The sequence below is a fragment of the Flavonifractor sp. An100 genome (assembly GCF_002161175.1).
Lineage (GTDB): Bacteria > Bacillota > Clostridia > Oscillospirales > Oscillospiraceae > Lawsonibacter.
In genome coordinates, this window is sequence record NZ_NFMA01000001.1 from 229,592 (window position 1) to 283,701 (window position 54,110).

Below are 54,110 nucleotides of genomic sequence, written 5' to 3' on the forward strand. Positions count from 1 at the left end.
CACGGTCCCATTGAAGGGGATTGTCAGAAATGAATCTGTGGAGTGGTTTTCTGGATTTGCTGTTTCCACCCAAATGTCCCTTTTGCCGGGCACTGTTAGATCGGGGAGACCAGATGCTGTGTCCCCGGTGCCAAATGACTTTGCCTTGGCTGGTTGGCCCCAGCGGAAAGCGGACATTACGAGAGCATGGGAGCTGTTATTCTGCCTTATCCTATGAGGGGTTAGTTGTGGAGGCCATCCACCGGTATAAATTTTCCGGGCTGCGCTGTTATCATCGGGCATTTGGACCCCTAATGGCCCAGTGCGCGGCAGACCAGAGAATCACAGCGGTGGACGGCATAACCTGGGCGCCCTTAAGTCGGGCGCGGCTGCGGCAGCGGGGATATGACCAGGCTCGTCTGTTGGCCCAGGATGTGGGGCGGGAGCTGTCACTCCCGGTCCTGTCCACATTGAAAAAGGTGCGAAATGTTCCTCCGCAGTCCCAGCGGGAAAATGAAGGGGAACGGCGCAGAAATGTGGCCGGAGCCTATGCGCCCGATCGGAAAACAGATGTGAAGGGGATGCGGCTGCTTTTGGTGGATGATGTGGTCACATCTGGGGCCACGTTGGAGGAGTGTATCCGGCAGTTGAAACTGTCGGGCGCAGAATCGGTGCAATGTTTGACATTGGCCAGGGCTGGCAGCGGGGAGAAGGAAAGGAAAAATTAAGGAAAAAACGGTTGAAAACCATTGCTGGACCGTCTATAATGAAGGATGATGACAAATTGACCGCCCAAGCGGTTATACTAATAAAATCATTTTGTGGATAAGGTGGAGCATAGTATGAGTCTGTTCAGCAAGGATATCGGTATCGACCTGGGTACCGCTTCTGTTTTGGTTTATATTAAGGGCAAAGGTGTGGTGCTGCGGGAGCCCTCCGTGGTAGCCATGGATAAGAACACCGGCAAGCTGCTGAAGGTGGGCACGGAGGCTGAGGCTATGCTGGGCCGTACGCCCGGCAATATTGTGGCCATGCGTCCGCTGCGGGACGGCGTCATTTCTGACTATGATATGACCGAGCGTATGCTAAAGGAGTTTATCAAGAAGGTGACTACCTTCTCCCTGTTTAAGCCCCGTCTGCTCATCTGTGTGCCCTCTGGAATCACGGAGGTAGAGGAGCGTGCCGTGGTGGATGCCGGTATTCAAGCCGGAGCGCGCCGGGCCTATCTCATTGAGGAGCCGGTGGCCGCAGCCATTGGAGCTGGAATTGACATCACCAAGCCGGACGGCCACATGGTGGTGGATATCGGCGGCGGTACGGCGGATATCGCGGTTATCTCCCTGGGAGGTGTGGTGGAGTCTGCCTCCATCAAGACCGCTGGTGACAAGTTTGATGAGGCTGTGGTGAAGTATATCCGCCGCAAGCATAACGTCCTCATTGGTGACCGTACCGCTGAGGAGCTAAAGAAGACCATTGGCTGTGTGTTTCCCCGTCCGGAGGAGGTCACCATGGAGATCAAGGGCCGCTGCCTGATGACCGGTCTGCCCCGCGTATTCTCCGTGTCCTCCAGTGAAATGATCGAAGCCTTTGAGGAGGTGTCCAGCCGTATTCTAGAAGCCATCCATGCGGTGTTGGAGCGCACGCCCCCGGAACTGGTGGCGGATATCTCCACCAACGGCATCGTGATGACGGGCGGCGGCTCCCTGGTCTGGGGCTTTGATAAGCTGATCGAGTCCCACACCGGAATTGAGACCCACGTGGCGGACGATGCCATTTCCTGTGTGGCCTTTGGTACGGGCAAGAGTTTGGACAGCTTGGACCAGATGCAGGACGGCACCATGAATCTGTCCCGCCGCAAACAGATGAATTATTGAGCCCCGGAACAGGCGGAGCAGGATCGAAACAAGCAGCCGGCCGGCGCGTTGCGCGCTGGCCGGTTTTTTGCTCCAAAGGGAGCAGAGGAAATGGAAAAGGAGGCAAACACATGGCACTGCATCAATCGGGCGAGGACTATCTGGAGGCCATTCTAGTTCTCCGGGAACAAAAGGGGAGTGTGAGGTCCATTGATGTGGCTCAGCATTTAAATTATTCCAAGCCCTCGGTCAGCCGGGCAATGTCCATTTTGCGCACCAGCGGGCATATTACCATGGAAAAGGATGGCCGGCTGGAGCTGACGGAGCTGGGAGAGCAGGTGGCCCAAGAAATTTATGAGCGCCATAATCTCCTGACCCAGTGGCTCGTTCATTTGGGAGTTTCCCCTCAGGTGGCGGCAGAGGATGCCTGTAAGATTGAGCATGATATCAGCCCAGAGACCTTCCAGTGCCTGAAGCGGCACGTCCGAAAGGAGAATGGGGAAGGATAAGAGCTGGCACGCTCAAATAAGGAAGAGAGGGAATCTTTTGGATATCAATGAACTATTGAAAAGTATACCTGTGTTAAACCTGAGTCTGGGAGCACTGATTCGGGCTGCCGTTATTGTAGCGGTAGGTGGAATCATCATCCGGATTTTGATGAAGTTTATTGACCGAATGCTGGAGCGCTCCAAAGCGCTGGTCTCCCTGCGGGGGTATATCCGTTCCGTGATAAGGATCGGGCTGTGGTTTTTGGTGATTCTCATAGCCGCTGAAGAGATTGGCATCCCTACCACGTCCCTTATTGCCCTGCTGAGTGTGGCAGGACTGGCTGTTTCTCTGGCTTTGCAGAATACTTTGTCCAACCTGGCTGGGGGAATCACTCTGTTGGTCACCAAACCATTTCAGGTTGGTGACTATGTGGAGGCTGACGGGGTAGGGGGTACTATATCAGCCATTGACCTGGCATATACCACCTTTGTCACAGTGGATAATAAGGAGATCTTCATCCCCAATAGCCAGCTGTCCGCCACCAAGATTGTCAACTTTACCGCGACGGGAAAGCGCCGGGCGGAACTGACCTTTACTGCGTCCTATGATGCCCCCACCCAGACGGTCAAGCAGGCGCTCCGGGAGGCCATCGATGCGATCCCCCAGATTTTGACGGATCCGGAGCCGGTGATCTGGCTTTCCGAGTATCAATCTAGCAGTATTCAGTATCTTGTGCGCGTCTGGGCCCCGACAGATGACTACTGGAATGTATATTACACCCTGATGGAAGAAGTACGGGAATCCTTTGGACGCCACGGAGTGGAGATGACCTACGATCACCTCAATGTGCATCTGGTGGAGGATTGCCGGACATCAGGCCAGTGAGACCCAATGCCCCGTGGGCATTCAGGGCATGGCAAGGCCGTGGAGGAAACCATCTAACTGGGGCGAAAGCACTTCCCCCCCGATCACGGTGTTCTTATAAAGAAGTAAATTGGCCTGTACGCCAGCTTCTCCGGTGGGATAATTGGTAACCTCATAGGTATAGCGTTTGACCCGTTTCCCGGCATATTTGGTCAGATCGAAACCCTGTTCCCCTTGAAGGGCTAGGTATTCGTCGTAGCTTTCGTCCATCTCCTTAGGGATTAGAAGTTCCTGGGTGGCGATAGGCTCTTCCACAACCTCCCAGCCATAAGAAGATAGATAATCAATACGGTCCTGGTTGGACTTCACTCCTTTTGGGTTAGGGGTGGTGGAACCTGCCACCTCCTGGGTGGCGGAACTGCCCAGATTGAGCGCCAGAGCGCAGCAGCAGGCCAGAGCGGCCAGTGCCACGCCGAAGGCCAGTTTACGCTTGGGGACCTTAGCGGTTACGATCAACACAGCACATATCTCCTTCCGTAAGGTTATTCTCCCTCTACCCTATGTGAGGAGGGCAAGTATTATGACACGGATCGGGGATAAGCCTGTAAAGAGGATAGCAGAGAAGGGAAGGAACGGCCGTGGGAGCGGAACGAATTGATAAGCTGTTGGCATCGACGGGCCGGTGGTCCCGAAAGGAGATCAAGGGGCTCATAGGTCAGGGCCGAATCAAGGCAGGGGGACACACGGTGCTCCGGCCGGAGGAGAAGTATGACCCCATGGAGAACCGTTTTACGGTGGATGGGGAAGAGATCAATTGTGCCCCTAACGTGTATGTTATGCTGCATAAACCGGCTGGGCTGTTGTCCGCCACCGAAGATAAGCGGCAGAAGACGGTGCTGGATCTGTTGCCGGAGCATTTAAGGCGCCGTGGCTTGTTCCCGGTGGGGCGTTTGGACAAGGATACCACTGGTCTGATTCTGCTTACCGATGATGGTCCTCTGGGCCATGAGCTTCTGTCCCCGAAAAAGCATGTGGATAAAACCTATTTGGCCCAAGTAGACGGCCGGATTGAGCCAGCTGACCAGGCGGCTCTGGAGGCTGGAATGGTGCTGGAGGACGGCCTGCATTGTCTACCGGCCGGACTGGAGCCAGTGGGCGATGGCAGCTGGTGCCTGGTGACCTTGCAGGAGGGAAAGTATCACCAGGTCAAACGGATGCTGGCGGCCCGGGGTAAGCCGGTACTTTCTTTAAAGCGGCTTACTATGGGGCCCTTGACCCTGGATGAGGGACTAGAACCTGGCCAATGGCGGCTGCTCACTGCCCAGGAGACAGCACAACTCAAAAGGGCTGTGGAGCGGCCTTGAGCTTTTTTGGGCGTTTTCCACAAAAAAATAGCGAAAACCTCTTGCCAAACAGGGGGGAAAACCGTTATAATAAGGATATCGTTTGGAACGTTTTAGGAGGGATGGATGTGTCGAGTAGGATGTTCCAGGGAGTCGTCCTCCAGATGAAGGACAGCGTCAACCGAATGGTAGGTGTGATCGACGCAGAAGGCGTGGTCGTAGCTTGCAGCGAGTTGACGTGCATTGGAGAACACTGGGCCGGCGCGGTAGCGGCGGTGAATGCTGCGGACAATGGTGTGGCCTATTTCGAAGGGAAGACTTTTAAGCCTTTGGCGGGCTGGGGTGCCCAATTTGATTATGCTGCCTTTGTCAAGGGGGAGGATGAATTGGCATCTTCCCTGTGTGCCATGGCAGTAGTGGCCTTTAACGGGGCGAAGACCTACTATGAGGAAAAGCACGATAAGGCCACCTTCGTAAAGAATATCATCTCGGACAACATCTTGCTGGGTGATATCTATACCCAGGCCAAAGAACTACACTTTGTATCGGAGGCCCCCCGGGCCGCGTTTTTGGTGCGGCAGCTGGGTCCGGCAGATGTGACCACCATCGACGTCATCCAAAATCTGTTTCCGGACAAGCAGACGGATTTTGTTATCTCCATCAATGAGACGGACGTGGCTCTCATTAAGCAGCTACCCGAGGGAGCAGACGCCAAAGAGCTGCAGAAGATCGCCAAGCAGATCTCTACTGCGGTTACTCAGGAGTTGGGGATCAAGGTCGTCATCGGTATCGGCACTGTGGTCAACCACATTCGGGACCTGGCCCGGGCCTATAAGGAGGCCGGAGTGGCCATTGATGTGGGCAAGGTGTTTGAGACAGAGAAGACGGTTATCAATTATGAGAACCTGGGAATCGGCCGCCTGATTTATCAGCTGCCCACCATTCTGTGTCAGATGTTCCTCCAGGAAGTCTTTAAGAAGAATCCCATTGACGCCCTGGATCAGGAGACACTCTTGACCATCAATAAGTTCTTTGAGAATAACCTGAATGTTTCTGAAACCGCCCGAAAGCTGTTTGTTCACCGCAATACATTGGTCTATCGTCTGGAGAAGATCAAGAAGTTGACTGGTCTGGACCTGCGGGAATTTGACGATGCCATTACATTCAAGGTCGCGCTTATGGTGAAAAAGTATCTGATTTCCCGGGGAATTGAATCCTAAGTTTATAGCAAGACACCCACCGTCTATGAGTGCAAAATAGACGGTGGGTTTTCTTTTTCTGACAAAATATTACCATAATTTTTGGTGAAAATGTATCCTTTTCAAGAAGCACCTTTAAATATTACAATTAAGTTACAAAAATGACAAAAATATTACAAAAAGGAAAGAAAAAAAGCAGTTTGAAGGAATGCCTGCCATAGCAGAGGTATCATGTTGTAAGGATTTTTTCATTTACATAACACAGGAACTGTGGTACACTTTTTCTAGTCGTTGTTTTGCGGCTCTCTGCTTGTGTGCGGCAGAGAATGGAACGAAATAAGGGAGCGAGGGATCCTATGATTCGGCTCATTGATGTATACAAGGAGTACGACAACGGAACAAAGGCCCTGAAAGGGGTCAATATGCGGATTGATGACGGAGAATTTGTCTTTCTGGTAGGGCCTTCCGGTTCCGGAAAGTCCACTGTGATCAAACTGATTACCGGTGAGATCGGGGCCACACAGGGCCGCCTGATGGTAAATGGATATAACTTAAATAACATAGCCCCCCGTCAAATTCCTTACATGCGCCGGACCCTGGGAATCATCTTCCAGGACTTTCGACTCATTGAAAAGAAAACGGTGTATGAGAATCTGTCCTTTGCGATGCGGGCCATTGGGGCATCTCCCCGGGAGGTCCGGCGGCGGATTCCCTACGTGCTGCAGCTGGTTGGGCTGGAGCAGAAGGCGGACCGGTATCCGGGCCAGCTCTCCGGCGGTGAGCAGCAGCGCGTGGCCATTGCCCGTGCCCTGGTAAATAACCCCAGCATGATCATTGCCGACGAGCCCACGGGAAACCTGGACCCCCAGCGCTCCCTGGAAATTATGATGCTGCTGGAACGGATCAACGAGTTGGGAACCACAGTTTTGGTGGTCACCCATGAGAAGGCCCTGGTCAACCGGTTTACCAAGCGGGTTGTGGCCATTGAGAATGGGCGCATTATTAGCGATGAGACAGGTGGGTACTACAATGCCGAGAAAATTTGACGCGGGATATTATGTCAGTGAGGGCTTCCACTCCATCTTTACCCACGGGTTTATGTCCTTTGCCGCCGTGTGTATGATTGTGGCTTGCCTTTTGATTATGGGCTCCTTTTCCCTTTTGGCGGTTAATCTGGACCATATGCTGGGAGATCTGGAGTCGGAAAATGAATTTTTGGCTTACATAGATGAGACCTATACAGAGGAGGAGGCCCGGTCTCTGCAAAGTGAGATCGAGGCGGTTCCCAATGTGTCTCAGGCCATCTTTGTTACGCGGGAAGAAGCGCTGACGGATTTCAAAGAGGGCAGGGACAGCAACCCCCTGCTGGACAGTCTGGACCCTGAAGTGCTGCGTGACCGGTTTCGCATCCATGTGGACGACATTGAGCAACTGGGACAGACGGTAGAGGCAGTAGAGCAGGTGAAGGGCGTAGCCAATACCAGCGTAGCGCTGGAGATTGCCCAGGGATTTGTGTTGGTGCGCAACATCGCCACCGGTGTGGCACTGGTGCTGATCGGAATTTTGGTGGTAGTGTCTCTGTTCATCATTGCAAATACCATCAAGCTGGCCACCTTCTACCGCCGGGAGGAAATTGCCATTATGAAGATGTGCGGGGCCACCAATGCCTTTGTTCAGTGGCCTTTTGTGGTGGAAGGTCTGCTGTTGGGGCTGACCGGAGCTCTGGTAGCGTTTTTTGTCCAGTGGGGCATCTACCAGATGGTAGCGCAGTTTATTGTCAAGGGCAATGGATTGTCCCTGGTGACCATGATCAGCTATCCTGGCATGGCAAAGATCATCCTGCCGGTGTTCTGCGGGACGGGTGCTTTGATCGGCGTGGGCGGATCCCTGTTGGCCATCCGGAAGTTCCTTCAGGTGTAAGGCGAAATAAGGAGGCAAGCAAATGAAACACCAAAAGAGACAGCGTATCTTTATGGCGATTATGGCTGGAGTGATGGCGGTGCTGATGCTTCTGCCCATTGTAGCAAATATCTTTGTACACTGAAACCCCGGCTGAGGAAGGCAAGGCGCAAAGTATGAACAGACAGAAAAAGAGAAGTATGGTCAGCCGGTTATTGGCGTTGATGTTGGTGGCGGCTCTGGTGGTTCCTCTGTCCGGTCAAGTGCTGGTGATGCCGGCCTCCGCCGTGACCCAGGCAGAAATTAACGATCTGAAGGACGATGCGGCAGCTCTGGACGCAGAGAAAAAGGCACTCCAGGAGCAGCTGAAGGCGGTTCAGGCAGATAAGAGCGCTGCGCAGCAAAAGAAGAGTCTGATTGAGCAGCAGATGAATGTGATTCAGGCGGAGATCGATAATATTACCGCTCAGATCAACAGCTATAACGATTTGATTGCCCAAAAGGAAGCAGAATTGGCCGAGGCAGAAGCGGAGGAAGAAAAGCAGTACGATCTGTTCTGTCAGCGGGTGCGACTGATGGAGGAAGAGGGGGAGGTCTCCTACTGGTCCATCCTGTTTTCCTCCAGTGATTTCAACGATTTGCTGGATAGCTTTATGATGGTGGAGGAGTTCATTGAGTACGACAACGCCCTTATGGAGCAGATCCTGGCCCTTCAGGCGCAGATTGAAGAGGATAAGAGCCAGTTGGAGCAGGCCAAGGCAGACCAGGAGGCAGCCAAGGCCAAGCAGGTGGCGGCCAAGGAAGAGCTGGCGGCCCAAGAGGCTGAGGTGGACAAGCTGATTGCCCAGATCAGCAGCCAGGAGGATGAGCTGGAGGCGGCGGAAGCCAAGCTGAAGGCAGCAGCCAATGCTATGGATGCGGAGATTAAGCGGCTGGAAAAGGAGTTGGCCGCCCAGATCTCCAATGTGGTCAGCGAGTCCGGGTTCCTGTGGCCCTTGGATGGCGGGTACAATACCATCAGTTCACTGTTTGGCTCCCGGCCCCATCCCCTTACCGGGAAGCCGAACAATCACACAGGCATTGACATTCCGGCTCCTAGAAACACTAAAATTTACGCGGCCAAGAGCGGAGTTGTGATTACCTCCACCTATAATAGCTCCTATGGCAACTATGTGGTGGTCTCTCACAGCGACGGCACCTCCACGCTCTATGCCCACATGAATAAGCGTAATGCCACTGTGGGACAGACGGTCAAGCAGGGTGCGGTGATCGGCTATGTGGGTACCACCGGTTCGTCTACGGGAAACCATCTGCACTTTGAAATCCGTCTGAACGGCAACCGGGTCGATCCCATTGACTACTTTAAGGACAAGACGCTGTATGTTACCTCCGGCGGAAAGAAAGTGCTGCTGGAGCACTAAAGTCTGGTACCGCAGCGGAAAACGATGCATGAAAAGCCCCCGGCACAATATGTGCCGGGGGCTTTTTTGACTTACAATGGATTACATGGCCAGCAGCTGGATTTTTCCATCCTGGGCCAGGGCTTTTAAATGGGAAACTGGGTACTGCCAGCCCTCGATGAGGCGAACGGCTATGGCATCCTCCAGCTCCTTCTGAATAAGTCGGCGTAGGTTTCGGGCGCCGTAAGAGGCGGAGTAGGACTTTTCCACCAGGTAATCCAGCAGGGAGTCCTCCCAGGTAAAGGTAATGTTTTTCTCCTCCAATACCTGTGCCAATTCCTGAAGCATAATGAGGGCAATGCCCTTAAAGTTCTCCACGGTCAACTGGTTGAAATAGACGATTTCATCCACACGGTTGATAAACTCCGGGCGCAGGAAATCGTTAAGGGCCTTCAAAGCCCGCTCTTTCCCCTGCTCGTTGGCGGTGCGTCCAAAGCCGACAGAGCCAACCTTGGTATTGCTGCCGGCATTTGTGGTCATAACGATGACCGTGTTCTCAAAATTCACCGTCCGGCCGTGGGCATCGGTGATGTGGCCATCGTCCAGAATCTGAAGGAGAATATTCAGTACGTCAGGGTGGGCCTTCTCAATCTCATCAAAGAGGACGACCGAATAGGGTTTGCGGCGGATCTTCTCGGTGAGCTGTCCTGCTTCGTCGTAGCCCACATAGCCCGGGGGAGAGCCAATGATCCGGGAGACGGCGTGCTTCTCCATAAACTCGGACATATCCAGACGAATGAGGGATTCGGGGGTATCAAAGAGGTCGGCGGCCAGGCGCTTCACCAGCTCCGTCTTGCCGACGCCGGTGGAACCGACGAAGATAAAGGAGACAGGCTTGTGCTTGGGGCTGATCCCCACCCGGCCTCTGCGGATGGCAGCGGCCACAGCGGCGACTGCGTCATCCTGGCCAATGATATGGGTCTTGAGCCGTTCCTCCAGCTTGGCCAGGCGCTGGTACTCCTGCTCCTGAATGCGGCTGGCGGGGATATTGGTCCATAGCTCGATGACGTTGGCCAGATTTTCCTGGGTGAGAACCGGATGAGCGCTCTCTTCCAGCTCCTGCCGCTCTCCCTCCAGGCGCAGCTCCGTGCTTTTGATGGTGGCTAAACGCTGGTAGGCCTCGTCTGTAGCGGCAGCCATCATGACTTCCCGTTCCTTAGCCAGATCAGCCAGCTCCTTGTTGATGGCGCTGATCCGGGCCAGAGACTGGTTGTGGAGGTTGACATTGGAGCAGGCCTCGTCGATGAGGTCAATGGCCTTGTCAGGGAGGTAACGGTCGGTGATGTAGCGCTCGCTCATGGTGACCGCCAGACGGCACATTTCCTTGGAAATTGTAACCTGATGGTAGGCCTCATAATAGGGGGCAATACCCTCAATGATCTTTACGCTGTCCTGAATGGAGGGCTCCTCCACGATAACAGGCTGGAAGCGGCGCTCCAGAGCGGTGTCCTTTTCAATGTGTTTGCGGTACTCGTTGAGGGTGGTGGCGCCAATGACCTGGAGCTCTCCCCGGCTGAGGGCAGGCTTGAGGATATTGGCAGCGTTCATGGAGCCCTCGGCATCGCCCGCCCCCACAATGTTGTGGACCTCGTCAATGACCAGAATAATGTTGCCCAGCTTTCGGATTTCCTCAATCAGGCCTTTCATCCGGCTCTCAAACTGGCCACGGAACTGTGTGCCTGCCACCAGGGCGGTGAGGTCCAGGAGATAGACCTCCTTGTCCAGCAGCTTGTAGGGTACATCACCCTGGGCAATTTTCTGGGCCAGCCCTTCGGCAATAGCGGTTTTGCCCACACCGGGCTCGCCGATGAGACAGGGGTTGTTCTTTTGCCGGCGGTTGAGGATCTGGACGACCCGTTCTACCTCCCGGTCCCGGCCAATGAGCTTATCCAACTTGCCATCCTTGGCCCTCTGGGTCAGGGAGATGCAATAGCTGTCTAAAAATTTCCGCTTGGGCGGCTTGGGTGCACCAGCCTTGTCGCCCCGGGAGGCCTGATTTCCTTCTCCAGGGGAGGGCTGCTGAGGGGCGGGGGCGTTGCCTCCGCCGAAGAGCTGATTGAGGAAGGGGAAGGTAGCGGTGCGGCCGTCGTCCTCCTCATCGTCGTCATTTTTGGGCTGGTTCATCAGGCCCTCCAGGCCTTCTGCCCCGCCGAAGGCGGACATCATCTCGTTCGTCAGGTTATCCAGGTCCTCGTCTGTGATGCCCATTTTCTTCATCATATCATCAATGGGCTTGATACCCAATTCTTTGGCACATTTCAGACACAGCCCCTCGTTCCTTGAGGTGCCGTTTTCCAGTTTGGTGATAAAGATAACCGCCACATTTTTGCCGCAGCGGCTGCACATGGTGGGTTGCATAGAGCAACACTCCTTTCAGGGGAAACTTCGCATTGGGGAGATGATACATCACAATTGTGAACTGGTCATGAACGCTGTCCCGTGAAATTCTGGGACAAGTTACAGGAAAAAGGAGAGGGGATTTACGGTGCAGAAAAAGTGGAGCAAATAGGTTTGTTCCATGGCCTGCTGCGAAATAAAGCTGTCTTTTAGGAGCTGACAGGCGATAAATACCAACAGCGCGCCTTTGAATAGCCCCAAAATGCCGCCACTCCATCGGTTCAAGGTGGAGAGCACAGGCAGGCGGAAGGCCAGATCCAGAGCATGGCTGAGGAAGTACCATAGCACCAAAATTAAGATAAAGGAGACAATAAACAAAACGATTTTAGCAATTTGCTGGGCGATGTAGTCGGAAATGATCCGGGTCGCGTTGGCTGTGGCAGCCACCAGCCCCTGGTCAATGGACTTCTGGATGGCCTCAGCAAAGCCGCGGAAAAACTTCGACTGGCTCAACTCGGCCAAAAGCTCTTCCAAAGAGGGGTCCTGACTGTTTTCATCGGGGGTAAGGGAAGGAGCATCCTCGCTGGCAGGAAGGGAGGATGAGGCATCTGTTTGGACTTGGTCGGTGACGACCTGCTGGATGCTGGACTCGATCATGGGGCGGATGGCCTGGCTTACTGGCCCTGCCAGCATATTGGAGACCAGGGAGGCTCCGATGAAGGCGACAAAGATGGCCAAAAATCCGCATAAAGTCAGGACAAAGCCCTTTCGGTAACCGCGCCACAGGGCGATTAGAAGCAGAACGGCAATTACAGCGTCAAAAATAAGATACGTCATAGGGTTCCTCCATAGGCTGCAAAGGGTGGAAAGGGATCAGTTGGGAATATAGAGCCAAGCCTGTTGGGCATCGGCCAACATAGCGGAGCCATCAGAAGCGAGGGCGGTATAGCGGGCCCCCTGGGTAGCGGATAATGTGGAGTAGGGCTGCAGGTCCTTGGTGTAGATGGTCAGACCACTGCCGGTAAGCAGAGAGCAATAGTTTCCGGCGCTGTCAAAATCCAGGACCTGAACAGAGAGATCTTGAGAAGCAATCACAGAGCCGTCACTGGAGATGGTGAGCACTTGGGAGGCCGCTCCGGCCCGATAGCGCCCCAGAAGCAGGAATGCGTATCCGTCTCCGCCAAGGGCATAGCCCTTCAGATAGGTGTTGGCAAAGGAGTAGGTCTGTACACTCTGGTCATCGGTGGAAATGGCCACCAGCCGGTCCTCACCCAGGGCCCAGAGGGTTTGGGACTCATAGTCCAGTTCCAGTACAGCCATGTTACTCAGGTCCACCTGGGCGCTGGGCTCCTTCTTATCCACAGGATAGAAAAGAATCTGACTTTTGAATGCTCCGTTCTCCTGGTTGATGGTCACCAGGGCGACGGTTTTGCAGTCAGGAGAAATTGCGGCATCGATGACAAAGGTGGAGGAGAGCTGGATGCTGATGACCTCACTCCCCTGGCTGTTGTATACGGTGACCGCCCCCTTAAATCCGCTCTGCTGGGCGGTGACGGCCAGCCAGCCGCTGTTGTTGACCCGGGCGGAGAGCAGATCACCGCCCCCCGACAGGGACAGGTCAAAGACCTCCTGTGTGCCCCGGAACAGGAACAGGGAGGCGTCGCCGGCATCGTAGACAACGCCTGCTTTCTCTGAGGCGGACAGCACCGGGTGCTCCATAGCTACAATCTCCTCGGCATAGGACTCCCCGGAGAAGGAGTAGTAATGGGCGCCGGCGGTGGAGGAGAGGAGAATCCCATTTTCCAGGTAATCGATGGAGAGCTGGTCACCTCCGGCGTGGGTAAAGGGGGCCGCCTGGCCGGTGTCGCTGGTCTCCAGAGAGCGGTAGGACAGCCACCGCTTCAAAGCGTCCAGGTTAAAGCGGTCCCGGTAGACTACCAGGACCAGGGCGCCCAGGACCAGAGCGGCGGTGAGAAGAAAGGCCAACAGGCGGACAAAAATATTTGATTTTTTCGGCTTTTGTGCCGGTGCTTCCTTGGCCATACGATCGCTCCTGTGTTATAAAACGTCCTCGTCGTACCACAGCTTGGTCATGTAAAGACCGCCGGGTGGTACGGTGGGGCCGGCCAACGTGCGGTTGCCCGAGTCTAAAATGAGAGGAATATCCTCCGGGGACAATTTTCCCTCTGCGGCGTAGACGATGGTGCCCACCATGGCCCGGACCATATTGTAGAGAAAGCCGTTGGCACACACCTTACACTCTATCAGGTCTTCCCTGCGGGATACGTCGAAGTAGTAGACGGTGCGCACTGTGGTTTTGGTCTCAGTGCCCACAGAACGGACGGCACGGAAGTCGTGGGTGCCCACAAATTGGGCTGCCGCCCGGGCCATGACGGTCTCATCCAGGTGCTTGGAGTAAAACCAGGCCCGGTCCACATAGAAGGGGTTACCCAGGCGGGAGTTGTAGATGCGGTAGGTATATTCTTTTCGATGGCAGGAGCCGATGGCGTTAAATTCCATGGGCACCTGGGTGGCCTTGACCACCACGATATCATTGGGCAGGCGGGTGTTGACCGCCAGAGGAATGCGGTCGCAGGGGATGGCGGAGGTGGTGCGGAAATTAGCCACATAGGTCTCCGCATGGACTCCGGCGTCGGTGCGGCCTGCCCCGGTACATTTTACCCGGTGGCATACCACAGTGGCCAGGGCCTTTTCCAACGTCTCCGCCACAGATATTGCGTTTTTCTGCACCTGCCAGCCGTGGTAGGCGGTGCCGTTATACATCAATTTCAGGGCGATGTTTCGCTCCATAAAATCACCCCATATTTTGTCAATCAGTAGCCGAAATGGCCCAGTACCCCAACTAGCACCGTGATGACCAGGAAGAAGGCCAGAGCGGCGTAGTCGATGCCCTGATACCGCAGCTGGCGCAGACGGGTGCGGCCTTCTCCGCCGTGGTAGCAGCGGCACTCCATAGCCACGGCCAGTTCGTCGGCCCGGCGGAAAGCGGAGATAAACAGGGGCACCAGCAGGGGGATCAGCGCCTTGGCCCGCTGGATCAGATTGCCGCTTTCAAAGTCTGCGCCCCGAGCCCGCTGGGCAGACATAATTTTGTCCGTCTCCTCGATAAGGGTGGGAATAAAGCGCAGAGCGATGGACATCATCATGGCCAGCTCGTGAACGGGGACGTGGATCTTTTTCAGCGGGTTCATCAGAGACTCCAGTCCATCTGTCAAAAGGATGGGGGAGGTGGTATAGGTGAGCAGGAAGGTGCCGGCAATGAGCATCATAATGCGCACCACCATGAAAAACGCGTTGAGGATTCCTTCCAGTGTAATGGTGAAAATCCACACCTGGACCAGCACATGGGTGCCGGGGGTGTAGAATAGATTCAGTACAGCAGTAAAGATAGCAATAAACAAAACGGGTTTCAGGCCCCGGAGGATGGATTTTAGGGGTACGTGGGAGATGGCGATGGACAGTCCCAGTACAGCTACCATAATTGCGTAGGTATAGAAATAGTCGGCCAGGAACAGGGCCACAATGTATAAGGTGACCGCAATAAGTTTGGTGCGGGGGTCCAGGCGGTGGACCAGGGAATGGCCGGGGAAGTACTGTCCCAGCGTAATGTCCTTCAGCGCCATTTACACCGCCCCCTTTCCCAGCTTGGCCAGAAGGGCGTCTCTGGCCTGCTCCACGGTATAGACCGACGGGTCAATGTCCACACCCAGCTGGCGCAACCGGTGGAATACCCGGGTCATCTGGGGGACGCCCAGTCCCATCTGTTCCAGCTCGTCTCCATGGCGGAAGACCTCCCGGGGCGTGCCCTGGAAGGGGATGTGTCCGTCGTTGACCACCACCAGCCGGTCCACGGAGCGGGCCACCTCCTCCATGGAGTGGGAGACCAGGATGACCGTGGCGTTGTGGAACTGATGGTAATCCCGAATGTTACTTAAAATAGACTCAACCCCCACCGGGTCCAGTCCGGCCGTGGGCTCGTCCAAAATGAGCACCTTGGGCTCCATGGCGATGACTCCGGCGATGGCTACCCGTCGTTTCTGTCCCCCCGAGAGCTCAAAGGGGGATTTGTCCAGCTGGTCGTCCCGCAGGCCCACAAAGTAGGCCGACTGACGCACCCGGCGGTCAATTTCTTTTTCGTCCAGACCCATGTTTTTCGGTCCAAAGGCAATGTCCTTGTACACCGTCTCCTCAAAGAGCTGGTACTCGGGATATTGGAACACCAACCCCACCTGGAACCGGGTCAGCCGGGTGCGTTTGGGGTCGCTCCAGATATCCTCCCCCTGAAAAAGCACCTGGCCGGAGGTGGGTTTCAGCAGGCCGTTCAGATGCTGGATGAGGGTGGACTTTCCCGAACCGGTGTGGCCGATGATGCCCAGATACTCCCCCCGGTAGGCGGAGAAATCCACATTCAGCAGCGCGGAGCGCTCAAAGGGAGTGCCAGCGGAGTAAGTATGGGTGAGCTGTTTGGTCTCGATGATTGTATCCATTCCTGTTACGTCCTTTTCCTAGTGGTGCCTGCCTGTTCACGGGGAACAGGTCACGCCCGGATGGGGCTTTCCCTTTACAGGCTTTTACCTGAGGGATGTTCCGTGAGCAAGTAATAGAGCGTTTGGGCGCACTCCTCGTCGCTCAGTGCGTCCAGGGGCACATCCCATCCCGCCTGGCGCAGCTCCCACAAAAGTTGGGTGGTCTGGGGGACGGTGAGGCCCACCGCCTTCAATCCCTCCACGTCGGAAAACACCTCTTTGGGTGTCCCGTCCGCCACCACCTTGCCTTTGGCCATTACAACCAGCCGGTCGGCCTGGGCGGCCTCGTCCATATGGTGGGTGATCAAGACCACTGTGACACCCCGCTCCCGGTTCAAGGTCTTGATGGTGCGCAGAACATCAGCCCGGCCGATGGGGTCCAGCATGGCGGTGGGCTCATCCAGCACGATGCACCGGGGCTGCATAGCGATCACGCCTGCAATGGCAATGCGCTGCTTCTGGCCCCCGGAGAGCAGGTGGGGGGCGTGCTCCCGAAATTCATACATCCCCACCGCTTTCAGCGCGTCGTCCACCCGGCGGCGAATCTCCTCGGGAGGGACGCCTAAGTTTTCCGGGGCAAAGGCCACGTCCTCCTCCACCACATTGGCCACGATCTGGTTGTCCGGGTTCTGGAACACCATGCCCACCGTCCGGCGGATGTCCATCAGGCGCTCATCGTCAGCGGTGTCAATTCCGTCCACATAGACGGTCCCGCCTGAGGGGAGAAGGATGGCGTTCATGTGCTTGGCCAGAGTGGATTTTCCGCTGCCGTTGTGGCCCAGCACAGCCACGAAGGAGCCCTCCTCAATCCCTAACGTGACCCCATCCAGGACCACAGGGGCCACTCCCTCGGCGGTGGTGTAGGAGAAGTGGATGTCATCGGTATAAATGATGTTGTTTTTCATGGGCGTAAGCCTCAACTTTATTGAAATTGGGGGTCAGGGCTCCCAAACCCAACGGCCGGTGGCACCGCAGGGAAGGGCCAGGCCGGTCTGGGTGACGGGGAGACCCAACTCATCGGAGGTGGTGTGGCCACCGAACTTTTTGGAGATCAACGTCTCCAGGATATAAGTGACCACGCTGGGGGCAAGGCCGGTGGTATAGGAATTGAGAATGATGAACAGGGGCTGATCGGACAATACCCCTGATACCAGCTCCACAAAGGGGTAGAGGTTTTCTTCCAGCTTCCACACCTCGCCGGTGGGGCCTCGGCCGTAGGAGGGGGGGTCCATGATGATGGCGTCATAACGGCGGCCACGGCGAATTTCCCGCTCCACAAATTTGGCACAGTCGTCCACGATCCAGCGGATGGGGGCGTCTTCCAGACCGGAGCTCTTGGCGTTTTCCCGGGCCCACTGGACCATACCCTTGGCCGCGTCCACATGACAGACGCTGGCCCCGGCGGCGGCGCAGGCCACCGTGGCTCCCCCTGTGTAGGCAAAGAGATTGAGTACATTTATCGGCCGTCCGGCCTTCCGAATCTGCTCCCGGGCAAAGTCCCAGTTGGCGGCTTGTTCCGGAAACAGGCCAGTGTGTTTGAAATTCATGGGCTTGATGTTAAAGGTTAAATCCCGGTAGGACACCGTCCAGCGCTCCGGCATGGACTTGTTCTGCCACTGCCCGCCCCCGGTGGAGGAGCGGGCGTACCGGCCTGCATTGACCTTCCAGCCCGGATGGCGCCGGGGCGTATTCCAAATGGCCTGGGGATCGGGGCGGACCAGAAGTTGGGTTCCCCAGCGCTCCAGTTTTTCCCCCCGACCGCAGTCGATGAGTTCATAGTCTTTCCACTGATCGGACAGCCACATAGTGGGCACACCTCACCTATCATAAAAACAATTCAAACTAAGTTAGTATATCATCCCGGGCGGGGTTCCGTCAACGAATTTAGAGGAAGTTGCCTGGGGAAAAAGGGGGTGGAGGGAAGATTCCATGGGAAACGATTGTAATTCAGGGGAGGCTGTGATAGAATACATGGGAAATCGACAAATCCATAGGCCCCACAGGGCAGATCAAATGAGGTGTGAGCAATGGATCATCCCTTCCGGAATGCGATGTTTGGCGGGTTTAACCGCCAGGACGTTTTGACTTATTTGGAGCAGACCGCCCAGGAGGCGGCCAAACACCAGCAGGAGCTGGAGAGCCAGCTGGGGCAGGCCCAGGACACCATGGCCCGGCAGGACGCGCAGCTCTCTGAGCAGCAGGAGCAGCTGGGGCTGCTGCGCCGGGAAAATGAGGAGCTGCGGGAGAAGCTGGAACAGGCTAATCTGGCCCTGTCCTCCAGCCGGACCCAGTGCAGCCAAAGCGGCAATGAGCTGGAGCAGGCCAAACGCCAGGTAGAGGAGCTGCAGGCGAAGGTGGCCCAGCTGGAGCCGGGAGCCGCTGCCTATGATGCCGTTAAGGAGCGTACAGCGGGGGTGGAGCTGGAAGCACACCGCCGGGCCCAGGCGGTGCAGGAGCAGGCCCAGGAGCAGGCCCGGCAGCTGCGCCGGCAGATGGAACAGTGGATGCAGAAGTTAGAGCGGGAGTATGATTCCCTGCGCAGTCAGGTGGAGTCTACCGTCTCCCATGCCGCGGATAAGCTGGATAAGGCGGGGAAATGCCTGGAGCAGGTAACGGCTCTAATGGAGGAGCAGGAGGTGGCTTTGGAAGCCATTGCCCAGACATACGCCGCATCAGCGCCGGAAAAGGTAGCCGCCCCCATGCCCATTCCGGAGCATGAGACTTGACCTTTGTGGAACCAAATAACCAAAGAAAACAGCCGCCGCCCGGTTCATCGGGCAGCGGCTGTTTTTTTATGGCACAGGGATCAGGCGTCCGCTTCCGGAGCGGGGACAGAGTCAGCAGAGCCGACGGCGGAGGAGAGCATCTCCATGATGTCTACCACCTGAGCTCCTGCGGGAGGCTCCGTGACGGGGGACTTGTTGGTGCTCTGGTAGGTGCCGTCCATGGCAAAGTCAAAGGTGATGGTGGCGCTGCCGGCACCGGGGTCAATGATCATATCCATGGTCATACCCATGTCCATCTTGTTGTCCTTCATGGAGGCGGTGATGGACATTTCCATACCGGCCAGAGCGGGATCGGCAGTGGTCATCTCCATGGAGTAGCCGTTTACCTTAGAGCCGCTGGTGGTCAGGGTGAAGACCAGCTTCACGCCGTCCTGCTCCAGGGTGTTCACATAGGAGGAGCCGGACTTCTCGAAGGCGCTGTCGCCCAGCATAGCGTTGAGCATGGTCAGGTAATCGGTGGTGGTGTAGTCCACGCTGGTCAGAGGAAGGGTCCGCAGCATGGTATCCAGAGTCTCAGCGAAGGACTGGTCCATGCTGGCGGCGGAGAGCTTAAGCAGGGTGGCGTAATCCATGCCGGTGACAGAGCTCATTTGGTCAAAAATGGCCTTCAGGTCCAGCTTGTACCAGGTGTTAGAGGGATCGCTCTCGCCCTGAATCAGATGCTCCAGAGCGGCGGACTGGTAGTAGAAAATGCCGTCCTCCATGTCGCCGCGCAGTTCCATGGAAATGTCCAAGGGAAGCTGGAGGCCGTCCTCGCCCTGAAGCATGTCCGTTATGTCGGTGCCGTCGAGAGACATAGCCATGTCCATGGTCATGTCCGTGGACATCTCAAAGGCAGTGGTATTGGCCATGAGCATCTCATAGTCACCAGTCAGATCAAAGGACACGTCAGAGCTGCTGCCCTCCGCCTCGGAGGTCACACCCATATTCATGGAGAACTGGCCGGTAACCTTCTGGTTCTCCTCATAGAAGGTCTTGTTGTAGGCCATGTACTGGTCCATCAGCTCATAGGTTTCGGTGTTGGCGGCCAGGATGGCGTCCACGTCGTCAATGATGACGGCCTTCTGCTGAGCGTCCCAGCCCACGCTGTAGCCCAGGGCGTCAGCCACCAGGCCGAAGGGCACGTAAGTGCGGCTGGTGGCGGGGTCTACGTAGGGGGCTACATCGGTGGAGATCTCCTTGGCAGCCTCGGTGCCGGTGGAAAGAGTGATAGCGGTCTTGCCTATGGTCAGGGAGATGGTGGTGTCATCCTTGGTGGCGGTGACCGTCTTGGTGGCGTTGTCCCAGGTCATGTTCTCCTCAGCGAAGCCCAGCTGCTCAAACACAGCCACAAAGGGCAGGCAAGAGCGGCTGTCCTTGATCTGAGGAACAGCGTCAGTGAAGGTGACATACTGATCGTTGACCAGTACATAGAAATCCCCCTGCTTTTCCGGGACCTCTGTCTCGGCAGCAAAGGCGGGGATGCTGACCGCCATGGCTAACAGGGCGGCACAAAGCATCGTGCGGAACATCTTTTTCATGTACACAACTCCTTTATCACATAGTCAGCCCAGACAATATCCAGTGGTCCAAACCCAGAGGAAATTGGATAATATAATTATAGCATAAGGTTTCTTAACAAACATGAAGATTTTATTAAAATTGCACTGTTCTGGGAAGAGAGGGGGAAAGAAGCGGGATTTTCCCCAAGAACCCTTGCAATCGCCAGTGGCATCCGATATAATATTACGGAATCATTTTGCATCAGAGCCCCTTCGGGCCAAAGAATACAGGAAAGCGTGATGAATGTGAAGTACGATTTCACCGCCATTGAGAAAAAGTGGCAGACTCGGTGGAAGGAAGAAAAGACCTTTGCCTGCAAGACGGGAGACACCAGCAAGCCCAAGTTTTACGGCCTGGTGGAGTTCCCTTATCCCTCAGGAAATGGCCTGCATGTGGGACATGCCCGGCCCTATACCGCCATGGACGTGGTGGCCCGGAAAAAGCGGATGGATGGGTACAATGTGCTTTTCCCCATCGGCTTTGACGCCTTTGGACTGCCCACAGAGAACTTTGCCATTAAAAACCACATCCACCCCGCCAAGGTGACTCAGGATAACATTGAGAACTTCACCAAGCAGTTGCATATGCTGGGCTACTCCTTTGATTGGGACCGAGTGGTCAACACCACCGACCCCAGCTATTACAAGTGGACCCAGTGGATCTTCCTCCAGCTCTACAAGCACGGCCTGGCCTATAAGACCACCATGCCTGTGAACTGGTGTACCTCCTGCAAGTGCGTGCTGGCCAACGAGGAAGTGGTGGAGGGCGTGTGCGAGCGCTGCGGAGCCCCCGTCATCCGCAAGGAGAAGAGCCAGTGGATGCTGAAGATCACCGCCTATGCCCAGCGCCTGATTGACGATCTGGACGATCTGGACTTCATCGAGCGGGTAAAGATCCAGCAGAAAAACTGGATCGGCCGTTCCACCGGTGCGGAGGTCACCTTCAAGGCCACCACCGGAGACGACATCGTAGTGTACACAACCCGGCCGGACACCCTCTTCGGCGCCACCTATATGGTCCTGTCTCCCGAGCATAAATATATTGAGCAGTGGATGCCTCTGCTGAAGAACGCCGACGAGGTGAAGGCCTATCAGAAGGCCGCCGCCTCCAAGTCCGACCTGGAGCGCACGGAGCTCAATAAGGAGAAGACCGGCGTGTACCTGGACGGCGTGAAGGGCATCAATCCGGTCAACGGTAAGGAGATCCCCATCTTCATCTCCGACTATGTCCTGGCCACCTACGGCACTGGCGCCATCATGGCCGTGCCTGCCCACGACGACCGTGACTGGGAGTTTGCCAAGAAGTTTGGCTGTGAGATCATCGAGGTGGTTTCCGGCGGCGAGGACGTGCAGAAGGCCGCCTTTACCGCTAAGGATGAGACCGGCATTATGGTCAACTCCGACTTCCTCAACGGTATGACAGTTAAGGATGCCATACCGGCCATTACCAAATGGCTGGAGGAGAAGGGTATCGGCCATGCCCAGGTGAACTACAAGCTGCGTGACTGGGTCTTCTCCCGCCAGCGCTATTGGGGTGAGCCCATTCCCATGGTGTGGTGCGAGAAATGCGGCTGGCAGCCCATCCCGGAGGACCAGCTGCCCCTGCTGCTGCCCGAGGTGGAGAGCTATGAGCCTACCGACGACGGTGAGTCCCCCATCTCCAAGATGACCGACTGGGTAAACACCACCTGCCCCTGCTGCGGCGGTCCCGCCAAGCGGGAGACCGACACCATGCCCCAGTGGGCCGGCTCCAGCTGGTACTTCCTGCGGTATATGGATCCCCATAACGACAAGGCCCTGGCCTCCAAGGAAACTCTGGACTATTGGTCCCCGGTGGATTGGTACAACGGTGGCATGGAGCACACCACCCTCCACCTGCTATACAGCCGCTTCTGGCACAAGTTCCTCTACGATATCGGCGTGGTGCCCACCAAGGAACCCTACAAGAAGCGCACCTCCCACGGTATGATCCTGGGCGAGGGCGGAGAGAAGATGTCCAAGAGCCGCGGCAACGTGGTCAACCCCAACGATATTATCGATCAGTACGGCGCTGACACCATGCGCACCTATATCATGTTCATCGGCGACTTTGAGAAGGCGGCTGCCTGGTCTGCCAATGCCGTCAAAGGCTGCAAGCGCTTCCTGGACCGGGTGTGGAATCTGGCCACAGAGCAGGAGCATGTGGGAGAGGAGTATTCCAAGGTCAATGAGGTGGCCGTTCACAAGGCCATCAAGAAGGTGTCTGAGGACATCGAGGCCATGAAGTTCAACACCGCTATTGCGGCTCTGATGTCCCTGGTCAATGACTTCTATGCCAACGGCGCCAGCCGGGGGGATATGAAGGCTCTACTGCTCATGCTCTCTCCCTTTGCTCCCCATATGTGTGAGGAGCTGTGGGAGATGGCTGGTTACGGCGGACAGGTGTGTCTCCAGCCCTGGCCGGAGTATGATGAGGCCAAGACTGTCACTGCTACCGTTCAGATGGCTGTCCAGGTCAGCGGCAAGGTAAAGGCCAATATTCAGGTTCCCGCCGATGCCAGCGATGAGGACGTAGTAGCTGCCGCCCTGGCCGAGCCCAAGATTGTCAAGCTGGAGGAAGGGATGCAGTTGGTTAAGACCATCGTGGTCAAGGGCAAGCTGGTCAGCCTGATCTTTAAGCCCAAGGCCTGATCAAACCAAGGTTTACACCCAGTTCCGCAAATGTCAATAGATAAACCCGAATTTATTTGAAAAAATATATTCACTTCAAATGACGCTTGCAAGAAACTCTTGGAACGCCTCTCCAGCGCTCCTCCATCCGAGGATTTTTCGAGGGTAATTATTGAGCCATTCAACGGCATCATCTATGCGGGCCTGTGAAATCTTAGTGAAGTTCGTTCCTTTCGGAAAGTGCCACCGTATCATCTGGTTCTGCTTCTCGTTGCTGCCGCGCTCCCAGGAGGAATACGGGTGGCAATAAAAAACGCGCGTCCTTTGTTTCCAGTGAGTTCTCCATGACCGCTCCATCCCCCAGCGGTCGGAGAACTCACTTCCATTGTCTACGGTAATGGTCTTAAATAGACGCCGGAACTCATGCGAGCCGAAGCGTCGCTCCAGCCTGTCCAGGGCTGAAACTACACTGGCGGACGTGTGATCTGGGACGCGGACGGCAATCTCATACCGCGTAGCTCTCTCAGTAAGCACAAGAAGGGCCGCTTTGCCTCCCCTCCCGCTCACAACGCTGTCCATCTCCCAATGTCCAGGTTCCAGCCTTGAATCGACGTTCTCCGGCCTGCGTTCAATGCTTTCCCCGCGAGGGGCCTTTGCCGCCCTGACGTGGTTATAAGCGCGCTTTCGCTTTCCTTTGTAGCGCAGCTTTTTGTTCGTCAGGGGCCACAAATCCCCTCTGTCGATGTACTTATACACAGTCTGTCGGCAGAGTGTGCAAGAAAATGTAGTTTCCGGCGTTTTCCCGAGGAGCGCGCAGGCGGCAGCCGGAGAATACCCTGCGGATATGGTATCCACAAGCCAGCTTGCAAGAGCGCGGTCTTTGCCTATTTTCAGCCCCTTCTCCATGTTTTTAACGGCCTTTTTGTGGTATGCCTCCGCAACCTCCGGGGAGTATGTTGTGTAGGTCCGAAGCTCGCTGTCCACAAGTTCCACAGCGCCCCTCTTGCACTCGTCGTAAATAGTGCTGTGATGAACGCCGAGATACCGAGCAATTTGCGGCTTGCTGCATCCTTGCCGGAGCATCTTTTCAATGGTGAGGCGATCTGTCCAGGTCAGGTGTGCGCCCTTGTATTTCGGCATATATACAACCTCCATTTTCTGTGCATTTGCATGACTTTTGTATATCTTTAGCACATTTTGTCGCAACCTGTCAACGCCCTGGGAGGATGCAGAAAATCCCCACTACCCGTAAGGTAGTGGGGATTTTTTAGAAAATTTTTCATTCTTCTCCAACCAGCCAGTTTATTGCCACTCCAAGGACTTTTGAGAAGTGGACCAGCTCATAGTCGGCAACAAAGCGAACGCCGCTCTCAATCTTGCTGATGGCTTCACGTTCTATTTGAACTCCGTTGAGCTGCATACGGGCAGCGAGGTCGCCCTGGGTAAGCCGCTGCGTAACCCTGGCCTGCCTGATTCGTTCGCCGGATATATTCTTTGCTCCGTCGTAGTCATAAATTTTCAAGGCGTCACCCTCCGTTTTGCCTTGACTGTACCATTTTTTTCGGATATTCTTGTAATAAAGATTTACAAGATATATTGAATTTACAAATTTCGTGCGTTTTCGTCACAAAGGAGGGAGTACGATGCAAGAGCAATACTGTTTGAAGGGGAGCGGCGAAATCTTGAGGCAGCAGGCAGTTCAAGAAAAAGGGCCAACGCGAGAGAGAAGAAGAAACGGAATTGCAGGCGCGGCGATCATCTCGATTTCAATAATTGTGGCCGCCTGCATAATTGCAGCAGCTATTATGTCGAGCGCATCGGAGCCGGTTTCGGCTGATGCCGGAACCATCGCTCCCGAGATCTATGCGTCCAGCGCGAACGCGAGCGACCAGTATGTAGGGAGCGTAAACAGTTCGGTGGTCCATAGAAGCGGATGCCCGTATGCAGAGAGAATTGACGCCGAGAATCTGACCATCTACACGTCCCTGGAATCAGCGCTTGAGGACGGGAGAGAGCCGTGCAGCTCTTGTTTTAGTAAGGCGTCCAGTTTCGGCGAGTGGACCATACTTGATAAATATGGGTTTGGAGGTTGAGCATGAGAAAGTTTGTGGGTGATGTCGTGCTTCCAGGTGTGGTACTTCTGGCAATCATGTTCGGGGTAAGGTATGGGTTCCTGGTAGCGTTTGGAGATGATCTTGCAAACACCTTTGGAATACCAGCCGGAGCGCTGCTGGCTGCGATTGCGTACATCTGCTATCGTTCAAAACGCGAAGAAGAATAGAAAGTGGGCCGGAGGTTCAATCCTCCGGCCCACTTTTACATTTCCTTCGCCACTTCGATGGCACGCTGGATGACACAGGCCACCGCCTCGCGGGTGATGGGCTGCCTCCACCCGTAGTTTCCGTTTCCGTCGCCAGCGAAGATGCCGTGTTCCTTGCAGAACTCAGTTCCTTCCTTGGCCCAGTCAGAGGGGTTGTCGCCGGTCCCGGCGCAGGAGAGAAGTTCCTCTTTCGTCATATCCAGTTCATCCTTTCCAAGTCGTTTCGTGACCTCCGCCGCAATCTGCCCGTGTCGGCTATACAGCCATTCGCCAGGGCAAGCCTTGTTAGCAAACCAGCGGTGGACCGTCATCACCATTTCATCGCTTCTGGGGGAGTAAGAAAGCGCCTTGTCTTTGTCGCCAAACCAGAGCAACTTCTTCTTCCCGTTGCGTTCGCAGATGTCTGTGAGGAGGTCAAGGAGAGAGGCATACGCTTTTTCGGTGACGGAGTAGGGGTCCTTGTCATCGCTGGCAACCTCGATGGTGATAGCGCGGTTGTCGTTTGCGGAGCTGGAAGTACACCAGGAGCGGTCCTTCTCCTCCACGCAAAGGCCGATGCTTCCGTCGTAGCCGATGACATAGTTGCAAGACGCTTCCTTGCTTGCAGGCTGAAACACCTCGCAGCCGCGTTTTGCCGTGACCTGCCCGACAAAACAGTGGACGCTAACCCTGTCAATGGCATGGTTTCTGGGGCTGTTCTTGTTCGGGGAGATCAGCTTATAGGTTGCAAGCGGGCTATTACTCATGGCTCGCACCCTCCACAAAAGCCTTTACAGCCTGGTTGCTGTCCAGCATAGAACGCATTTCCTCCAGCGCTTCATCAACCAGGCTGCTGAACATATCGAAGGAAATCATCTTTGCAAGCCACGGGAAGCGTGTCACAAACAGGTCGTAGACCTGCCGCAACTTGAGCTGCCCGGTTCCGCCGCCCAGCTCCTTCTCGGCCTCTGTGACGGCCCACAAAAGCCATTCCTTGACCTTTGCGAGCTGGGATTCAGTCGGAAGCCCCACGAACTTGGCAACGCAAGAAGCGACCGCTGCCACGAAAGCAGCTCCAGCCACAATGATGGGCCAGTTTTCAATGATGAAGTCCATAAAATTTCCTCCTTACTCAACAATCTTCCAATCGTCGGCCAGCATATCAGCCTGGGATGCGAGCCACCCAATCTGAACGCCGGACGTTCCGACGAAAGCCAGGGCCTTATTCCCGATGGAACTGTGGTCCGCGTTGATGATCTCCCCATCAGGGGCAACGTAGCTTACGGCGGATGCGAGCTGGACATACTGTCCCTTCCCGTTCCATCCCTCGCGCTGAATCTTCTTGCCGCGCTTCGCAGCCTCGATAGCGAGGCCGAAAGTGAGGCTGTCAGTGGGGCGGTACGCCTCCTCAAAAACGGCCTTGGGGGACCAGCTCATATAGCCGTCAGGATAGCGGACGGCGTAGCCATCCTCCGCTTTCGACCCTTCCGGGATGGGCCAGGTGACCGGCTGAACAGTTTTTCCGTCAACCCGATACGCAGGTTCCGCCTCGATGATCTTGGTTCCGATATATCTTTTCATGTCGTGCCTCCTTCTCAGCAATCTCTTTTTACCTGTTTTTCGGTGTTGCTTTTTCCGAAAACAGACCCGTCGTTATGCTCGAAGATGTTCTCGATGACCTTGAGGAAATTTACTCCCAGGATGGTTTCTATTGCCTGCTCGGAAAGTTCTTCGACAGGGAAAACCTGACCAAGTCGAACCGTGGCGTATGCGGCAATCAAGTAGGACATCGACACCCAACCGAGCGCCGCGAGCTGTGTCGTAACAAACAGCGTCCTCGTCACAGAACGGGCATCCAGGCGCTTTCCTTTAGCCATCTGAACCACCCTTCTCCAGGTCCTCGATTCGGTGGTTTGCGACCTTCATCTTCTCCGTTAGAAGCCGTTCCGCGCCCTCAAGACGCTCGTCAAGAAGCCCTACGTCCTTCTCAAGCTGGTAGGTCCGCTCCACCAAATTGTTGTGCTTGTCCACCTTCTTTTCCAGTTGCTCAAGCCGGTACTGTGTCAGCTTGCTGCTCGTGATTACGCCGATGACGGAACCGAGGCAGGAGCCGCCAAGACCGATGATGGCAACCAGAACTGCATCACTCATACTTACCACCGCCCTTTCCAACCGAGCATACCATGTGGAAAGATGGATTGCGCCCTGAACAAAGCGAAAATTTAGGAGGCGGCGCTTTTCAGGCACCGCCTCCTATTCTCCATCAGCGATATGGGTTCTTTTCTTCCTTCCAACCCTTGTTCGTACTCTGCCAGAGGTATGCCCTCGCTTCGTCGGACAGCCCTGTGAGCATATCAATGGCCGCTTCCGCTTCCTCTTGGTCAATGCTCCCGTTTCTCTTTTCGGGGTCATCGTTCTTGGAATCCACGATTTCGCGGGCAGCCAGATAGAGGAGGTAGTCCGCTTCGCTGATTCCGTAGGAGGAGCCGCCCTCGATTTTCTCCATGAGCTTTTCGCCAGCGTCGGTTCCTACGGCGAGATTGTAGATGTCCTCCTCGATAGAATCCTTCTGCTCCTGGTTTGCAGACCTCCAGACTGAGGAGTTGGAAACCTGCCCATACAGGCTGTCGTAGGTTTTTTCCTGGTTCGGGGTGAGATACCTTTTCTCCAGGTCCGCCACGCTCTCAACGCCCTGGTCATCTTTCATGCGGCTCTCCATAGCGTTCCTGATCTGCTCCTCAGTGATTCCGCTGGACACCATGTCCTCATAGATGAACTCATAAGCCTCCGGGTCATTGATGCTCGCTGCATAGAGGATGTCCATGAATCCGCTTCGGTTGCCCTGGTAGCCGATGTTCAGGAGGGCTTTGTCGATGCGGTACTGCATGAGGTAGTTGTCCGTTTCGATTGCCGCCGTAGCGACCGCGGCTTGGATGTCTCTCTTGAGGTTTGCAACAGGGACGCCGAACAGACGCGCAACCTCGGAAAGCATTGTTGCCGAGGCACCGGCGATGGAGTATTTCCCCTCACCGATCAGAGCCTTTCTCATATTGGCGAACGCTTCCCACACCTTCGTGATGGGTTCCATGTCCATGCGGGAAACATCGTAGCCCTGCGCGATGGAAACAAGATCTTTCGCATAGGGAATATAGCCGAGGGGATTAAAGTTTGCTTCCAGGTTGCCGGACCAAAAGCTGTTCCAGTAGTCAAGGAAGCTCTCCTCGTCGCCAGAGAACCCGGTGAAAGCCTGGAGCATCTTTTCCCAGTATTCCAGCTCCTTGTCATCGTCGCGCAGAGCGTCGGCGATGGACTGCATGACGGCGTTTACCGTGAAGGACACTACAAGCGCCGTAGAGGTCCTTACAAGGACCTTCCTCGCCGTTTTGCGAGCATCCCGGCCAGTAGCGTGTCGAAGGTCATAGACCGCGTTCACGAACATATTGTAGGTCTTTGTCGGCTCTGCCATAAAGGAGGTGGACATCTTTGTGAGGGCGTCCGGTGAGCGCATGATTTGGGACCTCTGGAGGATGCCGTCAACAACCTGGGACTGGTCAATAACCTGAGAGAAGCGATCTGCGACAGCCTTGTAAAACGCGTCAGTTCCGGGTTTCAATCCCGGTCTGCGGTCCTTGGTTTCTGCCTCTACCGCGTTCCAGAGCCGCGCCCACGCGAAACTGTCCGCTTTCCCGGCAGGGGCCATGGATGCCTGCTTGATTTTCTCCATAGCGCTGCTGCTGCCCAGGAGGACATCCTTCATCTGGCGGCCAGTGTTGATGTCGAAATAGCCCCAGTCCTTCCACCGGGCAATCGGGGCATACTTCATAACCTTTTCCCAGTCGCCGCGGCGCACAGAGCCAGCAATAAGATATTTTGCGTCGATGGTGTTCAGCGCCCGAAGAATGGCCGTAGGCTGCTGGAGAACGACGCGGAGGTTCGCGGCGACAGCGGCGGCCTTGTAGTTGCCGATGATGCCGTCCATAAAGTTTCCGCTCCCGGAGGCTCTGACGCCCTGGTTGAGGTCATCCACCAGTTTGTTGAGGTAGCTGTTTCCGTTCCTGCCAAAGACGCGCTCAATCACGCTCTTTACTGTCCCGGTCCGGTTCCACTCGCTGTCACGATAGGTGAAGTCCCGGATGCGGCGGACATTCTCCATCGTAGAGAGCCACGCAGCATAAGTCGCCATGTCGTTGACATGGGAGGAGAAGATGTCGAAGATGCTCCCGACCATGACCGCGTTGTTGGCTTTCGGGGTAGTGCTTTTTGTGAACCCTCTACCGGCGATAGTCTGGGCCTGGGCATCCTTTGTGATGTCCTTCTGCGTTTGGTTTTTATCTACCTGAATGGGGAAATAGTCCGGCTCGTTGAATTTCTGGTAGCCGTAGACCTCCATGCTGGCCTGATTGCCAAGCTCCGCAAGCCTGCCGCCCATATACTTTTGCAGGCCGTCGGCAATTCTGATTTGCTCCTCCGTGAGCTTTCCAGTGATCTCAGCAAGGTCCTCGACGGTGACACGAACCGCGTCGGCTCTGCGGCTTTCACGGATGCCCCTGCCACCTCTCACCGCATCCGGCCTGATGCCGCCGGTGAAGATATGGTCCTGCGCCTGCTTCCGCTTCATAAGCTCATAAAGAGACATAATCTGGGCTGTGGATAGCGTCACCTTCTGCCCGTCAAGGTCGAACGTGTGCGTTTCTCTTTCCAGCTTTCTGACATCCAGCTTCCCGATGATGTCCTTCGTGGCCCGCTGTGCCTCGTGCATGATTTCGATGTGGCGGTCCTGGGCGGAGCGTAGCATACGGAAAATGTCATCTCCGGTTCTCCCGAGCCGATGGAAATACCCCTGCGGCGTAAGCATATCGAGGTTCACCAGTTTGTCAATTTTCCCGAGTGCGCCCCGGTAATCGCCGCGGTCGCTCCGCATGATGTTGTCGTTTCGGATTCCTTCCGCAACCTGGGAGATGGTCTGGAACCTGGAAGCGCCAAGCATTTTGTTTGCGGTTCGGATGGAAGCCTCGACCGCCTTGATAGTAGACCAGATGGTAGAGAGCTGCGCCGTACCCATCTCGGCAATCGGCGTGTCCTTCATGGCCTCAATCTCATTCAGATTGTCCATCAGGTCAGGGTCGATGACCAGGGTATAGTCCGCCCCTTCCTTTGTGATGTTGGAATAAGCCTGCCGAAGCTCGCGGAACGCAGCCGTCCGCTTTGTGGGGTCGCCATTACCGCCCTTCTTTCGCTCGCCGGTTTCCGGGTCAATCGTGTAGACGCTCTCCAGGTTGATGGATTCTAGGACGGAGGCAACGGCCTTTCTCAGGCTTTCGGGGATGTGCTGCTTGTCGCTCGGGCGAAGGAGCTTCGCGGACAGGTCCTTCGTGTGCCGGATGATTCGAGCGCGAAGCTCGCGGGCGCTACGGCGCTCTCTGGCCGAAGCATCTCTCTCGGCATACCTGGTTTTCAGCCGGTCGATCTGGCGCGCTCTCGTTTCCCTCTCCCTCTGAACGGCGCGCTGAACACGCTCTCTGTTCTGCGCGCGCAGCTCCGCGAGGCGGGCGTCGCGCTGCTCCCTGAGCCTCTGGAGGCGCTGCTGCCCCTTGGCTCTGGTTTCGTCGATGCGGGCGGCCTGCCGGTCCGCGAAGGTCTTTCTGGTCTGGGGAAGGTCAAAGAATGTCTCCATGATTTCATTGGACGCATCTGTGACCACCTCGCTGAGATAGGCACCAAAGGGGTTGCGCTCCTCCACTGAGTAGATTCCGTCAAGCACCTCTGCGATATGAAGAAGTTGGTCCATGGGGTTGCTGTGCCGCTGCTCGTCGAAGAACTCGGGCCACAGGTACGACATCTCCTGGTACACTTGGTCAATGTTGGTCGGACCCTTCCGCAGGTTCATCCTACCGAACCGCTGCCTGCGCCATGCGCCATAGTCCGGGATGTCGCGGCTGTCCTCCTCACTCACATAGAGTGCAGTGGTCCGTACATAGTCCCGCAGGTCCTTATACTGTTCGTATGTCCCGTCGGTCTCCGTGGCTGCATCCACCAGTTTCCTTGCGATTTCGTCAGAGCGTCGGCGTGCCTCGGAGTAGGTCAGCTCGTTGTTCCCGTCGCGCCCGCTGGCGATGTAATCGTAAAGGCTCTGGAGATCCCCTGCGATTTCATCGGCGCTCAGGTCGGAGTGGTAGGTTCGGATAAGCTCTCGGGCAGCACGAGCAACAGCCTTTTTGTCCGTTGTGACGCGCTGGGTTCTCCTTGTCTGGCCCTTCCAATACTCAACCCGTTCCCGGAGGATTGCATTTTCCTCTTGCAAGGCCGCGTTCTCCCGGAGAAGGTTATTGCCCTTGTAGGACCATCTGATGTCCGGGTCAGAGGTGGGGGATTCGTTGTCCACCCGCTTGATCTGTTCCGCGGAGAACACGGACACCTCCGTATTCCCGCCAAAATTCCACTGTATGCCGTCGTATCCTTTGCCCTGCAATTTCTTGATGTCAGCAGATGTGATGATGTGCGTGTCGTTGCTCTGCTTTGCAGAGCGGGATTTATAAATGCTGTCCCGCCCGTAAGCCTCACGCAGTATTTCAGGAACGGGGTTTCCGTCAGTAACCACCAGAGGTTTTGTCACATTTGCGTACAGCTCATAAAGCTGGCCGTTACCCTCTCCCATAGCGTCCGCATACCGCTGTGCATCGGCCTGCCTGCTTGCGAGATAGATGCCGGGTCCCAGCCAACCAGACCGCCCACGGCGAAACTTTGTAATCTCACCATAGGCAGTAGTCCCGTGGTACAGAACCAGAAGCCGCCCCTCTGCGTCAGTGATTTTGCTGTCACGGAAAAACGCCTGTTGCTCCTCCGTCAGCTCCCGTCCCTTGCTATCCATAGATTTCAGCGAGAACCGCGCCCCCTCCACGCTGTTGACCTTGGCGATGCGGTCCGCATCGTCTCCAGCCTTATAGGTAAGGACATTTACGCCCCTACCAGAAAGGGCAGACCGCAGCTCGCCGCTGCTGTCATCTGGCACCACAGCAGCCAGGACCTCGTCAAATCCTACCGCCCGTTCCGGCTTAGCTTCAAAGAGATTCACCGGCATCTGGGAAACGTCAAAAAGAAGGTCCCGCACCTTTGCCGCCAGCTCGTTGGAGATGCGGTAGCCGTACTCCTCGTTGAATTTCCTCATGATGCTGTCAATAGTGTAGGTTCCGCCGTCGGCGATCTCTACCAGGATGTTTCCAATGGTGTCCGCCTGGTGGTAATCGTACTCCCGTGCGCCACCAGGGGACTTTTCAGCCAGCTCCCCGGTGATCTCAATGAGCCGTTCGTCCAGCGCGTCGTTGATGGCCTTGGTTTCCTCCTCTGTCAGGTTTTGCAGGCGGCTCTCCAAACTGTGCATATCCGCAATATTCTTGAACCGACGCGCCGTACCGGCCCGCAGGCTCTTGACGCCGAAGAACCCAGACACGTTCTTGCTGTTCCCACCGTTCTGGCCTTTCATGGCCTTGACGATGTTTTCCAGAGTGACCGGGTAGTGGGTCTGCTGGAAGGTGCGCCGGTTCCCGCTCGGGGTGAACCGCTCCTTGTTGTTGTAGATGCCGCTGTCTCCCTCAATGCCGGAGAACAGGTCCCGCACCCACCGTTCATATCCGGTCTTGTCCAGAGCCTCGTCCACTGCGCGCCGCGTGGCCGCGCTGTCCGTCACGGTTTCATAGATCGGTGCGCTCCCGCGGTCCCGGAAATACTCCTGCACCTGCCGCAGGATTCCGCTCATGCGGAACGCGCTCTTGGTCATACCAGGGAACGCCTGCTCCAGTGCCTCACCGTGCCGCTCCCGCAGTTCCTTGAGGTTCATGGAGCCGATAGCGTCCGGGTCCTCCGTGCCAAGCGCATCCGCAACAGCTTGGTATTTGTCCGCTCTGTCAGGATTGTAGCCTCTGTCCGCCTCCCGCTGAGTGGTAACAGCAGCGATGTGTTGCCCGCGTTCCTCCAGATAGGCAGCCTTTAGACCGTAGTTGTCCATGGCGTGTTCCACAAGGCCGGTCTCTCCACCATAGCGGTTAAGAAGGTCCTCCATGTCATAGGACACTCGGTACAAATCCTGCCGAAACATCTCGTCGATCTGGCGGGAAAGGCTGTTCAGCCGCCCGGAGATACGCCGTTCCACCGTGGCGTCCGCGGCATACTCTACTTGTGGGAATGTGGGGGTCCACGCATCGGCGCTGTAAACTACATTCCTTCGATTGGCCCTCGGGTCGATGCTTCGCCGGTCCATGACAAGCGTAATATCCCCGAAATTCGTGTGGGGAATGTCCATGCGCGTCACCGCGATGGATGGCATGGGGAATCCGCCCAGCCGGAGGTCGCCAAGCAGTTTGCTCTCCGTTAGATTGTGCAGGGCAATCAATGTGTCGGTCTGCTCCACAGGAGACTTCATGGAGAACCTTGTGCCATCCGTAACATCCCCCGCCGTCAAGCCCAGAGCGGCCAGCTTTGCCTCGTCCATAGGGCCGCCCTGTCGCTTCATAGGCTCGACGCCAGCCTCAAGGCAAATAGCGTCCGTCTCCGCGTCGGTGAGGATGCGGTTCACTTTCATAGCGCCGGTGATGACCCAAGGAACCGTGTCCGGGTTCGGGTTCGTGCGGTATCTGTAATAGCCGTCAGTCGGGAGCTTTGGGAGGCCAGCATAGGAGTGGCGGAACTTTCCGTTTTCCGTATAGCCGTAGGACATGGCCTCCTCCTGGTAGTTCACATCCATGGCGTACTCGCACTCCGCCCATACGAAGTCAGCAGGGAACAGGTCCTTTACGCCGGTTTCCGGGTTCTTCCTTGCAAACTGCTTTGCCAGCGGGATGTCGCCCAGGTGCCAGCCGGGACGGAACGCCAGACTGCCCTTTGCCGCATTGGTTCCCTTTCCGCCCGCCTGCACCTGCATACGACCGGTCTTGGAAGGAGGTGCCGCCTGCCCGATGTCAGCATCAAGCCACACACCAACCGGTGTTCCTGCGCCGCCAGGATTCGCAACCATGGGAGGGTAGAGCTGCCCGCCCTTTGCGTAGAATACCTTGTAGGCCACGCCGGTTTTTTTGGGTGGGTCCTTCTCGCGCAAGGAATACCGGGTATTCACGTCGGACAATTCAACTCGCTGCCCTTCCTCGGTTGCCAGATATTGAGCGGACGAGATGTGCTCATATCCCGCCTCCAGAGCTTCGCTCCAGAGCCGCGCGGCTTCCTCCAGGGTGTCGAGGTCAACGCCGAAGGTTTCACGAGCGGCAGCATTTCTATCGCCGGTCCGGGTGAAAGCAGACTTTACCTTGGCAATAAAGTTCTTGATGGCATCGACAACCTTTGCGGCCACGCTTCGGTTCTGCTGGGTCAGGCGTTCAAAGCGGGACGGGTCAACAATCAGCGCTTCCGTGAAGTCGGCGGCGATTTCATCCATAGCCTGCTCGGTAGTCAGATTTACGCCGCTCTCGGCGTATCGAGCCTTATACCGCTCCACAAGAGATGCAGAGGAACCGTCGCGTTCTGAGAGGGCATTTACAGCATAGTCCCGGTACTTCCGGTACTCCGCCGGTGCAATCTCCTGGAGCCGGTGTGTGATCTCATGCTTTGCCACAACCGTGCCGGAGTTTTCGGCATCTGCGGCGATATAGATAGTCCCGTCCTTATACCAGCCGTTTGCGCCGCCCTCACCGGTGGCGGGGGCCATCTGGATTTTGGTTCCGGTCGCTCTTGCTACGGTGTTGTAAAAGCGCACCGTGCTGTCCGGCAGATCTGTGGAATGTTCATTGGGGACAAAACCAGCCTCGTCGCCGTAGACGGTAGCGTACTTCACACCCTCTCGTTCCGCGGTCAGGGATGCGGCGGCGTCATTCTGCCCCGCGGAATATGCCGCAAACTTCTGAGCGCTGTTGAGGGCAGATGCATAGTCGCTGCGTACCTTCTCCATGTCCATGCCGGAAACACCAGCCTCATAATAAGCAGCAAAACCGGCGTAAAAGCTGTCTGCGTTCACGTCGCCGTCGTAGGAAGCAGCAAGCGCTTTCGCTCCGTTCTCACCGAGGGACGAGGCAGCGGCGCGCACGCGGGACATATCGTACGCCGCCTCCGCGGTTGTTCTACCCTGGAGCGTCTGGGGTGACGTGTGTACGGCGTCCTGCTGGGACGCCACAGCAGTACCGGTATCAGTAGAAACACCGGCAGAGCGGCTTGCAAGGGAGCGGATGTCGCTTTTAACGCGGCTCAACGGAGCGTCGGTATCAATCTCGGTCCCGGTAAGTCTGGAAAGCAGAGCGACAGCATCCTGGTTCTGGGCGATGCGAGCCGCCTGGTTGCCGCTGATTTGCTCTCCATTTACCAGCATTTCAATCGCCGTCCGGGTCGATTCCGGGACATCATTCACAGTTTCGGCATCATTTTGTGAATGTTCCGTTTCTGCGTCGATGGCGACAACGTTCGCGCGGTACAACCTGCCCAGCTCCATGTTCGTGATCTGCTCGCCATTCGCGCGCTTCTGCTGGAGCTGCTGCGCGATTTGATAGCTGTTCGTGGACGGGTCGCTTGCAAGACCTTCCTCAATGATGGCATCCACCACATCGTCGCCCATGGCGGAAAACTCTGCTCCGGTCTGCTGCGCGGTGTAGGCGTTCAGGCCAGCGTTGATTCCAACGGCACCGCCGGACATGACGCCGCCGGAGATGGCACCGCCAAGGAAATCGAGGCCCATGGTTTCGGCCTGGTCTGTGACCGCGTGCCAGAAAGCCTCGTCCTCGCTCATGCCGCTTTCCATGTAGGCATCAATAGACATCTGCCACTCGGACTTATCCTTGGAAATGAGGATGTCTGCAAAAAGGTTGATAAGGTCGCTTCCGACCTCCTCGCTTCCTTCGGTGAGTGTGTTCCGAAGAACATACTTGAGAGCGCCCTGCTCCCAATCTCCCTTGAACAGAGCATCCAGAGAGAACTTCTCCGTGATGATCTCAGCGGCACCAGCGATGGTGCCGAGCGCGAAAGCCTGACCGTCAGAGAGGCCCCTATCCTTCGCGGCAATAGTCGTGTCCGCAGCAGCCCCGGTTCCCATGATACCGAGAGTGAGCGCGCTGTTTCCGCCGGTGATTGCCGTATTGAAAAGAAAGTCGCCCATGCTCATGCCGGTGGTGTAGGCAAAGCTGCCAACGCCTCCCCAGTTGTCCTCCACGATGGTGTTTACCTCGTTTCGGATAGCGCTGTTGATGTAGGAAAACTTGTTGTAGCCCTCGTTCTGGTCAATTTCTCCGTCTGCGGTAAAGTCCGCAAACTGTCCGATATAGGAAAGGCCCTTGAGGGGGCTTTCCAGGACGCTGAACACAGAGGAACCAACGGGATGCTCTCGCGCATACTCCGCCCATTCCTGCTCCGCGCTGAGCCGCTGGCGGTAGTTTAGGTCAGCCGTCAGATAGTCGATATACTCATAGGCAGCTTCCGGGCTTTCCGTTGCGTAGATGTAGTTGAAAATGGCGATTTCATCATCCGTCATCTCCCCGCGCTCGCTGTTATCCAGGCCAAGCAGAGAGGCGTTGCTCTGAATGTCGGAGAGAATCTGCCGGTTTACGGCTGTTTCGTCCTTGTTGATGTAGTCGTAGTTGATGTCGGCGAAACCGGTGTTGGAGTATGTTCCGGTCCATGCGTTGAATTTTTCGGTTCCGGGCTGATAGGTGGAAACATACTTGCTCTTTTCCGCGAAGTCATCATTTTCAGCGAGAGCGGCATACTCCTTGCCTTTCAGGTAGGTCCCATAATCATCCTCGTCCTCGAACTGGGACCAGAAGTCATACTCGTTTCCAAGGCTTTCGCGGACACCGGCCAGGAAGCTATCGCCCTCGTCAAGGGCGGAGAGGATGCGGTCAACCGTTCCCTCTCCGTAGTCCGCGTCGTACATATCGCGGTATTTGGTGAAGTAGTCCCGATACTCCTGCGATTTTCTGGTGTAGCTGTCAATGCTGCGGTTCGTTTCCTCCTGGTACGAAAGGAAACTGTCGGCAGGCTGGAAGGTGTTCTCCCTGGAGGAGTAATCATCGCTCAATCGCTTGGAGAAATTGTTCAGGTTCTCCATCCACTGGTCGAAGCCGATCTCCTCGCTGCGCCACATAGCGTTACCGGACTTTTTCCTGGTCCACTCGCCGAAGTCAGAGGGGGTGTCATCCCGGAGGATGCTGGAGGACTGGGGCGCGGTAACCCGCGTCCCAGTCTGACCGGAAGCAGAGGAAGTAGAGCCGGTCTGCTGCTTTTTCTTTTTTGTCCAATCGCTAAAGCTCATAGAAATCCTCCTTATCCGCCGTAGGTTTCGATGCAATACTCAACGTAGGCGTTCATATAGTCGGTGTAGCTGTCGTACTCCGTAACCTCGGTGCCGCCCTGCCCATACTGCTGGTAGGACGCCTTTCGTCTGGCCCACTCGGTTCTTGTCATCATTCCGGCGATGTTCCCGCTCGGAACGCCTTGTTCTTTCATATAAGCAACAGCGCTGTCTCTGTCGCTGAACGTGGGGATGCTGCCGCCTCCGCCGCGGGCGCTTTCATAAAGGGACCACAGAGTTTCCGTCTTGGCGTTGGACATATCCAGGCTAAGCAGATACTCATAGGCTTTCGTGTCATTACCAAAGCCGAGCATGGTGTCAACGATTCCAGACTGGCTGCTGCTGCCGCTGCTGCCGCCGCTGCTGCCCCCTCCGCTGCTGCCGCTGCCGGAATAGGATACCCGTGCCGCCGCCTGCGCCTTGTCATAGGCGCTCTTGAGGTTGGCAATCTCCGCGTCCGTGTACCCAAGGGCCTTGTAGCCTGAGAAGTCGCCAGCAGCCGCAAGGGTCTGCGCCTTTTCCAGCGCGCGGTTGTACTCCTCTTCGCTCTCGTACTGCTCGCGGTTCCACGCGGTTTCATCCTCGTACCGCTTGTCCTCAATCTCGTCCCGGCCAACCTGGTAGTTCCACTCCTTGTCATACCGGCTGTCGGAGATGTCATCCCGGTAAATCCCGTAGTCGAAGTTGCGGTCGGTATTGTACTGGGTGAGGAGATCCTGATACTTGGCGTAGTCGCCCTGCTCCAGAGCCATGAGCATTTCCAGATTTGCCCGCATCTCGTTGCCCTCGTCCTGATACATGGCGTAGGCGAGCTGCCGAAGCTCCGGGATTTTGTCGGCGAGGGCTGCCATGTAGTTGTCGTAGGTCTGCTGGCTCGCCGTCGTTGCGTAAGAGCTTGCAAGGCCGCCTGTGCGGGCGGACACCTGCCCGAGGGTGTCCTGCATCGCCCTCTGGCCGGAGCGCGTGTAGCTCTCCTTGTACTGCTGGTAGTTCGGGTCATCCTCGTAGTTGTACTCGAAGGGGTCCCGGCCAAGGATTGCTTCCGTAAGCTCGTCAATCTGGCTCTGATATTTGCTGGTATAAGAGGGTGCGCTCTCGTAGGAAAACTCCTCCCTCTTGGTGCCGGTCGGGATATACTGTGAGCCGTCTCCGCCGCCGGAATATCCGTACTGACCGCGGATTGCCTCCGCCTGCTTGTGCGCCGCGTCCATGCCCGCCTGATCTCCGGCTTTGTTGGCCTCGGCCCAAGACTTACCGGCAGCCTCCAGAGCCGCCTTGTCCAGATCGCTCATGCCGACCATGCTGGCATAGTCGTTTCCACTGTTGTCAAGCGCTCTGTAACTGGAGCTGGTCGCCTTGATGTCCTGGGAAACCTTCTCCTCGTCGTTCTTTTTGGTTGCCATGGTGATACCCCCTTTGTTATCCGATTGCCTGCTCCAGCGCCGCTACGCGGGCCGACAGGCTGTTGTAGTTGTTCCCAAGAGATTCCACGGAGCTTTGCAGGCTGGAAACCTGTTTTTTCAAGCTCTCCACACTCGTTTTCAGAGCGGAGATGTCCGTCGTGTTTTGCTCGCTGGTTTTCTTGAGCTGCCCGAGGATATAGTCCGCGTTCTCCTGGAGGCTCCTGGTGTAGTTGCACAGGGCCTTGACGGTCGCCGAGATGTCGTTCCGGTTGTAGGTGGGCGGTGAACCCGGCAGAATAGTAGCCATCTATCACACCTCGCTTCCTACGGTGAACTCCCGCACAATGCTCTTGAGCAGGCAGAAGCCCTTTCCAGAGAGCCGAACGCGGAAATTGTCACATCTCGTGGGGAGGATTGGGATTTGTGCGGTCTGCGCCCGCTCATTGTGGGTGATGAACACCTGGCGGAACGGCGCTCCGTCCACACTGATTTCCACACGAAGCCAGGAACCTTGCTCCATCTCCGCCCGAAGGTACAACCGGGAGTAAATCTTCCTGCCGTGCGTGGTTTCATCCATCTGGCAGAGGGTGGCGTTCCACGGAAGCCGCCCCTCCTCCTCGTTGTCCTGCCCACACATCATCACCTTGCCGGAGTTTGCATCCAAAAAATAGAGCGTTCCGTTGAGCTGTGCGAAGTCCGCAGCATGGGTAAAGTCCTCCCGAAGCCAAATGCCCTGCGCGGTATCAAATACATAAAGTTCCCAATCTCCCGCCTCGGTCCGCATGGAGATGTAATACCTCTCTCCGTCCGTACCGGCCACAGCATCGAAGAAACGCCGCGTTCCGAAGTTCTCGCTGATAAGCTCCGGTGTTCCGCCGGTATAGGCGTAAACGCCGTTCCGCCCCTTGTAGAACAGGGTTTCGTTGATGATGACCATGCTCTTTTCGCTGCCGGACTGGAGGCCAGGAACCGTGTATGTGTAGATTTCATAGTTGGAGGGGATAGACCCGATTACTTTGTGTACGCAGTTCTCTTTCCAGAAAAGAACCGTGGAGGAGTACGCGATGCAGCCGGTGAAAGCTCCATCCGTTCCAACGGCAACGGCGTATGCGTCCGTGGAGAGGCCGTCGTACAGCTTGAAATTCTTTGGGTCGCCGAGTGCAGATGCGTAGATCGTCGTTCCCTCCGCGCCCCAAATTCGATTGTCGCACTCACAGATGCAGGTGAGGTCCGGGACCTCTCTTGCAAGGCTCACTGTGCCATTCTCAGCTCCCGTGCCAGAGAAGATGTCCTTGTCAAAGGTAAGCGTTCTCCCGTCGAGAGAGCGGATGATGTGACTTCCGTTGTTCTCCGCGTGGGTGGTGCAGCCGGAAATCTCAATGGCGTCACCGGCGGAGAAGTATTCGTCGAAGTCAGGGTACTTGTGTAGGAGTACATCGTGCAGGATGTAGCTGATATGATATGTCCCGTCGCTCTGCTCAGTGGAGCTTTTCACCACCATGTACTCTTTCTCGGTGTCACACTCATACTGGATGATGTCGCCAGACTTGAGCTTCCCAGGCGTCTTTTCGCTTCCTCCGCTCATGGTAAGCGCTCCGCTGGACTTGTTCACGATCGCCCCCGTATAGGCGGTCATAGTGGTGTCAGCCCCTACGCCCGAGATGGTGGTTTCGCTTTCTGCCGCGTGGTCGATATAGCTCTGTTCCGGCACGGTGATGGTGTTCGCGGAGAAGGTGACATCTCCGGTATATCCGGGGTAGTGGGCCTCCAGGCTTCCGAACTCCTCCGCATCAGTGTCGTAGTAGACCTTATCGGGGAAAATCACAATTTTCGTGTTGATTGTGGCAAAGTGCTTCGCACCGGCAGCCACCTGTCCCACAACCTTCCCGTCGTAAAGGAAGTCCGTTCCGTCAACCACGCACAGTTTCCCTCTGGCATAGATCCCCGTGGGTGCCTCGTAACCGGCATAGGTCTTTCTACCGGCGCGCTGCGTCAGGCATGGGAAGCGTGCGGAGGAGAGGCCGAAGCTCTCAGCAAGCTCTCCGTCGCCGGTGTTCTCTCCGTAATTGACGCCGCCGAACGCGATGACCTGTCGCTTCGTCCGGTTCGCCGCCGTGGTGAAATAGGGAAGTTTCAAGATGGGGCCTCCTTCCTCAGAACAGACCGCTCCAGGTTCCCGTTGTAATCGGGATGTGGGTCCTGTGGTAGTCCTTTTTGAACTCGTCCATGGCCTGATTGAAGGCCAGCGCGGAATTGTTGTAGTTCTCTCCCTCGCGGTTGTGGAAGTCAATCTGAGCCATCAGGTAGAGGGAATAGAGGTTGTCGTAAGGGGCCGGAACCAGAAGCGGCACGTCCCCGTCCTCCGGGTAGGACCGCACCAGTTTGGGCAGCTCGCTCCATCTGCACGCTTGGCAGGAGGAGCAGTCCATCCCGCTGTCATAAAAAATTTCCGAGCTTCCGCACTCAGGGCATACGCCAACCGGCCCGTGCGCCTCCACCCCCGGCGTAAGCCGGTGCCGCAGGATGACTTCCCGGTAGATTTTCCCGTCCAGCTCAATGAGCCAACCGGCTTTCGAGCTGTCATCGTATGCGTCCGGGCGGAGCTGCCCGACCCGCTCGATGATCTCGTTGATGCTCGGCATATCGCCGCCTCCTCTCAAAGAATTTGCCGGACGGCGGCATCCGCCGTCCGGCTGGTTGTTATCTTAGGCTGCCTGGACCCACACGCCATTGTTCTTGACGTAAAGTCCGCCGCTCTTTCCCGGAACGCTCTCAATCGTGTAGCATCCATCGCTGTCCGGGCTATCAGATACAACGATAGAAGATTTAAGATTAAAAGCGGGGCGCGGGGCGAAGTGCGCGTAGTAGACGCGGTTGCGGTCCACAGAGCCGTCGGTACGGACGTCGTACGCGCGGTCGGTGTCGGAGTACGGGGAGCGCAAGCCCCAGCGGACGGCGGTCGCCGTCTCGTCGAAATAGGCGATGCGCTTATTGTTGTCGGAGAAGTAGCTGAACTTCGTACCCTCTGTCTGCCAGCCAGAAACGCCTACCTCCGTGCAGGAGAGCGCGAACCCTTTTCGGTAGATGGTGTGCAGCGTGGAAACGCCGTTGCCCTCGGCGACCACAATAGGAACCGGAACAATGCACTCCTGAATCTCCTTGTCCAGCATCAGGGGCCACATCAAATCGCAGAAGTTGTCCAGCAGGCAGCCGATATACCGGTTCTTATAGCCGCCGTCGTAGCTGGCCTCCCACTGTCGCTCGTTGAACGTGTCCTTGCGGAGCATGGTCACGCCGGTTCCGCTGCCGTAGTGGTCATTGTCCAGCTTGAGGAACTTCTTTGCCTGTGTGTTCTCGTCCAGCTTGACCAGACTTCCGTTTGCAAGATTGGAAAGTAACTGTCCCATATCGTTTTGTTCTCCTTTCGATTATGCCTTGGCAGGGCGGCGGTTCCCCGCCCTGCCTGCGGCGGTTCTCTGCGCGGGCCAAGCTCGCCTCCAACCTGGCGCGCATTTCTTCTCTCAGCTTCCTGGTGTCGCCATGTTTGGCATGGGCCTCCCATGACTGGAAGCTCTGCATGATTTTCTCCCGTGAGATTTCCCCAGCCGCGTACTGCCTCTCCCAAAGGCGGATGCGTCGCTTCATACGCTTGATGGAGGAGTAGCGCAGCTTTTTCACCACCTTTCCCGTCCGGGTCAGGTAGGTATGAAACCCGCAGAAGTCGATGCCGTTTTGCAAGGGGAAGATGTTGGTCTTTTGGTTGAGTTCCAGCCCGAGGCGCGCAAACTGCTTTCTCAACAGGGAGAGCGCTTCTCGGGCCGTCCCCATATCCGGGCAGATCACATACCAATCGTCCATATACATTCCAGCGAGGGGCAGATGCAGTTTCTCTCCCACATAGTGCATGATGGAGTGGACAAAGAACACGGCATAGATATGGCTGGTCTGATGACCAAGCGCAAGACCATCTACCGCGTCGATGTACCGCCACATCAGCTCTTGCAAGCGGCGGTCCGTGAACCGCTCCGCCAGCGCGTTTTTCAGCCTCTCATGGTCTATACTCTGGAAGAAGTGCCGGATGTCGCCCTTGATGACTGCGCCGTTCGCATAGTCCCATTCCTCTATCGGTTTGGGGGGAAGTCCGGCGGAGCGCCTTGCGGCCTCCTCTGCTCCCTTTTTCCGCAGGAAGTAGGTTCTCAGGTGTTTCTCCAGCATCTCAAGCCCGAAATGCGTCCCTTTCCCATACTGTGCCGCGTAGGTGTTCAGCGTAAAGCTGCGCGACAGCTCGCGGTACACGATGTTGTCCGTGATGGCGTGCTGTACCACCTTATCCCGGAAAGTAGGGGCCTGGATAAGCCTCTTTTTCGGCTCATAGATCAGGAAAGCATCCAGCGGGTCAGGCTGGTACTTCCCCTGCAAAAGTGATTTTGAGAGTATCAGCAGCTCCTCGATTGCGCTGTATTCAAAGGCCGCTGTACTCCCTTTGCTTCTCTTGCACCTTCTGGCGCGCCGGTAGGCGTTCCAGAGGGTTTCAAAGGAGCATAATTCCTCAAAAGTCATAATTCACCACCCTTTTGGATGGCCGAGGAGCGCGGGCATCGCTGATAGCCGCCGCTACCTCCCTGCACGCAGGTGTCCGGGGCCTACCCCGGTAGCGGGCGCGTCGGCGTCAATGCCATGTGTTCGTCCTGGCTCGCTGTGTCCTCCGTTACAGCTTGCCGCGACAGGATATGGCCTCCTTTGATGATGGGCCTCTGCTTTCGTCCGGCTGGACTACTTGTACGCGGTGTCCATCAGAGCGGGGCGCGGGGCGAAGTTCTCGTTGTAGACGTTGTTGTTGTTCACAGAGCCGTCGGTATTGATGTTGTACGCGTTGTTGGTGTCGGAGTTCGGGGAGCGCAAGCCCCAGCGGACGGCGCGAATAGGCCATACCCTAATGAAAGACAGGCGGGTTCTATCGGCCTACGGCCTCAATCTCCCGGTCCGTCCTGCATCCAAGTTCATAGGCTCTGCTCTGGCCTTATCCTTTTCGTACCAAGCTGCTCCCATATACCGGACGGTCAGAACCGCTTTGCTCCATACCGCGGCCTTGTCCGCCGAAACGCCAGGGAATTGCTTGCTCTCCTTCATACGGAGGATTTTTCTCTCCAGCTTTCTGCACTCGCGCAAGGCTTTCCTTTGAAGCAGCAGCCGCTCTCGCGGTGCTTCTCTCAGGTCGATAAGGTTCGCTTCTTCGATGTAGGCGCATATTTTCTCTGCGGTTTCCATCAAGCCGGTTCCCACGGTATAGCGGTACTTTTTCGGTATGACCTTTTCGTTGGCGCACACGTCGCAGGTGTATAGCCAGAGATCTGCCGCCCGGTTTCCAAGTAGGAACTCGTCGCTCTTTCTTTTGTCAGTTCCAGCCGTGTTATAAGGCACGCGGACACCCTCTTTCCCGAATGTTGTTCATGGTGCCCTGGTCGATTCCGTCTACCTCCAAAACAAAATCCCGCATGAGCCTGACCGTAACTGGCGTCCCGAGTGGGGATAAGCCGGTTAGGACCAGCTCGCCGCTTTTGCAGATACCGCACGGCTGCTCAAGCTCGGAAATGATGTTCGGAATGGTGCATGACAGCTCGGACACATCCTTGCAGGCAATCTTAATCACTGTTCCGCCTGCAAGTTGTCAGCGCCGAAAACAGGAGTGGTCACAGTCCCTACGGTCTGCACGCTGGATTTGAGGTCTACGAGCTGTGCTGTGACGCTTGCAAGCTCATTCAGGGCGCTTTCTTTTGCGCTCACCTGCGTGGACAGCTCCGCCTCAAGCTCGGTCACTCTCGCGGTCAGAGCGGCCACGTCACCGTTCACATCGGTGCGGACCAGCTTCAAGCTGTGAGTAGAGATGCGGAAGGGGCCGACGTGGCTCTGCACAGTGTTCCCGTCCGCGTCCAGAACCTCGATAGGTCCAGCGCACAGGGAAGCCAGGGTTTCATCGTCGATGCCTCCGGGAAGCTCCAGGATGACCGCCTGCCGAGCGTTACCGGAAATGGTTTCCGTGACCACAGCGAAGCCGCTGTCGTTGATCTGCTTGTTTCCTGCTTTAATCATGTCTGTTCCTCCTCACCCGATATTGATATAGACGTCGCCGTTGGAACCCAGGCCAGACGAGGGAGCGCCGCTTCCGAAATAGATATTGCGGAAGCCCTTGGTGCTGCCGCTCGTAGGAGATACGCCGGATGTCACGCCGGTGAACGCTCCGCCGGTCTTAGGCATTTTGGCGTCAGCGTATGCAAAGATGTCCTGCGCTTTCCCGCTCGGGTCGTAGGTCGCCTTGTGCATATCGCCGGGGTTTACCGCATCAGCGCCCTTCGGGATTCCGAAGTCGAAGATGGGGGCAGCATCAGGGCTTCCGGCCCGCCGCGTCACCGTTGCGTTGCTACCAGCAGCAAGGGTAGTGGTGGTTCCCACCTGAATGTTCGGCGTAACGCCGTCCGCTCCGGGGTTTCCCTGTGCGCCGGTTTCGCCCTGGATTCCCTGAACGCCCTGCGGACCCTGCGGGCCAGTTTCACCCTGGGGACCGGTAGCGCCCTGGGGACCGGTAGCGCCCTGGGGGCCCTGGGGGCCGGTTTCACCCTGCGGACCCTGGGGGCCGACAACCAGGCCGAGGTCAAAAGTAGGCATATAGTTTCCTCCTTCCGTCAGATGTCAAGGCACAAATGCCCTTCATCGTTGATGTAGTAGTTGGGTCTTTCGTCGCCGGTGTAAGAACACAGAAGATGCCCGTCCTCCGTAACATTGAACGACACCATGCCGGATGTTGCCACGGAAACTCCGTCGATGCCTCTGGGACCCTGGGGGCCTTGGATTCCCTGCGGACCCTGCGGGCCAACAGCTCCTTGTGGTCCGGTCAATCCTCGCGGACCCTGGATGCCCTGGATTCCCTGGATGCCCTGGATTCCAGGCTCTCCCTGCACGCCGCGTTCACCCTGGAGGCCGGTTTTCCCGGTATCTCCTTGCGGACCGGCAGCGCCCTGCTCGCCCTTGTCGCCCTTCTGGGCGATCATAAGCCAGTACATACCAACCACACCGTCGCCGTCCGCTGTGTCAACGGCAGGGTCAATCCCGGTGTTCGATTTCTGGCAGATGTAGGAGCTTCCGAGCCTGGACACCTTTTGCAAGGGCAAATAGGTGGTGTCAGGGTCCCACACCGTCCAAACCTTCACGGCCTCCTCTGCCTGATTCAGAGCCTCAATCGCGGTGGAAACGGCTTCCGTCACCTGGGGGATGATGCCGTCAATCTGCAACTGGAGCTGCTGTGCCTGAGTGGGTGTGGGTTCTGCGGGCGCTCCGTAGGCGTCGTTCGGCTTCACCAGAAGATTATCGGTCACGGTAATTGCAACCGCGGTGGGGGAGCTTTCCCGGAACCCTTCAATGGTAAAGCTGCACCAGCCTGCCACGGCCAGAGGCTCCGCCGGAATCGGCGTATCGAAGGTCAACGGGTCCTTCCCATCCAGAAGCTCAGCGACGGCGCTGTATAGGAGGACGGAAACGGGGTTTTCTCCCATGGCGTCGCGCCACACAACCCGCTTGCTGTACTCCGCCCATTCGTCACTGAGTACGATGTGAAGCACGGTCGAGTTTGCCTCGCCCTGCACACCGGCGTTTTTGCTGTCCTTCCGAACAAATTCCCCGTTCACAGTCACATTGATGGTTCTGTCCATTTGTATTCCCTCCCTTCAAAAAAGCGCGGCAAGGGCCAGAGGGGGAAGGACCCTCTGCTTCCTTGCCGCGCCGTGTCGCAGCCGCCTGGGTGTTCGCGGTTATCTATTCCGTTTTTATCCCAGCCGTGCCGTTTGTCAGATGTTCAGCGACTTCGCCTTGGCCTCATACTCAGCGCTCTGGCGCTCAATCATGTTGGCCGTTGCGGTGTCCTGCCGCATGGACTGTTCCAGGACATCGGCAAACTTCCGCTTAATCTGCACGCGCTCGCCGCGCTTGATCTGCACGCGCTCGCCGTTGACAGCCGCAAAGACATCGTCCTTGTACTTGTCGTTGTCCTTGAAAAGCTGGATGCTCACCAGCTCGTCGCCCTTCTTGCTGGCCGGAGCGGGGGAGGCCGCTTTTGCCGCAGCCACAGCCTGCGCTTCCTGGTCGGCTTTGGCCTTGGCTTCGGCGACGATTTTCTCACACTCGGCCTTGGTGGTGTCCAGAATGGACCGCGCTTCCTCTTTGGCAGCCTCAATAATCTTGGCTGCCTCGGCGGAAGCGTCAAAAGCGGAGTTGCCGCTGTTCTGCATCTGGTCATTGGTAGTACCGGTGCCGGTGGCGGTTTCATCTTTCTTGCTCGCCATATCAGTTCCTCCTTGTCGTAGATGTAGTGAAGGGCGGCGGGGCAGTCCCGCCGCCCAGGTTATCACGCAGCGGTGAAGGTGCTGGTGGTTTCGATGCGTACCATGTACGCCTCCACCAGACGCTCAGCCACCTTGGTGGCCTTCCAGCCAGCGGTAGCACGCTGGTTCAGGGGGTCAGCAGTACCGGCAGAGCCGAGCTGCTTGACGATGTGCTGGAGGCCGCCGCCGGTGATCTCGGTCACACCGTATGCGTCAGCGCCCAGAATCAGGGTGGAATAGACGTCGCGGCCAGCAGCGCCCTCGCCGGTGAACACCTTGGCCTCGCTGGTTTCCACGAAGCGGACGCCCTCGATGCGGCCAATCTCGCCCTCGTAGATGCCCTCGGGGTCGGAGTAGGTCTTGACGTTCACCCACTTGGGGTCGGACATCAGGTCGTAGGAGCAGTCCGGGTGGATGATACCGGCGTAGTAGCCGTTGATGCGGGGCGCGTTCATAACCTTGAGGAAGCGGACGGCCTTTCTGACGGCGTCCACGGTCAGGTTCATGTTGTTCTCCGCATCGGTGTAGGACAGCTCCGCACGGCTGTCAACCTGTCCCTCGGCGTACTGAACATTGGTGCCGCCGTTCAGCACTTCGCGGGTGATGGTGTCCAGGGTACGGCCCGCCTGACTGCCCAGCAGCTTGGTGGCCTGCACCAGGTTGTTGTCAATGGCCGTCAGCAGCAGGATGTCGGACAGCTCGATGAAGCCGCCGTACTGCTTCACAGTAGCAGTGATGACGCCCATGTTGAGCTTCTGACCGTCAGGGGTCACACCTTCGGTCAGAGGGGTGAGGGCCTTGGGCAGCGGGTCATACTTGCGGAACTCGATGGTCTTGCCGCCATTCTTGGGAATGGGGTGCTTCTGGCCGAACTGGTCATGCACCAGCTCAGGCTCGGCCATGTCAATGAGATAATCGCTGTAAAAAGTTTTCATCTCGTCGGACAGGCCGCCGTCGGTGGTGACGTTGGTGTTGCCCTCGAACAGGTTCAGAACGACGGGCAGAAGGACGTAGTCCTTGAACTTATACATGGATATAATCTCCTTTCCTTTCGGGGGAGATTACATCAGCTTACAGCTTGATGGTTTCTCCCCGCGCAACTCTGCGGGCGACCTCCGCGCGGTCCTTCTTGGTCCACTTGTGAGGGTCGTCCTTCACGGTAAATGCCGCACTCTGGGAGGATGTGCCGTTTTCGGCAGGGCGGTTGCCCTTGGCGCGGATGCCGTCAACCACCTGCTTCTCGGTTCTGCGCGCGGTGTTCTGAGCGACACCAGCCTTGATTTCGTCCATGTGAACGACCTCGTAGGCGTGCTGCACCGGAACGCCAGCTTTCAGCATAGAGAGGAACTGGGGGTTTTTCGATTCCGCGGCCAGATCGAAGCTGGGGTACACGGCCTTTACCTGCTCGCCCTCGCTGTACCATTTCTGGAGCTGCTGCTGGGCTGCCTGCTGGTTCTGCCGCATACGCTGTGCCTGGAGAAGGGCAGCGTTCTCACGCTGGAGCTTCTGGAACTGCTTGTACTGTTCCACGCTCATGCCCGCTTCCTCGGCGGCTTCGCTCCAGTAAGCGCTGTCGTTTTCAATGGCGGTGGACAGCTTGGAGAGGTCGCCGTCGGAAATCTTGTAGCGCTGCATCAGCATATCAATGATAGGCTGCTGCTTGGCCGACTGCTGCTCCAGGTTCTTGGCCTCCCTGAAACGCCGGTCGATGATGCGCTGTGTTTCCTCGGTATAGACATCCTTGTACTCGCCGTTGACAAGCTCCTGGAAAGCCTTGCGTCTATCCTCCATGGTGTTGGATGTGACCTGCACATCCCCTTCTTTGCCCTTCCCGGCGGCGGAAGGTTTCGCTTGGCCCTCGGCAGGCTTGGTTTCGCCGGACGCCGCCGGGTCATCCTGCTTTCCGAAAAGCACGTTACTGAACTCGCCCGATTTTCCCCGGCGGGTGGAACCGGGGGATGCCTGGGAACCGCCCTGGTTGCTGTCACCGCCCGTACCGTCACCGGCTGCGGAAGCTGCCGCTCCAGCGCCGCCGTCAAACAGACGGAGGTTGATGTCCAGCAAAATGTCGCTGTGTTTCATCGGATTTCCTCCTTTTCATCGCGGGTGTTTCGCCCCCGTGCGTCGGTCCATGTACTCCACCAGGACAGCGGAGCGGCGCTCGCCGCATCCGCCATCCATGGAGGTGAAGTAGGAGGACATTCTGAGCGTAGCAGAAGCCGTTTCTGATTGCGCCCTGAAAACCAGAAAAATTTTTAATCAGGAGCAAAATTCACTTTGATATGCTCCGGGTGCTGCTTTTCAATCTGCATCAGGCCAACGAAAGCCATCTCGCAAGCGCCGCACACTCTGTCATCGCCGTGGAAGTGCAGGAGCGCCCGACCACTATCCATCCTCATGGAGTAAATCTCCGCATGGCCGTCCCTCTCTGCGTTGGTGACATACCCGGCCAGGGCATAGACGATGCCGGACACCGCCGCGCAAACCTCCGGGCTTCCGGTGGCGTGGCCCTCCAGGTTTAACAAGCAGCGCCCGCCCTCGAACTCTGCATAAACCTTCGTCATGGCGTGTCCTCCTTATGCCTGCGGCGTAGCTGCGCTGCTCTTTGCGTTCATGCTGGGAGAGCTGCGGGCAGCAAGCCGCGTCCCATAATCGGTCATAGGCGTGTGGGCCTGCAAAATGTCGCTTGCAAGGCCATCCGTGTTGCCCACAGAGCCGGACGTGGCAGCAGATACCTTCCCGCCAGAGCCTCCAGCCGCGGCAGCTCCAGAGTTTACGCCCATGTCCTTCCCGGTAAGCGCCTGGAGAAGGAGCGCCATCTGGTCCATCTGCTGCGACATCTGCTGGCAGATATTGAGAAGCGTCTGCCCCTGCTGGACCTGCTCCCTGACTTTGTCGATGCCCTCGAACTCCATCATCTCCAGCGCGCCCAGCGCCTCTTGCGCCCGCTCCGGGTTGAAGAACCCGAGGCCGTACAGCTCCTTGGCGCGTTCATTCTGCTCCATGCGGGAGAACGGGTTCTTTTTCTGAGCCTTGATTTTGACGTCGAACACCGGCCTGCGGTAGATGACCTCCTGCCCAGGGTAGCCAGAGGGAACGACCTGGTCCTTGATTGCGGCGTTGTTCATGTCGATGAACTGGTAGCTGCCGGGTACGGTCCCGGTGATGCGGAAGGAGCGGGTTTCGTCATAGAACTGCCGCATAAGCTCAATGCACATGGAGTTGACCTTGACGTGCGTGCGGTAGCTTGCGGCAATCATGTCGCGGCTGGCCTTGTTTCCGGCCTCCTGGAGTGCGGCAATAGCAGCAGCAGCCGTCACGCCGGAGCCAGAGCCGCCGGAGTTCACGTCGCGGTTGGATGCAGTGTCTTTCATCTCCTCAATCTTCATCTGTGCCACGGTCACATAGATGTCAGAGAGGGGCTGCGTGGTGATCTCCCGGATGCGGTGTTCGTCCAGCTCTCCCTCTACATGGACCAGAGGCTTGTTCCAATCCAGGAACTCAGCCTCATTCACGCCGGTGCTGGAGGACACAAAGAACCGCTTGCGCGTGGTCATCATGGCGTTCTCCAGGATGTTGGAGGAGAGCTTGTCGATGTAGATTTGCGGGTCCTTGCAGATGGCAACATAGCCAAAGCCCACCGGCGTTCCCTTTTCAGGGAAAAGCACATCCAGGACCACAGGATATTTCCCGTGGTCATACCAGCCGCGCTCCTGGTACTCAGGCTCATTCTCGCTGGCAAACAGAAGGGTGGTCCCGACGAACTTTGCGTAGTGCAGGATGGTCCTGCCGGATGCGTTGCGGACCTTGTAGTACCAGTCCACCACCACGCTCTTGTTGCTGATGTCCACGGTATCGTCGTAGATGTACTGCTTCACATCAATGACGCTCCCGCCCAGGTGTCCCTTGTGTTCCGGGTACTGCTGCTCCAGAAGATCTTCGTCAACCAATTCCACGATGAAAAGGTTTCTGGAGTTCTGGATGTCTGTCACGCCGGGTTCCCAGAACAGTTTCAGAAGGTCAATCTCCCGGATGTCGATGTCACCCAGCCCATTCTCCTTGCTGCTGTTCCAGAAAACGCCGTAGGCAGCCGTTCCGTGCTTGAGCTTTTCCCACCAGTTGTCCGAGTAGGTCTGCTCGTAGTCGTTGTACTCCAGCACAACCGGAAGCACAGAGGACAAGACCTTGGCGCTCTCCTCGTCGGACCGTTCTCTCGGAAGCACGACAGGCTCCGGGTAGTTGTCCATGGCGTCAGCGTGCTTGTTCAGGATAGAGTTGAACAGCCATGCGCTCGTAGGCTCCGGCCTTGCGTCCGTGTTCTCTCCGGCCTTTTTCCGCTCGCGCCGCATGACCTCCCAATGCCGAAGCTCCCACCACAGTTCGTCCTCAACCACGCGGTTCTCAAGCATGGTTTTCCCGTTCTTGTATTCCGTGAGGATGTCGATTGCTCGGGCGACCTCTTTCTCTCCGATTCGCTTTTGGCTGGAGCGGGCAGTCAGCAGCATAGCAGCCATTTCCGGGCTGATGCCCTCGTTGCGCTGCAAACCGGGCAGCCCGTTGGCCTGCATACTGTTCCGAGCGCCAGACCGCACCGCGCTCTGCTCCGCGTTGGCTTCCTGCCCAGGTTCCACCTTGGACCGGCTGACGTTCTCCGGTTCCTCCTGGTTGTTCCTCTTTCGTCCAAATGTCGGCATAGCTTAGTACCTCCTGAAAAATTCGTATCTGTCGTACCGCAAGTCATCGTCGGTAGACAGCGGGTCATATACCACAAGGGGAGGGGCCTTTTTGGGCCGCGGCGCGATGGGGTTCTTCATGCAGACATACCGCAGCTCGTCGTAGATGTGGTCCTCTCCGTCGGTGTCGATGTCCTCCACGTCCTTCTCGTCATACACGAGGTTCGGAACAGTTCGGATGAAATGCTTGCAAGTAGAGAACACATAGAGCATCGGGATTCCGCTTTCATCAAAGGCGAGCCGGTGATGGACCTGCATCTTCCCGTCAATGCGGGCATGATCTCCCTTCTCGAAGTAGACGCGCTCCCGCTCCATCAGAGCGCCGATACTTTCCGTTCCCTGGCTGCCCCAGATTGCAGGGTCGCCAACGCGATGGATGTTCCGCCACTTTAGGTTTGGGTCCTCCGCCTCGATCTGCTTTATCTTCCGGGCGACATCCGAGGGTTCCATCTTCACGCCGGTGTTCGGCGTCCCCGTGCATCCGTAATACTCACGGATGCGGTAGAGCCTCCGGTCGTGGTCTACGGCATACCATCCAACAGAGAACGGCCTTGAGTAGCCCCAGTCCAGCGCGCACCAGATTGCCCATGTGTCCGGCACAACGAACGGGGAGATGACATGGGTATTGATGCGGTCCTCGTAGTGGTCGCTGTCGTTCCTCCACTCGGTAAACACCTGGCCGGAGAAGGTGTCCCAGTTCCCGTAAAGAAGCGCGTTCCGCTCCTGCTCCGGCATGGATGCAAGGCGGGTGATGTAGTCCGGGTCATTCTCCAGCAGGATTTTGTTGTCGAACACAGAGGACGGGACGAAGATGCGGGACTTCCACCGAACCTCCTCGCGCCCATCCGGGTGCCTGATCTTCACTTGCTCCCAGATGGTTTCCATGGGCTTCCCGGCGGTTATGAACCGTTCCTTTACCCATCCATGACCGACGCCGCCGGGGTTTGCCTGGGCGCGGGTGTAGCACCGCGTTCCAGGCCCGTTCGGGCGGTTCCGGGAGAACATATAGCTGTATTCCTCCCACAAGAACTGCGTCAGCTCGTCGAAGTCGATGAAGTCATACCGCTTGCCCTGGTAGTTGGTTCTGTCCTTGGTGTACTGCATGGAGCCGAAGTAAATCTTGGCCCCGCTCGGGAAGGTCCAGACGTGCTTGCTCTCGTTGAACTTGGCTTTGCGGTATGCCCGCTTATAGATTTCGGTCGAGCGGTCCATCAGCTCAGTGAGCTGCGGGAAGGTCTTTCTGAGAATGAGGCCGCGGTAGTACGGAATCTCAACCTGCCGAAGCGCCTCGGCGAGGGCGCAATCAGACTTTCCGCCGCCAGCAGCTCCTCCATACAGCGCCTCGTCCTCGAAGCGAGCCATGAGAGCTGCCTGCCTCGGTTGCGGCCTCCATACCACATTACCCATCGGCGTCGCCTCCTCCAGGAACGGGAGGCCCTGGGTTCTCCATCACAGGGGACAGAAGCACAACGCCCCCGGCATCGTCGGCATCGTCCTCCTTGCCGTCCGGCTTGTACTTCCAGGTGTCCGGCCTGCGGTTGGTAAGCCAGAACATCGCGCTCGTCGGGTCAGGCGGGACCATCTTGTTGGTGGTGGTCACCAGCTCAATGACGTTGCCAGCTTTGTCAATCCGCTGCTCCCGCTTGGTTTCGACATACTCAAACCCGCAGGCCCTCTTATAGAGCGCCGCCTCCACGTTATCGTCCGGTTCTTCGCACGCCCGCGTGAAAGCAACCGAAAGCGCCGTGTAGCGCTCGTCCCCCTCGCTGCCCAGGTCCAGGTACTTTCGGAAAGTGGAATAGGCAATACGCAGCTTCCCGGCGATCTCCTTCGCTGTTGCTCCCTCGCGCGCCCACTTTTCGATTTTCTCCAGGTACGGAGATACATGGGTTTCATATTTGCTTTTTGCCATATCTCCATACCTCCTTTTTGCATACTGATTTCATCGTAGCAGGGGAGTGCGAATATTGCGCCACGAAAACCGGGAAAAGTTTGGACGGAAGGGGGGAGGCCCCCTCACACCCTCACCCCCCTATAATCC

General features: G+C 56.8%; 50 protein-coding genes and 1 pseudogene (1 of these 51 cut by a window edge). 15 read left to right on the plus strand and 36 right to left on the minus strand.

Features of this window, described 5'->3' with window-relative positions:
• The 6 genes and pseudogenes from B5E43_RS15215 to B5E43_RS01075 all read left to right on the plus strand — a co-directional run.
• On the plus strand, positions 1 to 33 hold the 3' end of the coding sequence (locus B5E43_RS15215; protein WP_164475070.1) for a hypothetical protein. It extends 144 nt beyond the left edge of the window; the window shows 33 of its 177 coding nt (coding positions 145-177); its start codon lies off the left edge, out of view; it ends in the stop codon at positions 31 to 33.
• Positions 30 to 149: pseudogene (locus B5E43_RS15385) on the plus strand (double zinc ribbon domain-containing protein); the annotation flags it as partial. The gene B5E43_RS15215 and the pseudogene B5E43_RS15385, both read left to right, overlap by 4 nt.
• A 78-nt stretch (positions 150 to 227) precedes the next feature.
• A complete protein-coding gene (locus B5E43_RS01060) occupies positions 228 to 707 on the plus strand; it encodes a phosphoribosyltransferase family protein (RefSeq protein ID WP_242964660.1) in 480 nt (159 codons plus the stop codon).
• A 114-nt stretch (positions 708 to 821) separates the two neighbouring features.
• Positions 822 to 1,853, plus strand: coding sequence for a rod shape-determining protein MreB (mreB, locus tag B5E43_RS01065; protein ID WP_164475071.1), 1,032 nt, complete (start codon positions 822 to 824; stop codon positions 1,851 to 1,853).
• Between the two features lie 110 nt (positions 1,854 to 1,963).
• Positions 1,964 to 2,341, plus strand: a complete 378-nt coding sequence (locus B5E43_RS01070; protein WP_087392895.1) for a metal-dependent transcriptional regulator — start codon at positions 1,964 to 1,966, stop codon at positions 2,339 to 2,341.
• Positions 2,342 to 2,411: 70 nt separating this feature from the next.
• A complete protein-coding gene (locus B5E43_RS01075) occupies positions 2,412 to 3,206 on the plus strand; it encodes a mechanosensitive ion channel family protein (RefSeq protein WP_242964656.1) in 795 nt (264 codons plus the stop codon).
• A 21-nt stretch (positions 3,207 to 3,227) separates the two neighbouring features.
• On the opposite strand, the gene B5E43_RS01080 is transcribed toward B5E43_RS01075, so the two are convergent.
• A complete protein-coding gene (locus tag B5E43_RS01080) occupies positions 3,228 to 3,704 on the minus strand; it encodes a DUF4830 domain-containing protein (protein WP_087392897.1) in 477 nt (158 codons plus the stop codon).
• A 119-nt stretch (positions 3,705 to 3,823) separates the two neighbouring features.
• On the opposite strand from B5E43_RS01080, the gene B5E43_RS01085 reads away from it, so the two are divergent.
• The 5 genes from B5E43_RS01085 (at position 3,824) to B5E43_RS01105 (ending at position 9,047) form a co-directional block, all read left to right on the plus strand.
• Positions 3,824 to 4,549: a pseudouridine synthase gene (locus tag B5E43_RS01085; RefSeq protein ID WP_087392898.1), complete on the plus strand. Its 726-nt coding sequence runs from the start codon at positions 3,824 to 3,826 to the stop codon at positions 4,547 to 4,549.
• A 107-nt stretch (positions 4,550 to 4,656) separates the two neighbouring features.
• Positions 4,657 to 5,748, plus strand: a complete 1,092-nt coding sequence (locus tag B5E43_RS01090) for a helix-turn-helix domain-containing protein (protein ID WP_087392899.1) — start codon at positions 4,657 to 4,659, stop codon at positions 5,746 to 5,748.
• Positions 5,749 to 6,083: 335 nt separating this feature from the next.
• Positions 6,084 to 6,773 carry a cell division ATP-binding protein FtsE gene (ftsE, locus tag B5E43_RS01095; protein ID WP_087392900.1) on the plus strand — a complete coding sequence of 230 codons (690 nt, stop codon included), beginning with the start codon at positions 6,084 to 6,086 and terminating at the stop codon, positions 6,771 to 6,773.
• Positions 6,757 to 7,647, plus strand: coding sequence for a permease-like cell division protein FtsX (gene ftsX / locus B5E43_RS01100; RefSeq protein WP_087392901.1), 891 nt, complete (start codon positions 6,757 to 6,759; stop codon positions 7,645 to 7,647). The genes ftsE and ftsX overlap by 17 nt, the downstream gene beginning before the upstream one ends.
• A gap of 155 nt (positions 7,648 to 7,802) precedes the next feature.
• Positions 7,803 to 9,047, plus strand: a complete 1,245-nt coding sequence (locus B5E43_RS01105) for a peptidoglycan DD-metalloendopeptidase family protein (protein WP_087392902.1) — start codon at positions 7,803 to 7,805, stop codon at positions 9,045 to 9,047.
• An 81-nt stretch (positions 9,048 to 9,128) separates the two neighbouring features.
• Here the strand turns inward: B5E43_RS01105 and B5E43_RS01110 are convergent, their stop codons facing one another.
• The 8 genes from B5E43_RS01110 to B5E43_RS01145 all read right to left on the minus strand — a co-directional run bounded on the left by B5E43_RS01110 (position 9,129) and on the right by B5E43_RS01145 (position 17,775).
• Positions 9,129 to 11,444 (minus strand): ATP-dependent Clp protease ATP-binding subunit, encoded by a 2,316-nt coding sequence (locus tag B5E43_RS01110; RefSeq protein ID WP_087392903.1) that lies wholly within the window; start codon positions 11,442 to 11,444, stop codon positions 9,129 to 9,131.
• Between the two features lie 99 nt (positions 11,445 to 11,543).
• A complete protein-coding gene (locus tag B5E43_RS01115) occupies positions 11,544 to 12,260 on the minus strand; it encodes a CvpA family protein (RefSeq protein WP_087392904.1) in 717 nt (238 codons plus the stop codon).
• A 36-nt stretch (positions 12,261 to 12,296) separates the two neighbouring features.
• The gene (locus tag B5E43_RS01120) at positions 12,297 to 13,466 is read right to left on the minus strand and encodes a DUF5711 family protein (protein ID WP_087392905.1); all 1,170 of its coding nucleotides are present in this window, start codon (positions 13,464 to 13,466) and stop codon (positions 12,297 to 12,299) included.
• A gap of 15 nt (positions 13,467 to 13,481) precedes the next feature.
• Positions 13,482 to 14,234 (minus strand): tRNA pseudouridine(38-40) synthase TruA, encoded by a 753-nt coding sequence (truA, locus tag B5E43_RS01125; RefSeq protein ID WP_087392906.1) that lies wholly within the window; start codon positions 14,232 to 14,234, stop codon positions 13,482 to 13,484.
• 23 nt (positions 14,235 to 14,257) lie between these two features.
• Positions 14,258 to 15,067: an energy-coupling factor transporter transmembrane component T gene (locus B5E43_RS01130; RefSeq protein WP_087392907.1), complete on the minus strand. Its 810-nt coding sequence runs from the start codon at positions 15,065 to 15,067 to the stop codon at positions 14,258 to 14,260.
• The gene (locus B5E43_RS01135; protein WP_087392908.1) at positions 15,068 to 15,931 is read right to left on the minus strand and encodes an energy-coupling factor transporter ATPase; all 864 of its coding nucleotides are present in this window, start codon (positions 15,929 to 15,931) and stop codon (positions 15,068 to 15,070) included.
• Between the two features lie 74 nt (positions 15,932 to 16,005).
• The gene (locus B5E43_RS01140; RefSeq protein ID WP_087392909.1) at positions 16,006 to 16,875 is read right to left on the minus strand and encodes an energy-coupling factor transporter ATPase; all 870 of its coding nucleotides are present in this window, start codon (positions 16,873 to 16,875) and stop codon (positions 16,006 to 16,008) included.
• Between the two features lie 33 nt (positions 16,876 to 16,908).
• Positions 16,909 to 17,775, minus strand: a complete 867-nt coding sequence (locus tag B5E43_RS01145; RefSeq protein WP_087392910.1) for a class I SAM-dependent methyltransferase — start codon at positions 17,773 to 17,775, stop codon at positions 16,909 to 16,911.
• A 222-nt stretch (positions 17,776 to 17,997) separates the two neighbouring features.
• Here B5E43_RS01145 and B5E43_RS15000 point away from each other — a divergent pair, with 222 nt between their 5' ends.
• The gene (locus B5E43_RS15000) at positions 17,998 to 18,696 is read left to right on the plus strand and encodes a hypothetical protein (RefSeq protein WP_087392911.1); all 699 of its coding nucleotides are present in this window, start codon (positions 17,998 to 18,000) and stop codon (positions 18,694 to 18,696) included.
• Positions 18,697 to 18,776: 80 nt separating this feature from the next.
• On the opposite strand, the gene B5E43_RS01155 is transcribed toward B5E43_RS15000, so the two are convergent.
• The gene (locus B5E43_RS01155) at positions 18,777 to 20,276 is read right to left on the minus strand and encodes a copper amine oxidase N-terminal domain-containing protein (protein WP_087392912.1); all 1,500 of its coding nucleotides are present in this window, start codon (positions 20,274 to 20,276) and stop codon (positions 18,777 to 18,779) included.
• A gap of 267 nt (positions 20,277 to 20,543) precedes the next feature.
• Between B5E43_RS01155 and leuS the strand changes: the two genes are divergently transcribed.
• The gene (leuS, locus tag B5E43_RS01160) at positions 20,544 to 22,967 is read left to right on the plus strand and encodes a leucine--tRNA ligase (protein WP_087392954.1); all 2,424 of its coding nucleotides are present in this window, start codon (positions 20,544 to 20,546) and stop codon (positions 22,965 to 22,967) included.
• Between the two features lie 75 nt (positions 22,968 to 23,042).
• Here the strand turns inward: leuS and B5E43_RS01165 are convergent, their stop codons facing one another.
• Together B5E43_RS01165 and B5E43_RS01170 are read right to left on the minus strand one after the other, a co-directional pair.
• On the minus strand, positions 23,043 to 24,086 hold the full coding sequence (locus B5E43_RS01165) for an IS30 family transposase (RefSeq protein ID WP_087392913.1): 1,044 nt from the start codon (positions 24,084 to 24,086) through the stop codon (positions 23,043 to 23,045).
• A gap of 139 nt (positions 24,087 to 24,225) precedes the next feature.
• Positions 24,226 to 24,468, minus strand: coding sequence for a helix-turn-helix transcriptional regulator (locus B5E43_RS01170; RefSeq protein WP_087392914.1), 243 nt, complete (start codon positions 24,466 to 24,468; stop codon positions 24,226 to 24,228).
• 121 nt (positions 24,469 to 24,589) lie between these two features.
• On the opposite strand from B5E43_RS01170, the gene B5E43_RS01175 reads away from it, so the two are divergent.
• Positions 24,590 to 25,039, plus strand: coding sequence for a hypothetical protein (locus tag B5E43_RS01175; RefSeq protein ID WP_087392915.1), 450 nt, complete (start codon positions 24,590 to 24,592; stop codon positions 25,037 to 25,039).
• A gap of 2 nt (positions 25,040 to 25,041) precedes the next feature.
• A complete protein-coding gene (locus B5E43_RS01180; RefSeq protein WP_087392916.1) occupies positions 25,042 to 25,227 on the plus strand; it encodes a hypothetical protein in 186 nt (61 codons plus the stop codon).
• Between the two features lie 35 nt (positions 25,228 to 25,262).
• Here the strand turns inward: B5E43_RS01180 and B5E43_RS01185 are convergent, their stop codons facing one another.
• The 24 genes from B5E43_RS01185 to B5E43_RS01300 form a co-directional block, all read right to left on the minus strand.
• Entirely contained in the window at positions 25,263 to 26,012 is a 750-nt protein-coding gene (locus B5E43_RS01185) for an N-acetylmuramoyl-L-alanine amidase (protein WP_087392917.1), read from the minus strand.
• A complete protein-coding gene (locus B5E43_RS01190) occupies positions 26,005 to 26,361 on the minus strand; it encodes a hypothetical protein (protein WP_087392918.1) in 357 nt (118 codons plus the stop codon). The genes B5E43_RS01185 and B5E43_RS01190 overlap by 8 nt, the downstream gene beginning before the upstream one ends.
• 12 nt (positions 26,362 to 26,373) lie before the next feature.
• A complete protein-coding gene (locus tag B5E43_RS01195) occupies positions 26,374 to 26,826 on the minus strand; it encodes a DUF2829 domain-containing protein (RefSeq protein WP_087392919.1) in 453 nt (150 codons plus the stop codon).
• Positions 26,827 to 26,840: 14 nt separating this feature from the next.
• The gene (locus B5E43_RS01200) at positions 26,841 to 27,122 is read right to left on the minus strand and encodes a hypothetical protein (RefSeq protein WP_087392920.1); all 282 of its coding nucleotides are present in this window, start codon (positions 27,120 to 27,122) and stop codon (positions 26,841 to 26,843) included.
• The gene (locus B5E43_RS01205) at positions 27,115 to 27,396 is read right to left on the minus strand and encodes a hypothetical protein (protein WP_087392955.1); all 282 of its coding nucleotides are present in this window, start codon (positions 27,394 to 27,396) and stop codon (positions 27,115 to 27,117) included. The genes B5E43_RS01200 and B5E43_RS01205 overlap by 8 nt, the downstream gene beginning before the upstream one ends.
• Before the next feature lie 112 nt (positions 27,397 to 27,508).
• Entirely contained in the window at positions 27,509 to 37,522 is a 10,014-nt protein-coding gene (locus tag B5E43_RS01210; RefSeq protein ID WP_087392921.1) for a hypothetical protein, read from the minus strand.
• 11 nt (positions 37,523 to 37,533) lie between these two features.
• The gene (locus tag B5E43_RS01215) at positions 37,534 to 38,964 is read right to left on the minus strand and encodes a hypothetical protein (RefSeq protein ID WP_087392922.1); all 1,431 of its coding nucleotides are present in this window, start codon (positions 38,962 to 38,964) and stop codon (positions 37,534 to 37,536) included.
• A 16-nt stretch (positions 38,965 to 38,980) separates the two neighbouring features.
• Entirely contained in the window at positions 38,981 to 39,271 is a 291-nt protein-coding gene (locus tag B5E43_RS01220) for a hypothetical protein (RefSeq protein ID WP_087392923.1), read from the minus strand.
• Positions 39,272 to 39,274: 3 nt separating this feature from the next.
• On the minus strand, positions 39,275 to 41,101 hold the full coding sequence (locus B5E43_RS01225) for a hypothetical protein (RefSeq protein ID WP_087392924.1): 1,827 nt from the start codon (positions 41,099 to 41,101) through the stop codon (positions 39,275 to 39,277).
• Between the two features lie 16 nt (positions 41,102 to 41,117).
• Complete coding sequence (locus tag B5E43_RS01230) at positions 41,118 to 41,606, minus strand: hypothetical protein (protein ID WP_087392925.1); 489 nt, start codon at positions 41,604 to 41,606, stop codon at positions 41,118 to 41,120.
• 63 nt (positions 41,607 to 41,669) lie between these two features.
• Entirely contained in the window at positions 41,670 to 42,371 is a 702-nt protein-coding gene (locus B5E43_RS01235) for a DUF6273 domain-containing protein (RefSeq protein WP_087392926.1), read from the minus strand.
• Positions 42,280 to 43,524 carry a reverse transcriptase domain-containing protein gene (locus B5E43_RS01240; protein WP_087392927.1) on the minus strand — a complete coding sequence of 415 codons (1,245 nt, stop codon included), beginning with the start codon at positions 43,522 to 43,524 and terminating at the stop codon, positions 42,280 to 42,282. Before B5E43_RS01240 ends, B5E43_RS01235 begins: the two co-directional genes overlap by 92 nt.
• 213 nt (positions 43,525 to 43,737) lie before the next feature.
• Entirely contained in the window at positions 43,738 to 43,911 is a 174-nt protein-coding gene (locus B5E43_RS15590) for a DUF6273 domain-containing protein (RefSeq protein WP_343214257.1), read from the minus strand.
• A 15-nt stretch (positions 43,912 to 43,926) separates the two neighbouring features.
• On the minus strand, positions 43,927 to 44,385 hold the full coding sequence (locus tag B5E43_RS01245; RefSeq protein WP_087392928.1) for a hypothetical protein: 459 nt from the start codon (positions 44,383 to 44,385) through the stop codon (positions 43,927 to 43,929).
• A gap of 225 nt (positions 44,386 to 44,610) precedes the next feature.
• Positions 44,611 to 45,054 (minus strand): hypothetical protein, encoded by a 444-nt coding sequence (locus tag B5E43_RS01255; RefSeq protein ID WP_087392930.1) that lies wholly within the window; start codon positions 45,052 to 45,054, stop codon positions 44,611 to 44,613.
• Positions 45,055 to 45,066: 12 nt separating this feature from the next.
• Complete coding sequence (locus B5E43_RS15595) at positions 45,067 to 45,627, minus strand: collagen-like protein (RefSeq protein ID WP_087392931.1); 561 nt, start codon at positions 45,625 to 45,627, stop codon at positions 45,067 to 45,069.
• A 17-nt stretch (positions 45,628 to 45,644) separates the two neighbouring features.
• Complete coding sequence (locus tag B5E43_RS15395; protein ID WP_242964657.1) at positions 45,645 to 46,667, minus strand: collagen-like protein; 1,023 nt, start codon at positions 46,665 to 46,667, stop codon at positions 45,645 to 45,647.
• Between the two features lie 135 nt (positions 46,668 to 46,802).
• Positions 46,803 to 47,297 carry a hypothetical protein gene (locus B5E43_RS15400; protein ID WP_242964658.1) on the minus strand — a complete coding sequence of 165 codons (495 nt, stop codon included), beginning with the start codon at positions 47,295 to 47,297 and terminating at the stop codon, positions 46,803 to 46,805.
• A 62-nt stretch (positions 47,298 to 47,359) separates the two neighbouring features.
• Positions 47,360 to 48,367, minus strand: coding sequence for a N4-gp56 family major capsid protein (locus tag B5E43_RS01275; protein ID WP_087392932.1), 1,008 nt, complete (start codon positions 48,365 to 48,367; stop codon positions 47,360 to 47,362).
• A gap of 40 nt (positions 48,368 to 48,407) precedes the next feature.
• Positions 48,408 to 49,418: a hypothetical protein gene (locus B5E43_RS01280; protein ID WP_087392933.1), complete on the minus strand. Its 1,011-nt coding sequence runs from the start codon at positions 49,416 to 49,418 to the stop codon at positions 48,408 to 48,410.
• A 173-nt stretch (positions 49,419 to 49,591) separates the two neighbouring features.
• A complete protein-coding gene (locus tag B5E43_RS01285) occupies positions 49,592 to 49,900 on the minus strand; it encodes a ribosomal-processing cysteine protease Prp (protein WP_087392934.1) in 309 nt (102 codons plus the stop codon).
• A 12-nt stretch (positions 49,901 to 49,912) separates the two neighbouring features.
• Positions 49,913 to 52,030: a hypothetical protein gene (locus tag B5E43_RS01290; RefSeq protein ID WP_242964659.1), complete on the minus strand. Its 2,118-nt coding sequence runs from the start codon at positions 52,028 to 52,030 to the stop codon at positions 49,913 to 49,915.
• 3 nt (positions 52,031 to 52,033) lie between these two features.
• Positions 52,034 to 53,476 (minus strand): terminase family protein, encoded by a 1,443-nt coding sequence (locus tag B5E43_RS01295; RefSeq protein WP_087392935.1) that lies wholly within the window; start codon positions 53,474 to 53,476, stop codon positions 52,034 to 52,036.
• The gene (locus B5E43_RS01300; RefSeq protein WP_087392936.1) at positions 53,469 to 53,981 is read right to left on the minus strand and encodes a hypothetical protein; all 513 of its coding nucleotides are present in this window, start codon (positions 53,979 to 53,981) and stop codon (positions 53,469 to 53,471) included. Before B5E43_RS01300 ends, B5E43_RS01295 begins: the two co-directional genes overlap by 8 nt.
• Positions 53,982 to 54,110 lie beyond the last annotated feature (129 nt).

Coding starts and splice junctions, on each gene's coding strand:
- B5E43_RS01285 (WP_087392934.1), bottom strand. CDS start 49,900: ATGACGAAGGTTTATGCAGAGTTCGAGGGCGGGCGCTGCTTGTTAAAC.
- B5E43_RS15395 (WP_242964657.1), bottom strand. CDS start 46,667: ATGGACAGAACCATCAATGTGACTGTGAACGGGGAATTTGTTCGGAAG.
- B5E43_RS15400 (WP_242964658.1), bottom strand. CDS start 47,297: ATGGCGAGCAAGAAAGATGAAACCGCCACCGGCACCGGTACTACCAAT.
- B5E43_RS01215 (WP_087392922.1), bottom strand. CDS start 38,964: ATGGCAACCAAAAAGAACGACGAGGAGAAGGTTTCCCAGGACATCAAG.
- B5E43_RS01070 (WP_087392895.1), top strand. CDS start 1,964: ATGGCACTGCATCAATCGGGCGAGGACTATCTGGAGGCCATTCTAGTT.
- B5E43_RS01115 (WP_087392904.1), bottom strand. CDS start 12,260: ATGACGTATCTTATTTTTGACGCTGTAATTGCCGTTCTGCTTCTAATC.
- B5E43_RS01180 (WP_087392916.1), top strand. CDS start 25,042: ATGAGAAAGTTTGTGGGTGATGTCGTGCTTCCAGGTGTGGTACTTCTG.
- B5E43_RS01140 (WP_087392909.1), bottom strand. CDS start 16,875: ATGAAAAACAACATCATTTATACCGATGACATCCACTTCTCCTACACC.
- ftsE (WP_087392900.1), top strand. CDS start 6,084: ATGATTCGGCTCATTGATGTATACAAGGAGTACGACAACGGAACAAAG.
- B5E43_RS01275 (WP_087392932.1), bottom strand. CDS start 48,367: ATGTATAAGTTCAAGGACTACGTCCTTCTGCCCGTCGTTCTGAACCTG.
- B5E43_RS01290 (WP_242964659.1), bottom strand. CDS start 52,030: ATGCCGACATTTGGACGAAAGAGGAACAACCAGGAGGAACCGGAGAAC.
- B5E43_RS15595 (WP_087392931.1), bottom strand. CDS start 45,627: ATGCCTACTTTTGACCTCGGCCTGGTTGTCGGCCCCCAGGGTCCGCAG.
- B5E43_RS01295 (WP_087392935.1), bottom strand. CDS start 53,476: ATGGGTAATGTGGTATGGAGGCCGCAACCGAGGCAGGCAGCTCTCATG.
- B5E43_RS01105 (WP_087392902.1), top strand. CDS start 7,803: ATGAACAGACAGAAAAAGAGAAGTATGGTCAGCCGGTTATTGGCGTTG.
- B5E43_RS01200 (WP_087392920.1), bottom strand. CDS start 27,122: ATGGCTAAAGGAAAGCGCCTGGATGCCCGTTCTGTGACGAGGACGCTG.
- B5E43_RS01190 (WP_087392918.1), bottom strand. CDS start 26,361: ATGGACTTCATCATTGAAAACTGGCCCATCATTGTGGCTGGAGCTGCT.
- B5E43_RS01175 (WP_087392915.1), top strand. CDS start 24,590: ATGCAAGAGCAATACTGTTTGAAGGGGAGCGGCGAAATCTTGAGGCAG.
- B5E43_RS01205 (WP_087392955.1), bottom strand. CDS start 27,396: ATGAGTGATGCAGTTCTGGTTGCCATCATCGGTCTTGGCGGCTCCTGC.
- B5E43_RS01240 (WP_087392927.1), bottom strand. CDS start 43,524: ATGACTTTTGAGGAATTATGCTCCTTTGAAACCCTCTGGAACGCCTAC.
- ftsX (WP_087392901.1), top strand. CDS start 6,757: ATGCCGAGAAAATTTGACGCGGGATATTATGTCAGTGAGGGCTTCCAC.
- B5E43_RS01195 (WP_087392919.1), bottom strand. CDS start 26,826: ATGAAAAGATATATCGGAACCAAGATCATCGAGGCGGAACCTGCGTAT.
- B5E43_RS01230 (WP_087392925.1), bottom strand. CDS start 41,606: ATGCCGAGCATCAACGAGATCATCGAGCGGGTCGGGCAGCTCCGCCCG.
- B5E43_RS01235 (WP_087392926.1), bottom strand. CDS start 42,371: ATGGGACAGTTACTTTCCAATCTTGCAAACGGAAGTCTGGTCAAGCTG.
- B5E43_RS01130 (WP_087392907.1), bottom strand. CDS start 15,067: ATGGCGCTGAAGGACATTACGCTGGGACAGTACTTCCCCGGCCATTCC.
- B5E43_RS01110 (WP_087392903.1), bottom strand. CDS start 11,444: ATGCAACCCACCATGTGCAGCCGCTGCGGCAAAAATGTGGCGGTTATC.
- B5E43_RS01155 (WP_087392912.1), bottom strand. CDS start 20,276: ATGAAAAAGATGTTCCGCACGATGCTTTGTGCCGCCCTGTTAGCCATG.
- B5E43_RS01120 (WP_087392905.1), bottom strand. CDS start 13,466: ATGGCCAAGGAAGCACCGGCACAAAAGCCGAAAAAATCAAATATTTTT.
- B5E43_RS01280 (WP_087392933.1), bottom strand. CDS start 49,418: ATGAAACACAGCGACATTTTGCTGGACATCAACCTCCGTCTGTTTGAC.
- B5E43_RS01145 (WP_087392910.1), bottom strand. CDS start 17,775: ATGTGGCTGTCCGATCAGTGGAAAGACTATGAACTCATCGACTGCGGT.
- B5E43_RS01300 (WP_087392936.1), bottom strand. CDS start 53,981: ATGGCAAAAAGCAAATATGAAACCCATGTATCTCCGTACCTGGAGAAA.
- B5E43_RS01135 (WP_087392908.1), bottom strand. CDS start 15,931: ATGGATACAATCATCGAGACCAAACAGCTCACCCATACTTACTCCGCT.
- B5E43_RS15000 (WP_087392911.1), top strand. CDS start 17,998: ATGGATCATCCCTTCCGGAATGCGATGTTTGGCGGGTTTAACCGCCAG.
- B5E43_RS01165 (WP_087392913.1), bottom strand. CDS start 24,086: ATGCCGAAATACAAGGGCGCACACCTGACCTGGACAGATCGCCTCACC.
- B5E43_RS01210 (WP_087392921.1), bottom strand. CDS start 37,522: ATGAGCTTTAGCGATTGGACAAAAAAGAAAAAGCAGCAGACCGGCTCT.
- B5E43_RS01220 (WP_087392923.1), bottom strand. CDS start 39,271: ATGGCTACTATTCTGCCGGGTTCACCGCCCACCTACAACCGGAACGAC.
- B5E43_RS01185 (WP_087392917.1), bottom strand. CDS start 26,012: ATGAGTAATAGCCCGCTTGCAACCTATAAGCTGATCTCCCCGAACAAG.
- mreB (WP_164475071.1), top strand. CDS start 822: ATGAGTCTGTTCAGCAAGGATATCGGTATCGACCTGGGTACCGCTTCT.
- B5E43_RS01255 (WP_087392930.1), bottom strand. CDS start 45,054: ATGATTAAAGCAGGAAACAAGCAGATCAACGACAGCGGCTTCGCTGTG.
- truA (WP_087392906.1), bottom strand. CDS start 14,234: ATGGAGCGAAACATCGCCCTGAAATTGATGTATAACGGCACCGCCTAC.